The sequence below is a fragment of the Nostoc sp. genome (assembly GCF_036917755.1).
Classification (GTDB): Bacteria; Cyanobacteriota; Cyanobacteriia; order Cyanobacteriales; family Nostocaceae; genus Nostoc.
Genome location: NZ_JBALFC010000118.1, coordinates 1 through 55,650 on the forward strand (window position 1 = coordinate 1; position 55,650 = coordinate 55,650).

The window sequence follows — 55,650 nt, forward strand, 5'->3', positions numbered from 1 at the left end:
CAAACACTAGGCTTATGGCACTAACTTCTGTAGTTTTATTGATGGTTGCTTTATTTATTCATGTTATTTTAACATAACTACTCTTGGAGAGCCGATTTTATTATATATAGTAGTATTTATGACTCAGTAATAAGTAGGAAGGCACAATTAAATATAAGATAAAACCTCACCCTCAATCCCTCTCCTTGGTAAGGAGAGGGAAGCCGGAGGCAGAGTGAGGTTTTATATTTAATTTGACCCACTTACTTAAGGCGATCGCTTCGTTAAGCTTTCCTGTGCGATCGCTACTCAAGCTACTCAGTTAAAAGGATTTTTAAGCAATATATCATTAAAAATGAGCAAAACCTCTGAATAGCTCATTATTTCTTCTGCTGTCTCATTCTCCATTTTTTTTCTACCTAATCGTCCAAAAAAGCCCTAGCTGTGGCAATCTGGGAAACAGAGATTTATTAAATCTGATATTTTAGCTACAGCAAATTTACCTAATCAGGTTATGCAAACTCTGCCCACAGTAAACACTTCAAGCATCACATCACCTCAAGCCACCTTTGATACAACTATCAAGCGGCGTAAAACCCGTCCCGTAAAGGTGGGAAATGTCACCATTGGCGGCGGCTACCCCGTTGTGGTGCAGTCAATGATTAACGAAGACACTCTTGATATTGATGGTTCCGTAGCTGGTATTCGTCGTCTGCACGAAATAGGCTGCGAAATTGTCCGCGTCACAGTGCCGAGTATGGCTCATGCTAAAGCTTTAGCAGAAATTAAACAAAAATTAATAAAAACTTACCAAGACGTGCCAATTGTGGCTGATGTCCATCACAATGGGCTGAAAATCGCTGTGGAAGTCGCCAAGCACATAGAAAAAGTGCGGATTAATCCGGGCTTGTATGTGTTTGAAAAGCCAAACGTTAATCGAACTGAGTATACTAAAACCGAATTTGACGAAATTGGCGATAAAATCCGCGAAACACTAGAACCTCTAGTAGTTTCTTTGCGCGACCAAGGAAAATCGATGCGAATTGGGGTAAATCACGGTTCCCTCGCTGAAAGAATGCTATTTACCTACGGTGACACCCCCGAAGGAATGGTAGAATCTGCCATAGAATTCATTCGCATCTGTGAATCTTTGGATTTCCGCAACTTGGTTATTTCCATGAAAGCCTCACGAGTACCAGTGATGCTAGCCGCCTATCGCCTGATAGCCAAGCGCATGGATGATCTAGGTATGGATTATCCGCTACATTTGGGCGTTACGGAAGCCGGTGATGGCGAATACGGGCGAATTAAATCCACGGCTGGTATTGCAACCTTACTTGCTGATGGCATTGGCGATACAATTCGCGTCTCACTTACAGAAGCACCAGAAAAAGAAATTCCCGTCTGTTACAGCATTCTCCAAGCTTTGGGATTGCGAAAAACGATGGTGGAATACGTCGCCTGTCCTTCCTGTGGACGCACTTTGTTTAACCTAGAGGAAGTGCTGCACAAAGTCCGGGATGCCACTAAACACTTAACAGGTCTTGATATAGCAGTTATGGGTTGCATTGTCAATGGGCCAGGAGAAATGGCGGATGCCGACTATGGTTATGTTGGCAAAACACCTGGTTACATTTCTTTGTATCGTGGCCGAGAGGAAATTAAAAAAGTCCTAGAAGATAAAGGTGTAGAAGAATTAATTAACCTGATTAAGGCAGATGAACGCTGGGTAGAACCATAAAGGGGCTAGGGGAGTGGGGAGTGGGGAATAGGCAATGAGGGGGATGAGGGGGATGAGGGGGAGTGAGAATTTTAGATTTTGGATTAAAGAATTGAAATTTAATCCAAAATCGTCAATCCAAAATCCAAAATTGAATTGCCCAATGCCCAATGCCCAATGCCCCATGCCCAATGCCCCATGCCCCATTCCCCAAATTCGCCAGATTGTCAAGTATTTTGTTTAAATTAGGGATACATATTCGGTCTGTACAGTGGTAGCCTGTGTTAGATTGAGCATACTGAAATATATATTTTCCCTCTGACCCAGCTGTCATTATGGTGATTACAAAAAGTAGGCTTGTTTTGGGTGCTACGGCAGTGACACTCTCCACGATCGCTGTTACTAGCCTTGGCATTCACTCGCGAGGTCAGGCTTTATTTAAAGCAAGTCCCAAAGAATTGGTAGATGAAGTTTGGCAAGTTATTCAGCGCCAATATGTAGACGGTACTTTTAATCAGGTAGATTGGCAGGCTGTTCGTAAGGAATACTTGAGCAAGTCCTACAGTAATCCACAGGAAGCGTATAAGTCCATTCGGGAAATGCTCAAAAAGCTACAAGACCCATATACCCGGTTTATGGACCCAGAGGAATTTAAGAATATGCAAGTGGACACCTCTGGAGAACTAATAGGTATTGGGATCACGATTAGTCAGGATGAAAAAACGAAGCAACTGGTTGTAATTGCGCCAATCGAAGATACACCAGCTTTTAAAGCTGGTGTTTTGGCGAAAGATGTCATCCTGAAAATCGACGGCAAAGATACTAAGGGGATGGATACCAATCAGGCAGTATCCTTGATTAGGGGTGAAGCAGGAACGCAAGTCAGCCTGACTATTGGGCGCGACGGTCAGACAAAAGAGTTTGACATCAAACGGGCGCGAATTGAAATTCATCCAGTTAAGTTTTCCCAGAAGCAAACCCCAGCAGGTAATCTTGGCTACATTCGCTTGAACCAGTTCAGCGCCAATGCTGGTAAAGAAATGCAAACTGCCATCAAAAATTTAGAAAGCAAAAAGGTAGCTGGATATATTCTGGATCTGCGTGGTAATCCCGGCGGCTTACTTTTCTCCAGTGTGGATATTGCCCGGATGTGGATAGATAAAGGTAAGATTGTCTCCACCGTTGAACGCCAAGGAGAGGCAGAAAAGGAAGAGGCAAACGGACGAGCCTTGACAAATAAACCGTTGGTGGTGCTGGTAGATAAAGGTTCAGCCAGTGCCAGTGAAATCCTCTCAGGGGCTTTGCAGGATAATAAGCGTGCTACTTTGGTTGGTACCCAAACCTTTGGTAAGGGACTGGTGCAATCGGTGCGTCCTCTGGAAGATGGTTCAGGATTGGCGGTGACAATTGCTCATTACTATACCCCTAGCGGTAGAGATATCAATCACAAAGGCATTGAGCCAGATGTGAAGGTGGATTTGACCAAAGCGCAGATGCAGGAGTTGTGGCTGCATGGACGTGACAAACTCGCTACCCTAGCAGACCCCCAATTCGCTAAAGCAGTTGAAGTCATAGGTAAAGAAATTACTGCTAAGGGCACGCCCACAGCAGAAAAATGAAGAGTTAGGAATAAAGTTAGGAGTGAATAGTGAGGAGTTAGAAATAAAGACGATCGATCATTTATTTAACTCCTAACTCCTGACTCCTAACTTAAACTGGTTGGCACTTTCCAGCCCTAATAAGTCCGACACGCCGAGCGATCGCTTCTTCTTGCGAACTAAAAGGCCCCCACTGTTCTATAATCTCTAGATTATCGTCTCCAACTTTGTCGCTAGGGAGAATTTCGCAGTTGCCAGCATAACGCTTGACAATATACCAAGTTTGTGAATCATTCATGCTTGAAATAAAAAATTTGTTTTTTACGAGTTGTGATACGTAAAGCCCCCATCATTTATGCGGGGGATATAAGCGGATGGCTGAAATTTATTCAGCCGTTAATGGTAAAATATATATCCTGGGCAGGGCGTTGTCCAGTGGGCGAGGCAATGTAAGACGGGTATACCTGCAATTGCTGCTTGAAAGAAAGAATCCCCCGTCATTCATGCGGGGGAGTGCGTCAAAGTAAGAATTTTACGGCATAATACTCGCGTGTATGCGATGCCTACGGTGGTCACTGAGCTTGCCCAACTCTTGGAGACGCTACGCGAACGGCAGGCTCAGGGGTAACACCTGCCCTGAGCCGGCATCGTACCCTTCCCTACGGGACGCCAGGGGCGAACGGGATCTTGCTACGCGTAGCGTCTCCAAGAGTTGGGTCGAAGTGCGGGCTGCGCCAACGCGTCGGATCTGATTTTGTTTAAAAATCTTAATCAAAATATAAAGTGTACTTAAATAAGTAGATGAATTCATCTATATAATACATATATAATACTTTTGAAATTCGATGGATTGATATGCGTTTACCTATGATTATCAGTGCCGGATTATTGCTATCTTTCGGTCTAAACCTACCAGTAATGTCCAAATCTCCCATAGAGATAGCACAACAGCCAGCGAGTAATAACTTGAATTTAAGCCGATTAAAATCTAATCGCCATTTGTGGTATCAGCAAAATATTTCCAACTATCGCTATACACTTAGCAATAGTTGCTTTTGTATACCCGAATCTAGGGGTCCAGTAGTAATTGAAGTACGTAATGGTAAAACAATTTCCATCACTTCTGTAGCTACAGGTAAACCAGTTAATCCAGAATTATTTCAAAAGTATAAAACAATTCCTAAGCTGTTTAATGTGATTCAAGATGCTATCAACCGTAAAGCCTTCAGCCTGAATGTGCAGTACAGTCCTAAACTCGGCTACCCAACCCAAATTAATATCGATTACAACAGTCAGATAGCTGATGAAGAAAAATATCTCACAATTGAGAATTTTCAGAAAATTCAATAGCCGTTGCTGTAAGCAGAAATTTAGATATTAAGGCAAAGCGTCCTTTGAATGACTTAATTATTAAATGTGGAGTGTCTGTAAGTCTACCCCAATTTGTAGTCAACTCAACTATGAGATGCGATCGCCAAAATTGGATATCAAAGCTTTCTCTGTTTGATGGGTTGAGCCGGATTACCTGCATAAATAGTCATAGCCTTTAGTGAACTGCCAGTCACGCCACCTAAAGTCAGTACTGCACCTCTACCAATAGTAACTCCTGGGCCAATGACCGACTTGGCAGCAATCCAACTACTCTCTTGAATATGGATTGGAGCATCAATCAATTTAAAATTGGGATGATTCCAGTCATGATTTCCTGTGCAGAGATACACTCCTTGAGATAGACAAACATGGCTTTCGATGGTTACAGGAGCAAGGTTATCTATCCATACATTTTCCCCAATCCAAACAAAATCATCAATGTTTAATCGCCAGGGAAACTTTACCCGTACTCCAGGTTTAATGCGGACACCTTGACCGATTTTAGCTCCAAAACTGCGGAGTACCCAAAGCTTAAAATCTGAAAATGGTAGCCAATAACTTTCAACTAAGGGCGACCCAACAAAATACCAAAAAAGTTGCTTCCAGTATGTTGTGCCTGGAGTATAGTTGCCAATAGTATATTGATCTAGACGCATATGGTGGGTAAGCAGGGTAGGTTAAATAAGAATTCAGAATTCAGAATTCAGAATTCACAAGTCAGAATTCAATCAGCTAAAAGTTAGAGCGCCGGAAACCAGCGCTCTCAACTTTTCAAGATAGTCAGGGATTGAGACCTAGCACCAAGAACAAGGGTAGCGATCGCCTTGGCTCTGGGCATGCGAAAATCTGAAGTAATTGGAAACAGGTGTTGGATCTGCTGTTGCTAGAAAACCCTTACCAAGGTAGTATAAATTTACAGAAATTCGTGATAATTATTTAACCGCCAAATAATAATTTTTTTGGAAAATGGTAGCCAATAACTTTCAACTAAGGGCGACCCAACGAAATACCAAAGAAGTTGCTTCCAGTAAGGTGCGCCTGGAGTGTAATTACCGACTGTGTATTGATCTAGACGCATGGGGTGGGTAAACAAGAGTAGGTTCAAAGCTGTCTCCTGTATGACCTGTGACGATCCAGAGGAGGGAGCGAGCAATATCACGAATAATATGCAGGAGGGATTCTTGAGTTTGCTTTGATGGTATGGCGCGAGGAGTGAAGGCAATGCCTTGACTACCAAGAATAAGGGTAGCGATCGCCTTGGCTCTGGGCATGTGAAAATCGGAAGTAATTAGAAATATGTGTTGGATCTGCTGTTGCTGGAAAACCCCTACTAAGGTAGTAAAGTTAGTTACAGTATCCGTAGCACGGTAATCGAGGTAAACGCGACTATCTGCAATACCTGCGGCTTGAAAAATTGCTCGTGATTTGTCGGGATGCCTGCCAGAAGAAACCCAAATTTTTAGGGCTGGATGAAATTTGGCAAACTGGGCAGCGAATTCTTCTCTGTTTTCGCCACCACCGAGTACCAGGATAGCTTGTGGTTGGGGTGTCTGGTGGTAGGCGATCGCAACTCGTAGAGGAATGACGCTCGACAACACCAGGACAATAGTTACTAGGGTTAATATCCCATATTTTTTGAGTTGTCGATGCAACCGTTTCATGATGAGAAAAAAGCTATAATTCTTCGGGATTAATGCCCATTTCTCTCAGTCTTTGTGCTAATCTATCGGCTTTTTGTTCTGCTTGCTGGGCACGTTGGCGTTCTTGTTCTAATAATTCACTTCCCCAAAACAGTAAATTTCCTGATTTATCCCACCAGCGTAGCCAATAGCTTTCTAATTGTGCTTTTCTCCCCATCCACACGCCCAAAAATAAGCCCAAGGCTTCTATCCAAAAGCGTCCGTTTTCATCTGGGGATTGTTGTTGATACTTACTCTGCTCTAATAAATAGACTTCTAATACTCCAATTTGCGGATGAAAAATTACGTATACAGGAATTCTTAAAATCTGTTCGTAAAAGTACCACTTGCCATAGGGATAGTGGGGATTAATCGAGTATTCCCCTCCTTCTGTGGCAGAGATAAATTCCATGACTACGGCTGGCTTGTCTCCTTCTGCATGGGGAGTGTAGCTACGGCGAATTTCTCCTGAAGGTAGGGGGTGAACCGATGGGACGTAAACCCAATCGCGAGCTTTGACGATAGTTTTGTCGCCTACGGTGGCACAAAGACCAAAATTAGAGGCAATCAGCATCGATTCGAGAATCAAACCTGCTAACTCTAGGGATTCTCGTAGGGCGGCGGCTAGCAGAGGTTGCAGGTTACTTTCCACAGGTTCATCTGGCAAAGGAAAATCAGCAGGTAGTTTCTGCCAGGTAATCGGGGGTAAGGCATTTGCCAAGTGACCTTGTAGGGCTGTCATGGTCTTATTTAGGCGATCGCTAGCAGGCTCGATTTCATTTATTATACAGGTTCGTCATTTCTCCAGGCGGGGATGAGAGCGATCACTGTGAGACGAGAGAGCGATAGACTATATATTTAAGAAAACTCTATTGTTGAGCGATCGCATTTATAAATTCTTTAGGGTACAGGCGATCGCTATTTGTACAAGGATTAATACTGAGCAATGCTAGAACATCGATTCATTCATCCTGTAAACCCCGTGTCTATTACGAGCAAGACCGAAATTTAGTTAGCAAAATCGCTCCAAACCCTCTTTACTTAGTGTTCTCTGCGCCCTTCGTGGTTCGTTTTTATGAATTATTGCGTAAGTACCAGCCACAATTCTGAATACTGAATTGGTGTTCTAGGCTACCGAATTTGCTAATGATTTTTCATTCAGGCGATCGCGTACAAAACCTAGAGCAGAATCCGCGATTGCTAAAACGTTATTCCCTTGTTTTTGTTCAACTGTAATTGCATGAATCTGGTTAGTGTGAGCATTGTAGTGATACAAGCTATAACCATAATCTTTTAGAAAATTTACAACATCCTGCTTTTGGATACCAAAATTATTTACTGCATCATTTATTTCCATAATCCAAACATGAGGACGCTGTTGTTTTAGCAGAGAAATTGCCCCTTTCATTGCTAAGATTTCTGCTCCTTCAATATCTATCTTGGCTAATGTGAGGTGAGAAATAGATTCGTATTGAAGTAGATTATCAAGCGTATCAGTTGGAACTGTAATTGTGCTATCATTTGCGTTATTGGTAATAAATGGCATGGAATCTCCCTCGGCAAGATTGAGATAAGTAGTTCCAGTAAAGTCAGAGACTGCTATTTCGTATGCTTCAACCTGCTGGAATTGATTTAGCTTCAGATTTTGGATTAAGCGATTGTAATTTTTAGGGAGTACTTCAAAGCTGTATACTGAACCAGATTGAATTTTAGAAGCTGCTAAAAGTGTATATATACCCACATTAGCGCCAATATCTAAGAATGAATCATTAGCTCTTAAGTACCGCAGCAAAAAATTCATTTCGTTATAGTCATACAGCCCACAATAAAGTACAGCAGATGCCGAGTAACTATCGGGATAGCAGCGAATTTTGACATTAGAGATGAGTTCTATATCAAAATGTTTATTATTCAAGCGTTTATAAAATTGCCAGCCTATAAATTTTAAAATTGATTGAAGTTTTTGATTTTGGCAGTTAGGATGCGACCAGATATATAGCAGAGTTTTGATAGCAAATATATTATTATTATTCATTTGCCCTTAGTTTAAGTTTACGTAACTTAGAGATTTTTACATGAAATCAATGCTATGACTAGGAGAATAGGAACTGGAACAATAGTTTTGTCACCAACATTTTTCTCAAAATTTTGAGTTAGCGATCACCTTTACAAATGGTTGAGGGTATAGGCGATCGCTTCTTTAAAAATGCAGAGGTGATATTTTTCAAGAAAACTCTTGTGTGTCAGTCTTATCTTATTCTATCCATAAAACCTCTGCTAACAGCGGTTGAAATCCGGCTACTGAAAGAATAGCGATCGTCTAGTTGAAGAGTTATTTCGTTAAAGATCTAACGTTTAAAGTGTAATTCACGACATTAGAGTGTTTTGATGAAGAATGCCGTATCAAATACACCATTACTAGTCCAGATAACTCGCCAATTTTTTACTAATTCTAAAAACTGTTGCCACTCATCAGACGCAGGTCCTGTTTGATAAGTTCTTGAATTCGGAGAATGAGAGTTTGAAGGTAAAAACCAATTAACATTATCTACGATAATTGCACCACCTGTTTTAATTTTATCAACAACTCGCACGGCGCAAGTACTTCTCCATAAGTGGCCATCAACGAGTGAAAAATCTAAGCTCTTATCTTGAAATTTATCAACTACACCAACATAAGAATCCTTTTCAGTTTCTAGGTAACAATCAGTATTACTTAGCTTTTTTTGTGACAGTTTTTCTTTAACTGTGTTGTGCCAGTCTGGATTATTTTCCATACTGACCAAATGTTGAACTCTTGAAGCCGACCAAATTGTACTACGACCGGAACCCCACTCTAAGCCTATATCGGTTTTCTTGAAGAAAGAATCAAGGATAGCAATTGCATCTTTTGTTAACCAAGGATGATCTGGATTTTGTTTTTCATACATCGCTAAACATAAGCGATTATAAATATATTTTGGTGATAAATGACTGATATTTCTCACTTGATATTCTCCATTAAATTTGAAAAAGCTTGTACTTATGATGGCTGAAAATGAACATTTTTATTTAGATTAAGTTCGTAGATTTTTGCATCAACTAAAAAACGGTACTAGAAACCTTATAAAAAATTAAAAATCAAACCTTCTCTGCCATCTAAAAAGCCCAAACCAATGAAGTAGCAGTGGGAAATTTGAGGTTTACATGACATCCCCATAGTTGATAACTATATTCTTGGAGAAGCCAAGAAGCCTGTTCATCTCCCAATACTGCTAAACTTACGACTTGGCGATCGTAGCGATCAAATATGCGGTAGTTATAGATATACATCCGCTTGGTAAAGTCTGGGTCTACTTGGCTCTGTATTTCTACGTGTATTAATACCCAAGCTTCTTCGCCATCACGTCGCCAGACTTTGACTGATTTGTCTACAAAGCGCTTTCCTAATTCAGCTTCTGGGACTATTTGTTGTAGTTCTTGTTCGAGAAATTCATAGCCTAATTCCCAGTTAATCTCGCTGTGGGCTTGGGGGAAGAAGAAAGCTAGAAATGCTTCAAAGTATTTTTCTAAAGCTTCTTTTCACGGAGAGTCATAGTTTACTGCTGTTTCAGCCACAATTTTCTTCTCACGAGTCAGCATATTTGTCGATCATCTCATAAAATAGACTCGCAAGTAATTTTGTGAATTGTTGAGCAGCAATTCCAAATTCTTTAGGGGACAGGCGATCGCGCTATATTATGTTTTTAATTTCTCTGCTTCAATCAAATGAATTGACAGTAAAATTTCAGCTAAGACACGCTGAAATGCATAGTAAAAACCATGCCAGCCGTCGAGAATACCTCCTTTAATGACGAGGCAATAGACTAAGATGATGATGGGTGCAAGGATTTTTTGTTTGCGGATGCGATCGCCTAAGCTGAGTTCACTCGTGGGAGTTTCTAGCAATTTCTTAGCTTCAATCATCATGTAGCGATCCTGTGCCCATAGCCAACGGCTCAAGGATTTGCGATCGTCATGGTGAATATATGCAGAAAGTTTACTAGACTGACCTTTAACTTCTAGCAGTTGAGTATGACCATCATCAATATAAATTGCTTTCGCTTTTCGGAATAGTACCTGGCGGGGAGGGAGTATAGTACTTCGTAGAGGTTTGCCAAATACACAATATTTAAATCTGGCAAAGTAGCCATCTATGGATGGTTCTAGAGGAAAGCTGTTAATTTCAGCTATTAATTCATCTGTGAAAATATAATCGGCATCAAGGGAAAGAACCCATTCAGATTGAACTTGCTCTAAACCGTAGTTCCATTGTGTAGCATGAGTATAGAATTTACGTTTAAATAGTTGAATTTGCGGATAAGATTCTAAAATGTCTAAAGTGTCATCTGTGCTATAGCTGTCCACTACAACAATTGTTTTAGCCCATGTCAGATGCTGGAGAGTGCGATTAATATTTGGGGCTTCATTATACGTGAGAATCAGAGGAGTTATGTTTTCTAGCATCGGATAGTTATGAAAGGTCGATTATTTTAACTAAATTAGCGTGCTAGAACACAACATTGATTTCCAAAAATAGGGAAATCTACCTGCAAACTTAAATTTTATATCTGTATAGTTCTCTGATTTTAGTAGCTCATTCATTGTCGCTACAGAAAAAAACTTTATATGACCACCATCCCAGAGAGTAGTCAAGTGATTATCCATTTTTCCGGAAACAGCAAGCATGAGATTTTTGAGATATCCATGATAAGGGGTAGTAAGAATTAAACGACCATTTTGCTTGAGGCATTGTTTGACATTTCTAACTAATTCTTTAGGATAAAATAAATGTTCAATTACCTCAGCAGCAATAACAATATCAAACTTATCTCCTAGTTCTGCATAGGGTAGATTGTAGATAGTGCCTTGAATAAAGCGGCAGTTAGGGAAATTCTGATTAGCTAATTCAACACCTGACTCAGATTCTTCAATACCAACAACCTCATAGCCTTGGTGTGCAATTAAGCTGCTCAAACTGCCATTACCGCAGCCAATATCTAAGATCCGCAGTTTTGTTTGATGTTCAAAAATATCAAGAGATTCAGATATCATCTCCATTAGAGGTTTAATGAGATAGCTATGATGGTGTCCTGGTTGACTATTGGAATAAGAATATTCGTATTTTTCAGTAGATGAAATCATAAGTAATACCCTCTTTTAAACTTATTACTGAAATCAATTTTGAGGCTTAGGGGGTAAGGTATTTCGCGCCGTAACTTGTGGTGGTATCATGCTTATAAGCGATCCTAAAGGTGTCTAGTACTCCTATCTTGACGCTCCTCGCTTTAAAGACACGCGGTTTTCATGCGTTTTACTTATAATATCTTGATAAACTGAAACCAATTTTGAGGCTATACTATCCCAAGTATAATTTTCTAATATCAATTTACGTGCGCGATCGCCCATATCTTTTGCTTCCAGAGGTTGTTTTAGAAGCTCAATTAATGCATTAGCTATCTGGTTAGCATTAATATCAACAACACAAGCTATCCCCGCCGCCGCCGCTTCAGGAAAATTACAGCCAGTAGTAATCACACAGGGTAAACCCGCAGCCATACCCTCCAATACAGACATACTAAAGCCTTCAGAATAGGAAGGAGCAACATAGATGTTAGCGGATGCTAAAGCTGCATATTTCATAGCACCTGTGAGCATTCCAGTAAAAGTAACAGCATCTTTACAGCCTGCTTTGCTAAAATAACTTTCAGCAGTAGGTAAAAATCCTGTATTGTCTAGTCCAGCAACAATTAGGTGAGTTTCAGGAAATTTTTCGTGTGCTTTAGCAAAAGCAGAGGCTAATAAATCCAATCCTTTTTTTGGATCAATGCGACCTAGAAAGATAATTAGTGTTTTATTGCGAGTATTGGGAAACTGTTCATAAAAAAGCTCCGCGCTAGGGAGAGATTCAAAATCTGTGCTATTGATACCATTAGGAACAAAAACTAAAGGCGTTTTTAAATCAAGTGTGTTTATTTGTCGAGCTTCGGTAGAAGCTGTCATTTGAATAGCATTAGCTTTTTGTAATGATGGCTTTTCAAACAAAGTAAAATAAAATTTTTTCTTCCAAGCTTTATAAGCTAATGCCCAAGGCTCCATCATTCCGTGGGGAGTTGCAATATATGGGACTATGCGAAATTGACAAGTCAGATGAGCAGCTAGAACCGGATAAGAAAAGATGCCATGAGTATGTACTATGCCATAGTCAGATACATTGTAAAATAACCATTTTGTCATTGATCCAGTAAACTTGTAATCTAAAAATTTCAAATAGGAAAAATACTGTACTCTATAATTATTTTCAGTAATCCATTTATTTAAAGGTACATCTAAAGTTGTAGAGCCATTGGCATTAGTCGTTACGATATCAACACTGACACCTAATTTACCAACTGATTCTGCTAAATCAAGAACAATTTTTGTAGTTCCACCATAGATATTTCCTAATGCAGGGATAACCATTAAAATTTTCATTGTTATTTTTTCCCATTTTCATGAACTCCTAAAGCATATTCAACTGCTTGCATTAGTCCTTGAGCAAAATAGTCAGGAGAGAATTTTTGAATATGCTCTAAAGCAGCTTCGCCTATTTTCTGTAAGTCAATATCTGCTGAACTCATTTTCAGCATTAATTCAGTTAGCTGTTGAGGATTCTCAGGGTCAAAGCCAAAACCATTGACTCCTTCAATGATTAAATCTTCATAACATCCACAACGGTTGGATACCAATACTGGTAAACCTGCCGCCATTGCCTCATTCACCACTAATCCCCACTGCTCTTGAATGCTGGCATGAATAAAGCAATTTGCATGAGCCAAATAAGGTAAGATTTGCTCCTGCTGAAGAAAACCTGGCAGGTGAATGTAATCTTTGAGTCTTTGAGTAACAATTTGTTCTTCTAGTTGTAAACGTAATTCACCATCACCGCAAAGAACTAAATCGCAAGCTTTAGCACCTGCCACTTGACGATAAGCGGCATAAGCTGAAAGCAGAAATGGTAAGTTTTTTTTGGGAACAAATCTATTAATAGTTAGAAAGAACGGCCTATCTAATGGAGAAGGCAAACATTTAATGCGCTCAGGATGAAAGACATGATTACCAACTACGTCATAACCTAGAAAAATAGCATCAGCAGGCATTCCTAACTTGATTAAGTAACGCTTTTGTGGTTGTCCTCCTACTAAAGCGGCTTGGTATCTTTTAACTAGCCAGCTTTTTATTTTTTCTTTCCACCAAGAGCGAGGCTCATCATATTCTGTCGTTTCAGATAAAAGAATAGCAGGTTTACGATGCCAGAAACACCACAACAGGGCAGATAGCATAGAAGGACGAGCATAACCAGAAATTGCTACAGCATCTGGAGAGATTTGGTTCAAAAGTAAGATTAATTTGTATAATAACGGAATGAATTTTGCCTTTTCCAATGGATAGTCTTTAATGACTGAAATAATTTTACATGGAAATTTTTCGACTTGTATTTGCCAAGGATATTCTTCTTCTGTCCGAGCTAATTCAAGACCAAAAATTTCCCATTCTTGATTTTTAAATTTATTGTAAGCCGCTTCAAGTCTTGCTAGATGATATGGTCCGTAATTAGCACAGATTTTAGTAATTTTAAGCAAGATTAATATTACTTTTATTTATGATTTTATTTCTGAATTAAGCTGTGAATACTTAAAACTTATTTTTTTTCTACAAAAATAGACTATTAAAAATAACACACCTGTTTTAAATATAAACTCTTGCAAAAATCTACTGATACCATGAGTGATACCCACCATAGCTGAATCAATTAATCCAATGTATAGGAGAGTACTAACAAGACTGCCTCGATATATTGTTGACACCCAAAGGGTTTTAAATAAATATCCGATTGAGGCAAAAGTTAGACAACCTAAATAACTAAATTCAACAAAAGAATCACCTATTCCAGTAGGTGTTGTGCCATTATGAATATGGTAACTGTATATATCTTGTAAATCACGAAGCGTTCCTAGTTTAAATTGTAGGGATGCTTTAACATCAAATCCTACAATTTGTCCAGGTACAAATTGGAAAATAATAGCATCCCAAAATCCAGTACCATATCCGTATTTATTTAGATCTGTAGCAGCATCCATCATTAAAGCTGCATTTCGCAATTCTAATATCTTTCCTTGTGTAACTGAGTCTAAACTGTGTTGAGAAGTAGATAGAAGAGTTTGCCAGTCTCCGCTAAAAACCAAAGTCCAAAAATTACCCCGCAATTGCCCAAGTACAGGAATAATATAAGCTGCGCTAATAATACCTATAATAAACAACCATCTAGGAGGTATGTAGCGCTTTACTAAGAAAAATGATAAGCCTATGGTAATCAAAAATGCCATAGTAGGCTGCCGACGACCATGTAAAATAATAGCTTGCAATATGGGATAAGCAGCAATTATTGTTAGTGTGAGATTAATAAAATTAGGACGCTTGAGAACATTTAATAAGAGGATGGGGAGAGAAAGGTAGATCACACTGCCGAAGAAATATAAGATAGTAGCTGGCCCTGTCCAGTTACCATTGGCTGCTGTTTGGATATCTATTTTAGATAGTAAGAAATAACATAAGTGTCCTATAGCCAGGAGGATAATCCCCGCTTGAAATAGCTTGCCCTCATCTAGCGGAATATCTAGCTTGGCTAGCAATTTGCTATTCGGCTTAGATTGATAGCCTACCCAGCACATTGCAACACACATACATGAATATAATAAAACTCTTTCTAGGGCGGCTTGGCTGACTACTGAGCTAAAAGAGTAGTTAACTAAGGCGATCGCTTGAGGTAAAATAAATGAGATAAAAATAGCTGCCATAAAGAAGGGATACTGGTAAACCCTTTCCAGGCGAATTAGCCCCCAAGCAATCAGGGCGATGCAAATTCCTATAAATAAGTAGAGATAAATTTCAGCCATTAGTATTTTACTTACTAGATCCAATTGTCTTTATATAAGTAAGCTTAAAAAATTCGCTAAGAGGATGTCTGAAAAGTAAGAAAGCCCACGTAACGGTATCCTGTCATTAGAAAAAATACTTAAGTATGACAGCGTTACGAGAGCCATGAGTCCATCGTACCCAAGTAACTTGACTTCGGAGCAGTGGAAACTGCTATCAGGACTAATTCCAGCAGCGAAAAAAGGCGGTAGAAAACGCAGTGTTGACATGGAAGCAGTAGTGAATGCAATCTTTTACATCTTGTGTGCAGGTTGTGCGTGGCGTATGCTCCCCCACGACTTCCCAAACTGGAAAACCGTTTACCATTATTTTCGACAGTGGACAAAGGACGGGACGTGGCAACAAATCCATGAACGATTGCGCTTGTGGGTACGTGTAAGCCAAAATCGAGAACCATCTCCATCAGAAGCCATAATGGATAGTCAATCGGTTGAGACGGCAACAATGGTATCCCAAGAAGTCGGCTATGACTCAGGTAAGAAAATCAAGGGACGTAAGCGGCACATACTTATCGATACCTTGGGCTTGCTTATAGTTGTCGTAATTACTGCCGCCAACGTGAGCGAACAAGCAGGAGCAAAACAAGTTTTGTTTAAACTCGATCAAGTACGCGAGCGCATGGGTAGATTGATTCAGATTTGGGTTGATGGTGGCTATCGCGGTATAGGTTTTACGCACTGGGTGATGGATGTTTATCGCTGGCTCTGGAGCGTAGTTACACGCTCTGAAGAACAGAAAGGTTTTGTTGTACTCCCTAAGCCTTGGCTGGTTGAGAGGACATAGGGTAGGGTTCAATTGGTGCCGCCGACTCAGTAAGGACTATGAGATTTTACCGCAAACTTCAGAGGCTTTTATTTATGTTGCAATGATTCGTTTAATGTTAAAACAGCTTGCGTAATCAAAATCACCTCCTCACAACTTTTCAGACATCCTCTCATTGACAATACAAGGTAAACCGTGAATCAGCGCCTCTAGATAAACTCGACCGAACCCCTCCTGTAATGAACCAAGCACAAAGATATCAGCCACTTGATAGTATTGACTGACCTGTTCATATGGCACAGAAAGAACTGTAAATCCTTGCTTACCTAAATGCAATGTTGCTTGATTGACAACACCCTAAGTCGTTTACGTGGTCTACCGCGTTTCAAGGTTTTTAATTTGACTTTATTCGAGTATTGGTAATACCTGTTCCCTCTCGTTGCCGTTAGCTGAAGTTGTTGAGCCTAACCATACTGAGCCAAGTGATTGAGATTTTTCTAAGGCCATTTTGCTCATTGTTACTAGTAATTCAGGTTGAGTACAAAATGACTCTAATTTCGTAACAATGGCATCTACATCGCGTATTGGTACGATAAATCCATTAATGCCATCTTCTACGATGGAGCCAGTGTTTGGTGTTGCGATCACAGGTAAGCCGCAGGCTAAAGCCTCATAGGTTACAGCAGCAGAACCTTCACAAATGGAGGGGAGTAAAAACACGTCTGCCCAATTATAGTGAGGCATAATTTGGGAGCGGGCAACTTGCCCCACCAATTCCAGGTTCTCCTGCAAAGCTGCTACTGCATCAGGCAAAACTTGAACTGGACCCACCACGCGAAATATGGCTTTCCCTTTCAATTGTTTAGCAGCTTCCAGTACGTAAGGTATTCCCTTACGCAATCCTACAGAACCTATAGTTAATACTCGCAAAAGTCCTTGGTGTGGGGTTTTAGCAGAAAGCTGAAAACTGGTATCAATACCAAAACTGGCATCAATACCATAGGGAACAATCACACAGCGCTCTTTTGGTCCTTGGCATTGTTGAATACTATCACGCACAAAGTCTGAACCGCATAGAATTACATCAGCCAGTGACCACTCTTGTTCTTCTCGTTCAATGTACTCTGCTAGATATTCATTTTTCTCTAAGGGTTCTTCCCAACTAGGATGCAAAGCTTGTTCTTCTTGCAGAAACTGCTTCTCTATTTGGTAAGGGGCGATAGTTTGTTCCATCACTGTTTTCAATCCGGCTTGTTTTGCTGCCTGTAGAAGTTCCAGCCCTGCTGTATTGAAAACATACACGCCATTGCCACGTATTCCTTGACGCAGAACAAGCCGCCCAAACGTTTTTCCTGCCCAAAGAAATGTTTTTATAGTCTCAGAGGCAGAACTAGCTTTGCGTAAGCGAGAAATATATTCAAAGCCAAAACCAGAAAAAGCTGTGATTAGGTTAGGGTCAATTCCATAGGGAATTCGACCGGTAAGCCTTGCTAAAGAATTACTCTGAAATTTTGGGGGAATCAAACGCAAATATTTAGGAAAGCCTTTAATAGCACATATATCAGTATAAAAGTGTTCTAAATGTCCGGTTTCATATAAAATGCGTGGAGTAGAGTAGTGCCTTCTAGCACCTAGTTGAGCTACTGTGAACTTATTTTTATTTTGCCCAACGTTAGATTGAAAAACAGATTGTATTAGTGATTGCATAAGTAAGACCTCCAAACCTTTTTTAATACTGAATAAGAATATCGCTCTAAATAAAATCGTTGTAACTGAGCTTGATCAATTTCACTCTGGGATAGTTTATCTACTATCTGTTTAATAGCAGAGATGAATACGGGTGTTTTGCCAAAAGATTGATTTCCCTGTTCAGATGATTTGTCTTTATTTTTAACAGTAGATAAGTCCTAATCCTCAAGATGCAATACAGCAAATCGCGTATCATATATATGAAATGCCCCTTTGCAATAAAAAGTGTTTACATATTGAATAATTTCTGGAAAACTAAAACTGTAATCATCCCAGATTATCCATCCTCCTGGATTCATTAAAGGTAGAAGCTTTTCAGTATCATTTTTGACATATTCAGATGAATGAGCACCATCAATAAAGGCTAAGTCAAAAGTTTGATTAATTCCTTCAAAGTTAAATACTGCACTGTCTCCATAAATTTGATGTATGCGACTATTAGTAGCATACATATCTTGAATATATAAACCTGGTTTTCTTAACTTAAGAACTTCTAAATCATCACTATCTGCTCGGAAGCTATGTCTGCTAAAAGTTTGTGGTAGTTCCAAAGTATAAATGTCGGCATCAACTAAGTTTTGAGCTATTAAATCTGTTGTTTCTCCGCGAAAAGTTCCTATTTCAATAACTGTTTGAGGCTTTACTATGTGACAAATAGTAGCAATTGCTACTTTGTCATTTATGGTGAGAGAAGCATTTCTCACCGAATCATGGTCATGATTAGGGATGACAATTTTAAACTCATCTACTTCCAAATTAAAAAGCTCAGAAATTTCAACTCGTGGTAATCCTAAAAAGCTGCGACGAAATAAATATTTTAAGTCTTTTGTTAATTCAGGTAAACCATCTGGTGAAATATATCCTTTGATTTTTGTCAATCTAGTAAAATTCATAGAAATATTCCTTCAATTGTATAGACTTTATGAAATAAGAGATTTTACAATTTCGATATAGCGATCGCCTATCTTATCTGAATCATATCGTTCGAGGTAAGCTGCACGAATAATTTCTGGTGTCATTGTTTTCTGAGTCAGCAGATTTACTACCTCTAAAATGTTAGAAGCGAAGTTTTCGGGGTGAGGTGACTGGGCTAATCTACCTAAGCGTGAGTCACTTAAAATTTCTGGTAATGCACCAGCCTCTGTAGCCACAATTGGGCGACCACATGCCAAAATTTCTAAAGCAGCAAGACACTGTCCTTCCGAGCGAGATGTAAAAGCAAACAAGTGGCAAGATACAATGGCTTCCTCGACTTGGCTATTTGGAATACTACCGTGAAAGATGATATAAGGCTGAATTCCCAGGTCTTGTGTCAATTGCTCAAGTTCCTGACGCAGATGACCATCACCAAAAATGTGTAAACTGACTTTTTTTATTTCTCTATCTTCAAGAGTAGCTTGATTTGAATATTTATTATAAAAAATATCAAATGCGTGTAAGAGCAAAGGAATATTTTTATCTTCAACTAGTCTGCCTAAAAAGCCAATTTTTAATTCTTCCTCTTGTGGTAGAGGTTTTAATAAACCAAATTTGTGAGGAATATATGGAATAACTTCAACTCGCTTCTGATAGCCAATTTTACGCAATTCTTTGATGAAGGTAACTGATTGTACTATAATCGTGTCGAAAAGGTTCAATGACTCTAAAGTTTTGTCTTTTTCTAAATGATTAATTGGTAATGATAGCTTGTATGGAGTAATATAGATAAAATTAGTATTTTTATGAGCTTTAACTCGAAGCTTTTTCAAAATTTTCAGAGGAAAAAGTTTGCCAAATAAAACTACATCAGCCTGCTGAACTTGCTGAAGACCAATTGGTAAAAGCAACCAATCTGGTATGTTCCATTGGCATCCCCAACGCCAAGGACTAATAATTATTTTTACCTTTTCATGTTTAAGATTTTTGATTAATGGTGATATTTGACCCCAACAAAGCAACTGACAACTGAAACATTTTGTTTGGAGATGACTGAGAAGATTATTAGCAAATGTTTCAATGCCTCCTACTGGTGCAAAACCACCAAAGTAAAAAAGGATTCTTTTGTTATCACTTTTGTCCATATCCCTATTTTTGTGCTGTGCTACCGACTGTTTCTTTTCAATTCAAGTGGACTTAAAGTCCATCGTTCAACTAGTAAAAACAACAACCAAGCTGCAATAATCACAAATACAGATGTGATTAATACAGGAATTAAAGGGTTCTTCAGTACCTGTTATGCCAAATTATTAGTTAAACATCAAAATTTGGCTTAAATAATAGGGTTAAAAGCCAAAATCAGTGCTAAAACCCTAAAATGTTAGTAAATAATGTCAATCATATTGAAAAATAAAGGTTTCAGGGTTTTCTTAAATGAATTTAGCATAACAAGTACTGAAGAGCCAATTAAAGTTGTAAATTTTTTACCCAAAGGCAGTATAGAGACTTTAATAATCAATAAATATGGTATATGTACTGCATAAAGTGAATAGGAAAAAATTCCAACTCGAGCAAGTAAACGACCAAACCAACAACGCCAAAAATGGTTTCCTTGCACTGAAACACTCCAGTACAATAGACCAGTCCAGCTTTCTCTAAAATAGCTGGTACTGCATAATTTCGCCTTGCTCCAGTTTGAATGCTAATAAAACGCTTCACTTGATATAACGCCTAATCATTTATCATTAAGGTGTACTTTAGAAGTCTGTAAGCCAGAGATTTCGCTAAGTCCATGGGAATAGTTATTTACATAGATAAGATAACCAAGCATTTTTCAAAACTTGATAGGAATATCGTTCAAGGTAAAACTGTTGTAACTCCATCTGATTAATTTTTCCCTCTGCCAATTTATGACTCATCTCCCCAACAGCATCAATAAATGCCTTTGTCTGACTTGGTTTTCCTGTTGTTGTAAATTCTTTAGCTTGATTTGTTACCCAAGGTTCAGGAGGAACAATGATGACATTCGTATTATCTACTCCATAATCACGTATTCCGCCAACTCCATAAGCTACAAATGGTATTCCACAAGCCATTGACTCTAAAAGTACCAAGGGCGCTCCTTCTGCCCCAACTGTAGGTAGCAAGGTGAGATCATAGCTGCTAAGAAGGTCAACATAAGCTTGACCCTCTGGATAACGACCAAAGCACTTAACGCGATCGCCTAAACTGTGGAATGAAATGTATTCTTTAATTAGAGCTTCTTCCGGTCCACCTCCATGAATATGCAACTCATGTAAAACGTCTTTGAGTGAATTCCATTGCTGCACTAGCCAAAAAGCTTGTTTATGGGGTACCAAACGACTGAAAAGAGCGGCTTTGGCTTTGCCGACTTCTACTTTCTTGGATGTAACCTTAGGTAGAAATGCAGTGACCTCAAGCGGTTCTGGAATTGCTGGAAGTACACAAACTGGTTTTTTCCAACCAAAGGATTCTGCAAAAGTCTTTGCTACTGTTGGAGACTGTCCTACTACATCATCAAAGCACCAACGCGCTGCCCAACGCGAATCATGCCAATTACCAGCAAAACCTGACATCACTTCATGGAATATCAGTCTTGTTTTTGTTCTAGATAGCAGAGGTGGAAGGAAAAGATTCCAACCTGTACCAACTGCCAAGTAGACATCAGGCGAAAACTTTTTGATGATAGTTGTAATTTCTGCCAATCTTTGTAATTTAGATAAGTGAAAGTCAAACTTTTGCTTCTGAAAGGCAGGAAAGCACAGAAATTCAACCTTTCCACTCTGGAATTTTTGTAGATACCGCAAATCTGCATCTGAGGGCGTTTGAATTCCCACAGAAACGGCAAGAATTTCATATCCTTCTTCTCCTAACGCTTTAATTAACCATCTTAGATGACTCTGAATACCTCCATATCCTAACAGAGAACCAGCTAGTAAAACTTTCATTTATATACTATTTTTAGCTTACGTTAGTTATAAGATGATTAGGATTTACAGAGAACGCAATAGTTATCATGAAGTACTAATAAGTAAGGTTCTTCAGTACCTGTTATGCCAAATTATTAATTAAACATCAAAATTTGGCTTAAAAAATAAGGTTAAAAGCCAAAATCATTGATTAAACCCTAAAATATTAGTAAATAATGCTAATTATATTGAAAAATAAGGATTTCAGGGTTTTATCAAAGAGATTTAGCATAACAAGTACTGAAGATCCATAAGTAATTTTGACAACTGCATTCTTGATTCCTCTTTACTACGCAATCGGTTTCAAAGTTCTTTTTTCAACTAAGAGAAAGAAAAACCATGCCACTAATACTGCTAGTGAAGATGCACTTAACGCAGGAATCAAGGTTATAAATCTTTCTCCAAAAGGGGCTACAGAGACTTTAATAAATAATAAAATAGGTCGATGTATCGCGTATAGTGAGTAAGAGAAAAGACCAACTTTAGTAAATAAACTTCCTAGCTGACAACCCCAAAATCTATTTCCTTGAGGTTTTATGCTCCAATACAATAATCCACCTAATGGCAATGTAGAGCTAAAAGCTACTAGGCTAGAAAGCCCAAACAAAGACGCTATGAGAACAATAATTACTCCTAAAGCAGCGATTAAGCAATATCTTTTAGGGAGTGCAGCACGTCCTACTTCTACTTCAGCCAGGTAAAATCCAAAAGTCCAAGTAAACAAAAAAGGTAAAAAAATAGGATTACCAGAGCCACGATAAGGAAATAAATCCGATAAATTCAGTAAAAAATCACCAGATATGTATATTAGACTAATTGCAAATGTGAGAGCTAAAGTCTTTACCGCTCCATGTTTACGAGAGATATAGAAAAGTATTGGATAAACTATATAAAAGTGTATTTCCACAGCTAAAGTCCAGAAAACTGTGTTACTTCCAAAATATGGTGCTGCAAGTCCTGGCAGAGCTAATAAGCTCATAATAAAAGTAAATAATGAGTTGCTCTGTCCAGAATTAACCTCTATTGGATAATATGTTCTTACATAAACATCAACTAAAGCGGTAATTAACAAAGCAACTATGTAAGTTGGGTATATTCTCCAGATACGTCGGATTGCATACTGTTTGAGATTTAAGCTGGCTTTGGAGTCAGAAATTAATTGCTGTGCGCCTCGTCGGTGGATGCAGTAACCACTAATTATAAAAAATAGATATACAGCTAGACCACCGAAGTATAAAGGGGCTGTAGCATAGCCTGACCAAGAATTAATATTTATACTCAAACCATATTGCTTCCATATCTCCCCCAAACCAACCCAAAACATAGGTCGAGCATGGTAGAAAACAACTGTGAGGGCAGCTAAACCTCTTAAAGCATCAATGGAGTTTAAGCGTGCTTTGTAAGACAGGCTAGTAGATGTCATAGAAACTTTTGATTTCAAGTTGATTGAATAATTTGCTCTTTAACAGATACTTGAGATTTATATAAAGACCAATACTCACCCTGAAGTTCTAGTAGTTCTTCATGCGTTCCTTGCTCTGCAACTCTACCGTTATACATAACAATAATCTTCTCCGCTTTCTCAATTGTAGAAAGGCGGTGAGCAATTACAATTACAGTGCGATCGCGGCTTACTTCTTCAATTGCTCTCTGAACAATCCTCTCAGAATTTGAATCTAATGCACTAGTTGCTTCATCCAGAATTAAGATGTCTGGATCGCGCAAAATTGCCCTAGCGATCGCTATTCTCTGCCTTTGTCCACCAGATAGTCTTGCACCACGATCTCCCACAATAGTATCAAAACCTTTTGGCAATTCTTGAATAAACTCATAAGCATAAGCTTTTTTTGCAGCTTCAATAATTTCTAACTCCGTCGCATCTGGACAACCATAGGTAATATTTTCCCGAATGGAAGTATGAAACAAGAATGTTTCCTGACTTACTATTGCAATGGAGTTTCGCCAAGAAGCAATTTGATATTCTCGTAAGTCAATTCCATCAATTTTGATACTGCCAGAATCAGGATCATGAAATCTCATCACTAAATCGGCTAGGGTTGATTTGCCACTACCTGATGAACCAATAAGGGCGGTTATTGTGCCTTTATTAACTGAAAAACTTATACTTTTCAGGGTAGGTTCTGAATTAGCAGCGAAAGTAAAACTAACATTTTCAAAATTTATTACAGATGTCAAACCTCTGTATGACTTCTGACCATCTGGTAAATGTAGTTCATCTGTAGATGACAAAAAATCATGAATTACTTCTAAACTCCCTGATAGTAATGTTAGTTGGGAGCATAAACTATTAAGATGATTAATTCGCGGTATCATTCGCAATAATGTATACGTGTAGGCTAACAATAGGGGTAATCCCCCACCTCCTATGGGAGAAACTACGCTTGAACCTACACCAAGAAGCAACAACAGTAGGGTAATTCCTGCTGTTTCAGTCAGGGGAACTATTGCTGAATTATATTTAAAAGCTCCTAGTTCTGCCACATAGCGGTTTGTTAGACATTTCTCAGCACGCTCTAGCTCCCTGAATTCAGAATTAAACGATTTAATCACTCGAATTCCACTCAGTAACTCTGTAATAAATGAAGAAAATTCGTCTATAGAGTTAGCGGCTTCGCGTCCATAAAGTCTAACAGAATTTAGCACTGCTTTTAGCAGTAAAGATACTAATAAGAAACTTATGACACTAATTATTGTTAATACAGATGATAAGGCAATCAATACAGTTAAAAGTATAGAAATCATCAGTATTTCTCTAATGATTTCTAGCACTTGAGCAGATAAATTTTCACTGCGTTGGGCTTGCTCATTTACATAACTTAATAATTTACCTATACTTGATCGACTATAGAATGATACTTCTAGTTCTAAAAAGCGTTCAATGCAAAGTTTACGAAGTAAAAATCCAATTTTCAACTGTAACTTATTAATATTTATATTAGAAAAATATAAAAATATATTTTTAATGATTGTTAAGCTTAATAAACTGACTATTAATATTAGCAAATGCAAATTTTTAGGAAAAATGGTATATAGTTCAACTATGTTTTTAACAATTCTTGGTGATTGACTGATATTAGGTAAACCACCCCCCAACTCTTGAAGAATTAGCATCACAAGAGGAGTAGAAATTCCCTCTAAAACAGAGGTAAACAATGCTAATATCAAAGATTTAATTGCCAGATATCGCTGAACAATAATTAATTTTATAAGTATACTGATAGCTTTATTTTGCAGCACTGCTTGCTAGCGATATTTGATTGTGATAAACTTTAGGAAAATTTTATTTTGTCTGCTCTAGGAAGTTAGATAGTTTGTGCCTAAAGTCTGAAATTTTTGATCTATGAGCGTTGCCAGACTAGAAGTTTCTGTCCATTAGCCTCTACAGGTTCAGCTCCCAAGTTTAGTCCTACTGACTTCAACGAATCAAACATTTCATGATGAAGTTCTTCCGGGGCATTATGCAATTCCATAAAAATTAAATTTACCTGTTTAAAGATATCTATATGAGAACGTACAAAGGCAAACTCACCTCCTTCAATATCTATCTTCATTAGGTCAATCACTCTTTTACCCACTACTTCTTGTAAATCAATGAAAGAAATATTGAAAGGTTTTGTTCCTTGGCTGTACTGCATATTGCTAGCCAAATAATTCTGGGGCTTAATCCAAAGTGTTGCGCTACCATTTTTTTCTCCTAGAAGACCTTGCTTAAGTTCAACTCGGTGGCTTAGACCAGCATTTGATATATTTTTTTGGACAATTGGTAAAAGATATGGATTGGGTTCAACAAGAATATATTTAGTATCTGAAGTACCAAACTTACTCTGAAAACAAATGTCTGCCAAAATACTGAAATGACCGCAATGTGCGCCACAGTCCACCACTAATTTTGGAGAGCTATTAACCCATTGAAATACTTGCCAGTAAAATGGATGACAAAAAACATTTTTAAAGCTAGCTACTTCATATTTATTTTTAAGTGTAACTTTGGATTGATTTTGCCAATTAAACTCACAAGTGATCCAACGGGCTAAACGTCTGTAAAGAAAGAATGGTAAACTCATTTAGCAATACCAGTAATAGATGATTCAAAATTTATTCTATTTTATAAGGGCAATTTTCATCAAAATTGGCTAAAGTTATTCCTGTTTCTGCTGATGCCTTCCGACGAGCATTACGATAGGCTTTAGTTAAAATATCGGGAAGGTATTGACGCAAACTAGGCTTTTCATCTAGTAAATTGTGTAAATCATCCCGTTGGTTAGCGATCGCAGTGTGATACAGTACGACAACCAGAACGTTTGCCTTTCAATCAGAGCATATTCTTGAAGTGCGATCGCTTAAGTGTCTACTATGTGTTGCATCCAAACGAGAACTGCTATAAAAATTTATGTTAATCACTTGCTAATTGGCCACTGGGGATAATGCTGTTGCATTTTCCGCAAATCACTGTAGTGGCAAATGTGATCACCTTCACGGTTTTTGTCTACATATTCATATTGAAACTTTATGATGAAAAACTTATCTAAATTACAGTCAAGTACAAGTTTTTGGTAACCAATTTTCGTCTAATACCTGTTCTAAACTGGCAATAGGACTCATTGGGAAAGTATCGATAGAGAGTGCTGTTACATCAGCTACAATTTCTCTCGCATCCTGATAACATTCTTCAAATATATCTTCTAAATAAGGTCTAAGACTAGGACTTACTTTCAGCAACTTTTTGATTTGTTTACGGAAGGCTCGAATCTCTCCTTTCCAGTGATTGGAATTATCCTGATATTCTGATTTCCAATATCCTATCTTGAGCAGATGTTCAAGGAGTCGGCTTAATAAGCTCTCTAAAGCTCGCTTTTGACTCCCACTCAAGTCTTTGATCTCCTCAATCAAATTTTCCCAGTCTATTGTCTCAAATTGCTTCAATTGTAATTGCTGGACAGTTGTCTCGACCCAAAGGCAAAAGTCTTGGTTGTATAATTTCTCAGTTGTGGATTGGGTTAGCATAACTTTTCCTTTTCCCCTTAGTCACTGTCTTGTTTCAGTATAGTGCTTTAACCGAGTACCGTGGGTTTAAGTCCCCCGGTTCAATAACCCGTAAGTTTTGGGTCGGGGTCTAAATCCCCGTCACAAAACTTAATTTGAACCCCACCCTCTCCCCGCTCTTCCAGAGGGGGCTATGATGTACCTCATTTGATTAGGAAACGCTATATCAATTTCACGCCCTAATAATAAAATTTTTTACCTCCAAATGACCAAATGATCAATTAGCAAATTAGACTAAGGGCTTTACTTTTAATTTGGCATTCTTCAATCTTTTCCTTGAGTTCATTATCTGTATATATACCTTCCAAAGCTTCTAATGCTGCTTTTTTAAGCGCTGTATCAAAGGCATCAGTTAAAATTTCCTTTAATTCTTCTTCATTGGCATAACATCCACCTGATTTTCTCCGTTTGTTAACCCTTTTAATTTCTTTGCTGGCATTATAAATAGAAAACTCCCAAGAACGGGTACTGCGTTTTTCAGCTTCTTGCTTAATTAAATGCAACAACAAAATTACCGCATAGCTATAAATCTTATTTAATTTATCTTCCCTTGACATTTCTTCAAGTTCATCTACAACTTCTAGAGCTTTCTCATATTGTTTTTCTTCAATAAGTTGACGTAACAATAATAGTTCTTCCATAATCGACTGTTTTTTTAAACTGACTAATACCTATTTTAATCCAAGCAACGTTTTATTCATTATCAGTTGAGTTGAGGGTTCATTCTTTATCAATTGCTCTCTCAAAATCATCTGTAGTATTACACAAAAACTGATGATTCAAAATTTCTTCTATTTTATAAGCGCAATTTTCACCAAAATTAGCTAAGGTTATTCCTATTTCTGCTGATGCCTCCCGACGAGCAGCTTACTACTTGTATTTTATAAGAGCGATCGCCCCATTCCAAGTATTGCGATCGCACGTCAGTTTTGACTAATGCGATCGCTTGCCTTCGGGATGCTCCTTCGCATTTATGAATGATTTAGGATTGCGATAGTTTAGCCTCCACCATCATTTGCACAACCTGCTTCATCTTGTATTTCGCTTGCCATCCCAGCTTGTCCTTCGCCTTAACTGGATTTCCTTTACCCACTGCTAAATAGTGCGTTGCGGGGGTTCCCACGGCAGTCACTCATGGGGGAAACCCCCAAGATCGCGCTGCCTCCCCGTTGTAGCAACTGGCGTAAGAGGTTGGGGGTTAGGTCTTCATTAGACCTTTAAATCACATCTGCAAAGGACTACTCATAATTATTGATTGAAGATTAATATAACAAAATGGCAATAATAACACTTAACTCACAAACTGGAAACCTTTAAGACCTTGATAACCAATATATCTGGCACTCTTACGGGTAAACTCCCCAACAGAAGGGTTCCCCAGAGCATCAATTACTCCGCTTACTTGTTGCCATAGTTCTTGTGGTGCTAGCGAAATTTCATAACTGCGATCGCCACACTTATGAATATGATACCAAGTTGTTTGCTGACACTCGTCACACCAAAAAGCTTCTAACCATTCCCCTTCTATAGCCACTGCGCTTTGGTTAGCTACTAACATCAATGCATTCCGCCGACTTATCCCTCGTTCCTGTAATTGACCTGCTTGGTCAGCAAACATTTTATATTTCTGACTGACGCTATCGATATAGCAGCTATGAATGGGGCAATAAATAGCCCGTCGCTGGGAACGTTTCCGATTTCGGTCACACCTTTTCTGCAATTTCACCTCCTGTATAGACAACAACTATGAGCAAGGAAGGCTATGTTGGAGGGACTGAGATCAATAAGACCATCGAAGCCCAACTCCTAAAAAAGTACTCCAAAAATATTCAATTAACAAAAACGGTTTAGTTTAAGTTCCCCGGTTCAATAAAAAAGCAAGTATGTAAGTCTTGTTCTGTCTTACAAAGTTGCTCCTCTTGGAGAGACCCCAAGACCGCAATGCAGCGCTAAATCCCCGTTACAAAACTCTACTTCCGACTTCCGACTTCCGACTTCCGACTTATTTAATTCCAATATACTTACTTTAGATCGCTTTGATATCTGGCTATTATCTGATCAGACAATAGTGCCTGCTGCAAAACATCTAAGTATTGTTGAGAGATAACTTTCGGTGTAAAGTGCGACGATCGCAAATACTGGCGACCTGCTTTGCCCATTAGTTCTCCTATTTGTGGATCTCGATTCAGAAAGCGAATAAATTGCGCTAGACCTTGACCATCTCCATTATCAAATGTCCCACCACAGTTGGCTTCAGCCATTAGTTCTCTGAGATATGAAGTCTGTGAGCAAATTACTGCTATTGGTCGCCCAGAGGCTAAAGCCGAATAAAATTTGCTGGGAACAACTAAACCCTCTGTAGTTGCATCCACACTCACTAATGATAGATCGCAAGCTGTTAAAGAATAGGGTAACACTTGCTGATCTTGATAAGGTAAAAACGTAAAATTGTTCAGCCCTAATCGATTTACTTCCGTGATTAAATCTTCTCGTTTGGCACCACCACCAATGCAGACAAACTGAATTGGCTCATCTTGTAGTTGCTTTGCAGCTTCTAACATGGTGTCGATGTCATGGCAGCGACCCATATTGCCAGAATAGAGGACGCTAAATTTGTTAACTAAATTATACTTCCAAGCAAACCAGTTTTCTCGCTTGGCAATCGGCACGATCGCTTCTGGATTAGCCCAACTGTGAATTATAGAAATCTTATCAGCTACTTCGGGACAATGCGCTAATACCTGTTCTTTCATCACCGGACTAAGTACTATAATCCCCTTGGCTTTTAGCCAAACCTGTTTGTTGATCCCACGCCACAAGCGTACTAGCCAGTGACGCTTGGAAATTACGCCTAGTGCGATCGCAATATCAGGGTATAGATCGTAGAGTACACACACATAGGGCAATCGGAACAATAAATAAGCCAGATATCCGATAACTGGCAAAAATGGAGGAGCTGTAGTTATTAGTAATATATTGTTGCGACGCCAAGCTCTCAGCAGATAGAGCATAGCACGTAAAGTATATAGTATTCCATTAACAGCTTTACCACGAATTCTTCCCGTCCAGATTTGGGCAGTGCGCGATCGCTGAATTCTGATTTGATCAGCCCATTCAACTGCTGGGGCCGTATCAGAGCTAAACGCATATCCTGGCTGACTTGTAAAGACTTCAACCTCCACCCCTTGCTTCCCTAACTGTTTCACTAGTTCTTCAATCAACTGCCCTGTAGCAGCATAATCTGGGGGAAAAAATTGGGTTAGTACAGATAATTTAATTGATTTTTGAGTTTTTACAGAAGGTTTATTCCTTGCATCTAACTCAGTGGAAATCGATGGCAATAATTGTTGATTAATCCATTGATTAAGTTCATTAAGTCTCATCATCTATGTTCCTAGTCTAGAGTAGAAAAAGGCTTGTTTATTCTCTCAATGTTTGAAAGATTCAAGCTATGTATTAAAGTTTCCCTAAGCGGAACGAGTTAAAGCAAAAAGCCTAATCTCTCTTTAGGACTGAGATGCTTTACCAAGAAAGAATAAAGGCATCAGTTGTCAGAACAAAGCCCAGTCGACGAGCTTCTGAATAAAGGGGTTTAAGACCTCCACTAAATATGCAGATTTAGTGGTCAACAATAAAGTGGTGGTCACTGAGCTTTTGCCTGCCCTAAGCTTGTCGAAGGGTCGAAGTGCGGGTTTGAGTCCCCCACTGACAGCGCCACGCTATCTCATGTCCATGAGCGTCTTCATTCTGACTCCTGACTTTTGAATTCTTCTTGGAACACTACGCATCCTGTGGCAAGGCTTTTCTACGAAAAGCTACTTAAACTAGAACAATAATGATACAAAGCTCACTGTTCAAACATCCTTAAAGGAATTTTAAAGATATCATCATTGAGTTTTATTTTTTACGTGTAACATCTGTTACGCCCCACCTTATCATGTTTCAATTATGAAGACCGAAACTTCATCAAAACTTTACATTACAAAAGATATACTAGCAAAATATTTATTTTATAAATATTTTTAGTACTTACGCACTGTCTCAATTAATTAGTATTTATATACTATATTTAACGAAAATAGGGCGTTTCAGGCTTTTCTTAATCATCCTTTGATGAGTCGCCGAGGCATAGCCCAACCCCGTTATTGCTGAAAAAGCGTCGAAAAATCAAGTTTTAATACCTGAAACTCCTGTTTGATATTTGGTATTTTTTGTCAATGCTTGAGTTCTGTTGTTATACTTTGAGCAAGCAAATACCAAGTAAGTACTGAAGGTTATACTTTTTACTTCCTTTATTACGTGCTGCACTCCATAAAAAATGCAGAGCTTTCATTAAAGAGAATATCAAGTAAGTATTATCTCCAGTATATATTAGTACTTAAATCCAAGATACTTAACTGAAAGTTTCAGAAGCCTTTTTACTGCTCCCGTTCAGTGCATTACCAACTATTAAACACATGATAGAGAATTATCCTTCTCAAAATTCAAGTTCTAATGGCAGTCATAACTCTGTGCCTCCATTTCCTCAAAATCAACCTGTTCGCTGGGCTGAAGAACAAGAAGAAGAATGGAGCCTTCAAGAATTTATAAGTATTTTACGGCGACGATCGCTACTCATGACAAGTGTAACGATTGCTTTAATGACACTTGTAGTGATTAACTTGGTGGTAAAGGAGAAGCCCCCAGAATATGAAGGCAGTTTTCAACTGTTAGTAGAACCTCTATATAAGGACCCCACAGTTGTGGATGTTATCAAAGACTTGAACTCAGATAAGTCTAGTAGTCTAGATTATGAAAGCCAAATTTGGGTTCTTAAGAGTCCTGAACTGATGAAAAGTACTATTAAACAGTTGCAAGCATCCTATCCAGAAATCAACTATGATTCTCTTATAAAATCTCTGAAGATTAATCGGTTAGTAGAAACCAAGATTATAGAAGTTCGTTATCAAAGTAGCAATCCAAAGCAAACTCAAGTTGTACTAGATCGAATAGCACGAAATTACTTAAACTATAGTCAAGAAAGGAGGCAAGCCCAGTTACGTCGGGGGGTTGAGTTTATTGAAAAAAAACTGCCATCTATCCAAAATCGGGTCGATCAGATCCAACAAGAATTGCAACTTTTTCGACAAAAGTATAATTTTAATGACCCAGAAACCCAAATAATGCAAATTGCTTTACAAACTACTGAATTCTCTCGACAAAAACAAGCAATTGATCTACAGTTAGGCCAAGTTCGTGCTAATTTTGCTATCCTACAAGGAAGAAATGGAGCAACAACAATTCTGAATAATGCTCCTTTATACCAACAGTTGATTGCTCAAATACGCCAATTTGATCTTCTGATTGCTACAGAATCAACTCGTTTGCAAGAAGAGAATCCTAGCATGCAAACATTGAAAGATAGACGAGCTAGTCTTTTACCTTTGCTACGTCAAGAGTCAGAGCGCTTATTGGGTGTAAGCTTTGCCGAACTAGCGACACAGCTTCAGACCTTAGAAGTACAAAGCCAAGAACTTGCCAAAATAGAACGGAAATTTGCACAACAAAGCAACCAACTGCCAGTTTTAATACGAAAGTACATTGAATTACAGCGCAAATTACAAATTGCTGGTGAAAGTTTAAATCGGTTTCTATCAACCCAGGAAAATCTCCAAATTCAAATATCCCAATCGGATATTGGCTGGCAATTACTTCAAATACCAACTACCTTAGATATTCCTATTGATCCTTTTTCTACCCAACGCAATTTTATACTGGGATTGGTTGCAAGCATCCTCTTAGCAATTGGTATTGTCTTACTTGTAGAAAAGCTAGATAATACCTACCATACTATTGATGAACTGAAAAAAAAGCTCAAACAACCATTGTTAGGAAATATTCCTTTTGAAAAGGAAATTGATACTAAGAAAAACCGCAATTTTAATCAAATAATTCCCTTAACAAATATACAAAATTGTTCTTCTCCCTTAATTGCTGGGTTAGCTGTTTTACCAAATCAAAATTATGGTGACTCTTCTACCAGGTTTTCAGAAGCCCTGCGGGTACTTCATACAAATATTCAACTACTCAGTTCCGATCGCCCGATTCGCTCCATAGTTATGAGTTCAGCTATGCCTAGTGACGGAAAGTCTACGGTTGCCCTCCATCTAGCTCAAATAGCTACAACAATGGGACAACGAGTCCTACTTGTAGATGCTGATCTTCGTAAACCCACAATTCACGACCTATCAGGTTTAAATAATCTATGGGGATTAAGCAATTTAATTTCTACAAACTTGCCAGTGGGAGAAGTAATACAACAACTACCTTCCATGACGCAATTATCTGTAATCACCTCTGGACCAATACCACCCGACCCTACAAAGTTGCTCTCATCTCAAAAAATGAAGGAACTAATGACAGATTTACATAACAGTTTTGACCTAGTGATTTATGATGTCCCTCCTTTGGTGGGATTAGCCGATGCTAGCCTGATAGTACCCCACACTGATGGGCTTTTGATAGTAGTCAGGATTCAAAAAACAAATTCCTCAATGCTAAAAGCAGCTTTAGATAACCTGAAAATTTCTCGGTTGAATATATTAGGCATAGTTGGTAATGGTCAGAAAAGTACCAACAATAGTTATTATTATTATTAGGAGATAAATAGTCGCATCAGAGGATAAGCACGGTGTTTGCGGCGCTGTGGGCTTTTCCTCCGGGGCTTTCAAACTCCCATCTGTTTCTTGTAATGTATACATCATGTACAATTTAATATTGTGTCGAGATTGTGTCGAGCAAAATTCGCAAGCAAATTTATATTGAACCACGTCAAGAGCATCTGTTAAAGGCGATGTCTACGACGGGCTACGCCTATGCCCAGCAGGTGGGTGTAAGTTAAACCAGATTGCTAGGATCAGCATTAAGAATCTGCAATCAGCCAAGCTTATGCCTTCACCATTTCCAGGGATGAACCCCTATCTAGAAAATCCTGAACTGTGGCCGAAATTTCACAGTCGATTAATTATTGCGATCGCAGATGCAATTGCTCCTCAACTGCGACCGAAATATCGAGTGGCGGTTGAGAAAGGGGTATATCAAATGATAGATGAAAATTCTATTCTAGTTGGTATTCCTGATGTGGTTGTAGGAAGTTCTTTAACAAACACAGAAAAAGAACCGTCTAATATTGCAGTAGCCGCATCGCCTACAAAACCGATAACTGTCAACGTTCCCATTCTAGAGGAAGTGCGAGAAGGATACCTTGAAGTTCGGGAAGTGGGAACAGGAGAAATTGTAACAGTGATTGAGATTCTGTCCCCAAAAAATAAGCGGACTGGGGAAGGAAGAAAGACATACGAAAGTAAACCTCAGCAAGTATTAGGTAGCTGGGATTACGTTAAGTTTGGGTTGATTTGTTTTCTTAGCCATTGACGAAATCCTCTCAGCGTTGGACTTCTACCTAAAGTTCGGCTCTGTTCGACAAACCGGGGAATTACTTCATCAATAGGAAAGTTAGGAAAAGTAGGGCTAGTTTCAGATTTAATATATTTGCCATTCCGAAGAATATTAATTTCTAGCTTGCCATCTTCATATCGCCACAGTTCAGGAACTCCTAATGCTTCGTAAGCATCTAGTTGAGTTTTGGAAGTAACATCAACTTCAATTGCTAAATCAGGTGGCGGATCAATTGTCAAGTCTATTCGCTCTTTACCAATCATTTGAGCATAATTTTGAATGTAGAAAGAGTCATCAGGCTCTACACCAAAAGCCATATCTTCACGTTTGAAAGTGGTTGAGCCAAATGTTTCACAGTCAATTTCTAACTCCTCCAGCAGAATTTTTACCAAATCCCCAATGATGACTTTGGCTTTCTCATGCTTCGGTAACGGCATTCTCATCTCCAAAGTTCCGTGGCTGTAAGCCAATCGAGCGGCTCGATGATCGCCAAGTTCTTCTAAAATTGCCTCAAATTCTTGCCAGCTAACATCGTGGAGTATTACTCTATGTCCCGGCGGAACACTTAATTGTCTTAATTGAAGTGTTACCATCACTAATTACTTCAATCTACGACTAGGTTTATAAAAGCAGGTATGAAGTTATCGTAGCAGTAAAGGATAAAAATGTTAGCCAATCTTTAATTCTTTTTGAACGTGCTTTTGAAATTCAAGCAAGCCTTGCTCGTTTCAACGTTGTTTAAATGCTTTTATACGTTCTAGTCTATATGCAGTTCCACCCATTGGAAAGTGAATTTTTGGCTCGAAGAATTCGTCAGTACTTGGGGGATTATCCCAATTATCAGTTATCCAAACAACTTCAACATAGCGATAAATATTAAATTCATTTTCAGCATTTGTTTGAACATAACTAAATTGACTATCAAGTATTTTAACGATGTGAGTCACTCTACCAAGCTGTCTTAAAAGAATTAGTTCACCTTCTGTTGGCTTATTGACGTTTTTTTCGTCTTGGTTATTTTTGTTTCGCCAATTTAATTCAAAAGTATTACTCACTTTATCGTAAGCCCATCTTCCTTGTTTTGTTGGATAGAAAGGTTTGATATTTTTTGTTCAGTTTAGTTTTGTAATATCCATAGTTTTTTAGATTTACCTCAATCATGTTATTTGTATTTTAATAAAGTTTATCCTATAGGTTGCATTAGTAAATACACTTAATTTTTTCTATTTACTAAGTTCTTTAATCCAGTGGAAAGAACCAACGCCGAGAGTGAGCGATCGCACCTGTGTACTTGATCGCAGTGCGACAAAGTTAGGAGTACCCGAATACGATTTAGGAGTACCCGAATACGATTTTGGAGTACCCGAATACGATGTTGGAGTACCCAAATACGATGTTGGAGTACCCGAATATGATGTTGGAGTACCTAAATACAATGTTGGAGTACCTAAATACAATGTTGGAGTACCCGAATACGATTTTGGAGTAGTTCAACATGACTTGCAATCGCAAGAGATTAGGATTACTTCACTCCGCGATCGCTGCCGTTGCACATAGCTTGCTTCCCCGAAGGAGTACACCAGTTAGCTTTATTTGCGCCGACCTACTTATCTGGTTTGACGATAGATAAAAACTTTCGACATATTGGGCTAGCTACTTGACTAACAATAAATTCTTTATGTAAAGCCATCTCAGCATAACTTGTCCTGCTACCATCTATTTTAATAGTAATAGTTCCTCCACAACAGCTATTACTATTAAGCCCTCTGGCAGGAAGTTTAGTTAAATGTGTAGGCTTTGATCTAGGAAGAGCAGCAGCACATTGTTGGGATAATTGAGTGCATAAAATATGAGCATCTGGAACTGAATAAATAATACCCTCTACTATTTCTGTGCGGGGATTATTAAAACGATTCCGATCAATTGAGAATATTATTAACTTTGGTTGGATAAAAGTACAAAATTGCTGGGCAAATATTTTAGGATCTGCACTCCCTGGTCTTCCACCATGATGAGGAAAAACAAGTATGTCAGCACTCAAACTCTTTTGATCTTGAATCAAATTATCAAAGCCTACATTATCAATATCTGCTGCTAATATAGCCACTCTGTGAGAATCGTGAACTATACCAATAACGGCTGATATTGAGTTAGAAGTTAATCGCCTTCCTTGTAAATCTGTTCCTCCAGCACCACCTAAATTTAATTCAGGTGTTGGTGCAAGGATTTCTATATTAACTGAACCAATGTTCAAACTTCCCGTTTTTGTTGTTGTCAATTATGATGAAACCTTAGTTCCAAAACGTTGGCGCGCGTCTTTTAAAGCAATACGTAAATCTAACCAAATTGCACTTTTCTTAATTGCATCAGGGTTTATATGTACGTTGTGAATTTTGATATCTTCATTTGAGAGTAAGTCAATTATACCTCCAATATGATCTGCATCAGAATGGGAAATGAGGATATGTAAAATTTCTTTAATAGATAGATGCTCAAGAATTTCTGCCAAAGTACCCCCAGGTGGACAGTCAATAACCATCGCATCATTTGCATCTCTGATTAACGCACAATTTCCATGTCCAACATCTAAAATAATCAATTCAGGCAAGTCCATCATCTTCATCGGGTTCAGGTGCTAATTCAAATTTTTCAAAATATAGGTCATCAGATTTTTCTGCTCCTGTGTTTACGTGAGCAAATAAACGGATATCTGGTTTTAATATAATTCCAATATTCTCTGGAATCAGAGAAGCTGGAAAACGAACAGCCTTATGGGGATTCCAACCTGGAACAAATGCATCTACAACACGTTCACCAGATTCTTCATCAATATTAGTAATCCTAACTATCGTTCTACGAGGTTTTCTAGTACTCGGTATTTTACCAGAAAGTTCTAAAGTACAATCTTGTATTCCCTTAGCAATGCTTGAAGCATCGGCTTCTTCTCGACTTAGTAGTACAGGTATTTTGTGTCTCCATTTTCTAATCGAAAAAGCTGTATCCATTTCTGTATACTGAGTTATTAACAATGATGGGAATTTAAAATCGTATAGATTTGCAACTAATTCTGCTCCATAAAAGTTAGCAAATCCAGAATTGCTCAATCGGTGATCACACACAGCACCTTGAGCATTTTCTCTAATAAGTGATACCAAGTCACTGACATTGTGAAAGTGTCTATGTCTATTGTCTAATACAAATGTTTGATACCCTGCTTCTTCTACTTCCCAAGCTGTTACCTCAGCTAGATTTTTATCATCATCAATTATCGCTATTTTTATATCATTAAAAACTTGTGTCATACTCATAAAACTTACTCTCTAATAAGTGTTAATTCTACAATAAATTCTGCTCCACCTAATTCACCCTTTGCAATTGCATCTACCGAGCCTCCCATATCAGTTACAGAATCTCTCACAATTGTCAATCCTAAACCTGTACCACCTTCCCTAGTGGTTTTACCAGGTAGCCAAATTTCGTCTATTTTGATATTATGAATTCCTGAACCATTGTCTAAAAATTTAATTTTTAAATTCCTTCCTTCAATTTCAGTTCTGATAATTACTTTACGTTCTTTTATACGTCCACCTTCAACATTAAAAGCATTTATAGCATTTGTTAAAAGATTTGTAATAATTGCTTCTAGCAAAGCCTCGCTTCCATAAATGCAAGGTTTAGTATCAACTTTTTCTTTAATAACTTGAATTTCACCTTCATCAAAAAAACTTTGAAAAAGTTCGAGAATATCATCAATAACACTATGGACATCTACAACACCTGCACGACGTTTTTCTCGTTTCAACAGATGCAGCGGAAAATTAGAAAAGTGTAGTAATGACTTACTTACTTGATAAAGCTTTCTAACTGGTTCTCCGAAATATTGTTCATACTTTTCTCCCAGAATTTCTTTACCCTTTTTTTCTATTCTGTTAGCTATTTTTGCAATTGAAGTCACTGGTTTAGCAGATTCATGAGCGAAAACTGCTGCGGTTGTTCCGGCTGTAGCCAGACTACGATACAACTGAAGGTCTTCACGTAATACCTTGGTTTCACGTTCTGTTACAGTTTCGTATTGCTGAACAGCTTCTAAGACTTTAGGACGAGATTCTTGAGGAACTTCTGCTTCAATAACTTCTTCAATTCTGGCTTTAGCTTCTGTAAGATCACGAGGAACTTGTTTCTTAATCCTTTGTCTTTGCGTTTCAGTGACTTTAAGCCTTTCTTTCGCCATCCATTCCAACACATCAATTGCGAAGCGTTTTAACTCTAAAAAAGCTTCATTTTCAATAAAACCAAGCCGATCAGTTTTTTGAACTAACATATCGTCAGGGTCATTAACAATTACTCTACCAATAACTGTTTTTGTTGAAGGACGAACCTCTGGATTTCTTGCTCGTGCATAATTTAAGTTCAACCAATCATCGTCCGAATCTCCATAGGGTTTTACCCGTAAACCTCGATGGTAGAGACGAACATTCCCTGCTTGAGCAAGCCATTCTCTAACTTGTGTGAAAGAAACAGAAGTCTTTCTAGCTGAGAAGCTTTGAGGATTTAGAAAGAATACCCACAGTTCAAATTCTGTTCGAGGTGTTTTGTAAAGCTCTTGAGAAATATCACTATGTTTTGCATGAAAAATTACGTTCTTCTGCCAGTCCAGCAAACTGGCTTCAGCAATCCCAAGTTCATTTATACTAGCTTGCAAATGATATTCGGCATCATCAAAGTAAGCATTGTTTACTTGTTTTTCAATTTCCGAAAATTCTGGGGCAATAAGTTTAAGGCTAAAACCTACATGATTGTCAAATGGATCTGCTAGCAGTAAAAGTTCCCTAGCTAGTCTTTGGATATCACGTTTATTAAATATATTTTTAAGATTGCTGACGATAATATCAGTTCCATACCCTTTATCTGTGATACTTTTTTGAACATCAAAAGCAACATCTTCTACTACATCAGCTTCCTTAAAATCATCCCAATTAATCGTTAAAGAATATTCAACTTCTGGTTCATGTTTAGGTCTAGTTTTTAAGAATACTTGAGAACCCATCTGTAGAGCCGCTAACCTACCTAATCCTTTATTACCTACAGGTAAGCGACCTAACTGAGTAACTTCACGGATAGCTTTTTTCGAGCGGCCTAGCACCAGCCATCCCTCGCTAATGGCATCTTTATCCATACCAACACCGTTATCTGAAATAATAATCAAGCCACCTATGGCGCTAGTTTTAATAAGTTCTACTGTGCATTCAGTAGCATCAGCATCATAAGAGTTCTTAACCAATTCGATGATTCCTTGGTCTGGATTTGGAATGAGTTCTTCTCCCAGCCTTTGCAGAATTTTGGGTGAAAACTTAAAATGCATCATTGTTTAGCTACAATCTCGATAATTTCTACTTGATTAATTTAATTCGCTATTATTTAGCGAAAAAGTCTAGTCTTATCTAAGGCCAATAACTCAGTAAGGATAAACAGTTGACATAGTGCAGTAAGCCATAGAGACTATTTAGCCTTGATTATCTACCTAAATTTTAAATCTTCCGCTTTAGCCTAGCAAACAAGACTCTATCTTTGAGCGATCGCTAATATTCACCTCGACGCGGCGTCTTCCACTTTAGCCTAGCAAACAAGACCCGATCTTTAAGCGATCGCTAATATTCGCCTCGACGCAAGGACGCGCAGAGTTTTTTTGATAAGTGATTAAGCGGACATGATATTAATCCCTGCTTATGAATCGCAAACACTACAAAAGAAGAAAAATCTGCATAAAATCAAGGACACCTCTTGTGGGTGTCCTTAAATATAAACTCAATGGATTCCCAACAAATCCCAAACTACTTGCCGTTGCTGTTAGCACCATTACCATTACTTTGAATCACACGTTCAGCAAGTTTTTCTGGCACCTCCTGAAGATGGTCATATTCCCAATGGAATGAACCAACGCCAAGAGTGAGCGATCGCAGCTCTACAATAAAGTTTTGCATCTCTGCTTGTGGCAAGTATGCAGAGACATTATCCCAGCCTTGCCAATCGTTTCTGCCTTCATAGCCTAAAATTTGTCCCCGTCTACCACTCAACAGTTGCAGCACTTTCGAGGTAAATTCGCTAGGTGTGGTAACATCCACCCGCAGAATTGGTTCTAACAGCGTAGGTTCCGCTTGGGGTATCCCCGTTTGCATTGCTAATCGGGCAGCTTGCTTAAAGGCTTGTTCGGAACTATCAACGTTGTGATACGAACCATTAGTCAGAGTTACCGCCAAATCCACTATTGGAAAGCCCAAAGGCCCATGTGTCAGAAATTCCCGCACCCCCATTTCTACCCCAGGAATGTACTGTTTAGGAACCACGCCGCCGACAATAGTTTCATTAAAGTTAAAGCCTGTACCACGTGGTAAAGGCTTAATTTCCAGAAAAACATCACCAAATTGTCCATGACCACCGCTTTGATGCTTGTAGCGCCCATGAACTGAAGCCACTGTTTTGCGGATGGTTTCTTTATAAGGCACTTGCGGTGAGTGGGTTGTCATCGGCAAGTTATATTTGCGGCGCAGTCTGTCGAGGGTGACTTGCAAATGAATTTCGCCTTGACCCCACAGAATTACTTCGTGAGTATCGCCGTGTTGTTCCCAAGCAAGTGAGGAATCTTCTTCTAACAACTTGGTAATGGCACTACTGAGTTTAACTTCATCGTTACGCTTTTCTGGTGTAATGGCCAGAGCATACACAGGTTCCAACTGTGCAGCTTTGGGTAATTTTATTGCCGACTGCTGTTCTATAGAGATTGTATCGCCTGTTTTGACTCCTTCTAAACGGCTCAATGCGACAATTTCACCAGCACTAACTTGGTTAACGAACTGCTGTTGTTGTCCCATCAGGCGGTAAATTCCACCAGTGCGAATGCCATTCAGGACAATACCATCAGTTAATTTGCCCCGCCAAACACGCACCAGAGAGAGTTTGCCACCTTGGGGAGTGTAGTAAGTTTTTAATACCTGCGCTAGAGGTGTATCACCTTTTAAGTTTTTTAAACGACGTTCTGCTGTGGTTTCTGGTTCGGGGGCTTCCCGTAACAAGGCTTCTAATAGAGGTCTAACACCATAATCTTGTTCTGCCACACCAAAGAAAACGGGCACTACTAAATCTGCCCCTAATTCCATTTTTAAATCTTTGAGGATTTCCTCTTGGGGTGGTTCGATGTCTTCTAAAAGTTCTTCGAGTAAATGGTCGTCAAAATTTGCTAAGGCTTCGAGCATTTCTGCCCGTGCTGTACGTTCTTCTTCTTTTAAACTTTCAGGGAAGGGGATGGGGTCAGCAGGTGCGCCTGGATGATATTGATATGCCTGTTCGCTCACCATATCAATAAAGCCGGTGAGTTGTTCCCCGTTCATGATCGGATATTGATGCGCTACCAAAGGACGGCTAGATACTGCTTTCAGGGCATGTAACGTTTCCAAAACGTGAATATTTGCCCGATCCATTTTGTTGACGAAGACGAGGTGGGGAATTTCCCAATCGTCTAGAAATTTAAATAGAGGGGCAAGGGTGAGAACGCGATCGCGTATGGGTTCGCAAACTACAATTGCCGCATCCACTCCGATTAAAGCATTGTACGTTTCTTGGGCAAATTCTACACTTCCTGGACAGTCAATAAAAGTGAAGCGAATGTCGTTATACTCAGTGCTAGCGGCGCTGACTTCTACACTCATCTGGCGATCGCGCGACTCAGCAGCACTATCTCCCACTGTATTGCTGTCTTTAACACTCCCTTTGCGGGAAATTGCCCCTGTGACAAATAACAAGCTTTCTAGTAAAGTGGTTTTTCCACTTAAATAAGGCCCGACAATTGCAACATTCCGCGAACCCGATTTTACTTTTTCGTTCATAAAACCTCCCTTGCGGTAAGTCTTTCGTAACCGCACTATTCTGTATATACCAGGGATAAAAAATGGTTCTCTGGAGTCAAAATTACCCCTTCTTTAATTCGTTATTATCCTCCCTTTAATCGAAACTTAAAAAAATTGTAGCCTGTCGTAAGATTTAGCTTAAGAAAAGTTAAGTATCACAAACTTTCATGCCAAATAAAAAATTTTTGTAAAAAAGTCCTTATGAAGTAAATTTAACTGAAAGTGTTGCGAGTCAGAAAATCAATGGGATTATCATTCTCTAAATATCGCATAGCAGGGTTAGTAAGTTTGACTTTGTTGGTTGTGAGTATTTCCTCGCCCTCTCTTTCTCTATCTCCTCCTATCGCCTCAAGGCTGGCACAATCTAATGCTAAAACTGCCTTAGACTGGTTAAACCAAGGTTTACAGGCAATTCAGGCGGGAAAAGTACAAGATGCGATCGCGGCCTTTAAAAAAGCAGCCCAATTAGATCCGACATTGGCACCAGCGCACTATAATTTAGGGCTAGCATTCCGACAAACGGGAAAATTACAACCCTCTGCGGACGCATTTTATCGAGCAACGCAAGCCGATCCTAAATTTGCTCCAGCTTTTGCTAATTTAGGTGGTGCGTTGTTAGAAGGCAATAATTTACAGTTAGCTAACGATTATTTGCAACGAGCGTTAGAACTCGATCCCAAACTAGGATTTGCCCACTATAACTTGGGGTTGGTACGAGAACAGCAACGAGATTGTGAGCGAGCGATCGCATCTTTTAAAAAAGCCATAGAATATAGCAAAAATGCACCAGAGCCTTCTTATCATATGGGGATGTGTTATCTCCAACAAGGTAAAGTAGATCAAGCAAAAGATGCCTTTCGTAAGGCAGTAAAAATTAATCCAAAGTATCCAGAAGCTTACTATAATCTCGGTTCAATTTGGTTTATCCAACACAAATTAGAGGAGTCCTTAGAGGCTTTTAGAAAATCCGCAGAAGCTAACTCGAACTATCCCAACGCTTATTATGGTGCAGGCTTAGTTTTTATCCAGTTACAGCAATATCCAAATGCAGTACAAGTATTGCAATTTGCTAGAGATTTATACAATACTCAGGGTAATCCTCAGTGGGCAAAAAATGCCGAGCAATTGTTGCAACAAGCACAAAATTTAAATTACCAACCTCGCTGAGGCGCAAAATCTTAATATTGCATAACATAAAAGTATTGGGTTGACTCGCTGGTGTTGTCTGAACTAGTCCAGATTGGAATTAAACGTACATGCAAAAGCGCCTAAAGAGTCGATTTTTATTTAGCGATCGCTGGCTTGATCGGCACTCAATTGTTCGCAACATGGAAGCCTTCCAAGACTTAATTGTGATTGTCTTGTGTTTGGGATTGTTCGCCGTCATGCTGATCCAATTGTGGGGGATAGCTATTGCCATCACGCAGCCACTAGACTATAAACATGTGACTGCAAAAATACTATTTGTGTTGATTTTAGTCGAGTTATTCCGACTATTAATGGTCTATTTGCAAGAACATAGTATCTCTGTGGGAGTGGCAGTTGAGGTAACAATTGTATCTCTACTGCGAGAGATAGTAGTTCACGGAGCGCTGGAAATTTATTGGGTTAATACACTGGCAATTTGTGGATTGTTGTTTGTTCTGGGTGGACTACTTGTGGTGTGTGCTAAGACGCCACACATGGATTGTATGAGCGCTAACACTAAGGTTTGTCCGGTTGCGTATAGAGGAGGTAGGGAACGGCAAAATGAGTTGGAATTACAGTATTCACGTCAATGTGATGAGAATCAACCGCTTGGATAAATTCTTATGAAAATGGGGAGTGGGAGAGACGCGATTAATCGCGTCTCTACTGGGGAGTGTGAAAAAGTATTTTCCTACTCTCCACTCTTTTGTTTGAGGCTGCATCAGGAACTTTGATGCATCTAAAATCGTTCGACTGACTTGTACTGAGCGTTGTCGTTGGCGCAGCCTCTCCTAGAGAAGTAACGCTCACGACAAGTCTAAAATCTAAAATCACAAAGTACTTCCGACGTATTTAAATATACTCTTTTTGGGAGATGAATCGCTCTTTAAGGGTGAGTATAAAGTTAATTAGAAATCCTAAAAGAGGTTCAACTAATGACTACAAATACAGGTAACGGAGAGTCTCAAGAACCAATTAGCAACTTGGAGTATGATTTTGTCACCGTGTTGCACAACAAGGCTGAAGCCATTAAAGCTTACGATACCTACATCAAAGATGCAGAACAAGTAGGTTCTCAGCCTTGTGTAGAGTTGTTCCAGAAATTGCGCCAATCGGATCTTGAGCAAGCACAAGAGGTTCGCCGCCATCTACAAGAAGTGCTGCAACACGGTAAGATGTAACCCAAGTTTTTAAGTGCGTAGGCGCTACGCACTTGTTGATTACATTAGACGCAAGCAACGCCCACTATCAGCTAGACTGATTCTGGGCTGCTTGTTGTACTTGCGCCACTGTTAAATCGAGAGCCAACGCTACTTGTTGCACACTCAACCCCAATGCCAACAACCGGGGAATAGCTTCTAACTTAGCTTCCTGCCGACCTTCCTGCCGACCTTCCTGCCGACCTTCTTCTAAGCCGTCTTCCTTGATTGATTGATACATCCTTGTCTTTTTGAATTCGTCGTCTATACCCAACATTTCTGCTAACTCCTCTCGGCTTAACCGGGTAAATTTGTACAACAGAATAGTCTCTATCAATTCTACAATTTGCTTGGTGGTAGCTTCATCTGCCAGTTGTTGCCTTGCTTGTAAAATCAATTCTCTACCTTTGTCAACGGCTGTTTCTTCTCTTTCGATAATTAATTTAACGATCGCAACTTGCAGTGAGTTCTCCCCCGTATCTAATTCATCTAGATAAATGCGTTGTACTTGTGAACTGTCTAGTAGCAACTCATACGGTAGGCGATCGCTTGGATCTAAACTTCGTTGTGGATAGATGACAACAGCACGCCAAAAATTCACTGATTCGTTTTGACGCAAGTAAAGGAAGATTTCGGCAAAGAAGCGTCTATAAAAAGTCGAGTCTAATTGAAACTGGACTTCAACAAAGTAGAGTGGTTGGTTTGTGGTTTCACTTGTGGGGATAAATACCCCATCAATCCTAAAAGCAGTTTGTTTTACTTCGAGTGAAACAAATTCATAGGCGTTGACATTGATAGTCGTATCGCCAATTATTGCAAAAAATATGCTAGGGAAAGCTTGAAATAAGCTATAAAAAATTTTGTCAGTTTGCACCTGGATTTAGTCAAGCAAAAATTGGATATTCAAAGTTTCTCAAAAATAGTGTATCGCATCTGATTCAGCATTAAAAAAAGCAGATGATCACAAACATCTGCTTTAAGAAAAGATTCGTTGTCTCCGTTACTTGGATACCAACTGATTAACTGGAGCAATCCCAGCCAAATCCAAAATCGGCGCGATCGCATCTTCACGTTTCACGGCCATCATATGCACACCCTGACATAATTGCCGCGCTATTTGCACTTGTTCGGCGGCAATTTTTATCCCTTCCTCAAAAGGGTCTTTGGCTTTTGCCAATCTATCAATAATATGTTGGGGAATATTTACACCCGGAACACACCTATTAATAAACTGAGCATTTTTTGCCGACTTCAACAGAAAAATTCCTGCCAGAATCGGTTTTTTATAGCCAGCAGCAATTGTGTCCATGAACTTTTCTAGCCGCTCAAAATCGGTAATTAACTGACTTTGAAAAAACTGCGCTCCGGCTTCGATTTTGCGTTCAAATCGACTTTGCAAACCCGACCAACTCTGACATTGCGGATCTACTGCTGCGCCAACAAATAAATCTAAGGCTCCATCAGTCAAAGGTTTCTCGTTGTAATCAACACCTTGATTCATCTTCCTAATTAGTTGCAGCAGTCGCACAGCTTCTAGGTCAAACACAGCTTTGGCATCTGGATGATCGCCTGCTTTTACTGAGTCGCCAGTCAAAGCTAAAATGTTATGTATGCCCAAAGCATGAGCGCCCATCAAATCAGCTTGTAAACCAATGCGATTGCGATCGCGGCAAGCAATTTGACAAATCGGCTCTATACCGTTTTGTAACAAAATCACTGACGCCATTAACGAAGACATCCGTAACACGGCGCGGCTACCATCAGTAACATTGACAGCATGAACCCTTCCCTTAAGAGTCGCCGCCATTTGAATCATGTGCGCTGGATCTCCCCCTTTTGGCGGTGCTACCTCAGCAGTGACTAGAAATTCACCTGCTTGTACAGCTCTACGAAAAGCTGTGTGGCTATGGGTGTGATGCATAAAATTAAGAATTTCAATTTCTTAAATGGTATAGCAAATCACACCTAAAAGTGAAAACTTATAGAGGAAGAGAGTAGCCTAAAGCAGCTTTTACTTGTGATAAAGTTTGATTTGCGATCGCCCTAGCTTTTTCCCCTCCATCCCGCAACACAGACTCTAAATAGCTTTTGTCTGCCGTTATCGACTGATATTTTTCTTGAATTGGTTTCAGAGACTCAATTATTGTGTCTGTCAATAATGGCTTAAATTGTCCCCAGCCCATATCCTGACACTCAACTGCGACATCTTCCTTTCTTTTACCAGAAAGCAATGTATACAGCGTTAACAAGTTATTACACTCTGGACGCGCTGGATCATCAAAAGTTAGCCCACGAATGGGGTCAGTTTTACAACGCTTAATCTTGTATTGAATCTGTTCTGGTGAATCTAGCAAACTGATCCGGCTTAAGTCGGAAGGATCGGATTTCGACATTTTGCGTGTACCGTCCGCCAAACTCATCACCCTTGCCCCTTCCTTGCGAATCAACGGATCTGGTAACTTCAGAACTGGTTGATCTGGTTTACCAAATTGGTGATTTAACCGAGATGCAATATCCCGTGTCAATTCCAAGTGTTGCTTTTGGTCTTCACCCACTGGCACTTTATCCGCTTGGTAAAGCAAAATATCAGCTGCCATTAGCACAGGGTAATCCAACAAGCCTGCACTGACATTCTCTCCCTGTTTCACAGCCTTTTCTTTAAACTGGATCATGTCTTGCAGCCAGTTTAGAGGTGTAATGCAGTTGAGCAACCAGGTGAGTTCACTGTGGGCCGAAACGTGGGATTGTACAAAGATGGTGGAGTGATTTAAATCAAGACCACAAGCCAGATAAAGAGCAGCAAGAGTGTAGGTATCAGCTGCCAACTGTGTTGGGTCGTGTGGCACTGTAATCGCGTGCAAATCAGCCACAAAAAGGTAATTTTCGTATTCGCTCTGACCTTCTACCCAGTTGCGAATGGCTCCCAAGTAGTTACCTAGATGGTAATTGCCGGTTGGTTGAACTCCAGAAAGAACACGTTGCTTGCCCATAAATTCCAACTTAGTTATCTCAAATCCGCGTTATGTCAAGTTGCGATGTCTAGCGACAAGTCGCAACTTTTAGAGACGCTACGCAAAACTCATTTAATTTTGACATTTTCCAGGTCAACTCGTGGGGTGGGCATCTTGCCCGCCTTTCTATACGGGCGGGCAAGATGCCCACCCCACAAGAAGTAGTTGAGTATTTTTTTATTTGTCAGTCCCCTATGAGACTGTTGGCAAGTTAATAGGGGGTCTAACCCATCAGCCCCAATTCATCTTAGTTTCTTTAACTTTAGTGCGTTTCAACGTACTTTAGCTATTAGCCCGCAATTTATTGCAGGGCGGGAAAGCAACGCAAAACTTAGGTTTTAGGGATGCGGAGTTTAAATAAATGAAAACTGCTCTAGTGTAGTAACGACAAAAATCAATACAATGCCATTGTCAATCGATGGATTAACAATGCCAGTCGATGGATTAACAATGCCAGTCGATGGATTAACAATGCTAGTCGATGGATTAACAATGCCAGTCGATGCGTTAACAATGCTAGTCGATGCGTTAACAATGCCAGTTGATGCATTAACAATGCAGGAGATTGCGTTAAGATAGCACGGGAATACAAAGATGAAACCGCAAGACACCTTAAATAACACTTTTTCTCCTCTTCTAAGCAATTTATCTACTTTTTATTTACAGAAATAGACAAAATTTAAGTTTTTGTTAGAGAAAGTACAGTAACCTGGAAATTATTAGTTAAATTTTCGACTCCGGGGAGTCTGCTGATGAAAGCTTTACTACTCTGGCCTATAATGCCCAATTCTTTCTCGTCTTACCAAGAGACGGTTGATCTAGCTAGCAGTTTTTTGCTCCACAAATCAGTCATTAGCTTTTATTACAACGACCGTAATACTGCCAACTAACTCGAAAACCAGATTTGCAAATTGCGCGATGTCTATCTTCAGACAGATAAATAAAGAATAATGAAAGCACTCTTACTTTACCCCCGTTTTCCCAAAACTTTTTGGTCTTACGACGAATTTATGAAAATAGCGGGACTTAAGGCAGCTATTCCGCCGCTAGGTATTCTGACTGTTGCCGCTATGCTGCCAACAGACTGGGAAGTTCGGTTTTATGACCGCAATGTTAATCAAGAAACTGATGCTGATTGGCAATGGTGCGACATCGTGATTCTTTCCGCCATGCTTGCCCAAAAAGAAGACTTTCTCGCTCAAATTAACAAAGCAGCACAGATGGGGAAAAAAGTGGCTGTAGGTGGCCCTTATCCAACCTCAGTGCCAGAACCTGCCCTGAAAGCAGGAGCTAACTACTTGATTTTAGATGAAGGGGAGATTACAATTCCCCAATTTCTAGATGCGATCGCCAAAGGTGAAGAACAAGGAACCTATCGCGCCCTTGAAAAACCAGATGTAACCCAAAGCCCCATACCTCGCTTTGATTTACTCAAGCGAGATGATTACTTAATGATGGCGATTCAATTTTCTCGCGGTTGTCCTTTTGAATGCGAATTCTGTGACATCATCAATCTATATGGTCGCAAATCACGTACCAAAGAACCTAGTCAAACCCTAGCAGAACTCCAAACCCTCTATGACTTAGGCTGGCGCGGATCTCTGTTCATAGTGGATGATAACTTCATTGGCAATAAGCGCAATGTTAAACGCCTCTTACAAGAATTAATTCCGTGGATGCAGGAACGCAATTATCCCTTCACCTTCATGACCGAAGCTTCTGTCAATCTAGCAGAAGATACTGAGCTATTAGAACTAATGGTTAAAGCTGGTTTCTACGCAGTCTTTTTGGGTATTGAAACACCAGATCAAGACAGCCTGCAAGCCACTCGCAAGTTTCAGAATACCCGCAATCCCCTCTTAGAAGCCTGTCGTATTATCAATCAAGCTGGATTGTTGATCTATGCAGGATTTATCATTGGTTTTGATGGAGAAAAGACTGGCGCTGGGGAGCGAATTCAAGCTTTTGTTGAAGAAACCGGCATTCCTCAACCGATGCTAGGTATACTGCAAGCCCTTCCCAATACTGCCCTTTGGGAAAGACTAAAACGAGAGGAGCGATTATTAGAAGGATTTAGAAGTTTGGACGTGGGAGATCAGAATTCCTTAATGAATTTTGTTCCTAGCCGGCCGATGGCTGAAGTTGCTAAAGAATATTTAGAGGCAATTTGGAGAATGTACGAACCCAAAAACTATCTCCGACGTTGTTTTGAACAATGCCTCAAGATTACACCTAATCCCCAACTACAGCAGACGATGTATTTTCCTCCTGGCAAAGGACTGCGACTACTAGCAAACTTGCTCTGGCGACAAGGCTGGCAACGGCGGGAAATTCGGGGTCAATTTTGGCAACAGCTTTGGGTTATTCTCCGCACCAAGCCGCAATTCGTGAATATGTATTTGGGTTTATGTGCTGCTGGCGAGCATTTTTGGGAATACCGCCTTTTAGCCAGAGAGCGCATTACTGAGCAGTTAGGATTTGATCCGTTGGTCACGCCTACCCCTGTTGAAAAACCATTAGTCACAATTTAAGTATTCAGTTTTTGGTGGCAATTGGTTGCGATCGCTTTTGTGGGTTTCTGGAAAAAGCGTGCCATGTTGGATATATCGTAGGCTATATGTCACACAGAAGCAGACATCAATATCAAACAAAAAATGCCAGGAACCCAACTTTCTTTTTTTCCTAACGACGAAAATCACTCTACTACAAAGCAAAAAAAACCTAAATTAGGACGTTATGAACGTATCCAACGAGAACTAGATAAAAATGACTCCGATCCATACAAAATATTCATTGAAGTTGATTCTGTGCCAAATCCACCATCTAATTACACCTTTATCGATCTGTTTTGTGGAGCAGGGGGAATAACACAAGGACTAGTTCAAGCTGGATTTAAACCCTTAGCTAGCGTTGAAATCAATCCAATCGCTTCTGCTACCCATAAAAATAACTTTCCACAATGTCATCACTTTTGTGGAGATATCGAACAGTTTGATTCCCACAATTGGCTACAACAAATCGGCTTACCTGAAGTAAATCTTGTTATAGGCGGGCCGCCATGTCAGGGTTTCTCGGTAGCAGGAAAACGTGACCATAAAGATCCACGCAATCGTTTATTTTATGAATTTGTACGTGTTGTATCAGAAATACGTCCTTGGTATGTTGTTATGGAAAACGTTCCAGGCATTCTGACTATACAAAACGGAGATGTAAAAAAAGCAATTATTGAAGCTTTTGAATTTATTGGTTATCCTAATATATCTGTTGCAATTCTTGAATCTGCTGCCTACGGAGTGCCACAAATTCGACCAAGAGCTATCTTTATAGCCAACAGATTTGGAATGGCAAATCCCTATCCAAAAGCTAAGTTGTTACCTGAAGAATACAAACCTATTGAATCAGCTATTTCCGATTTACCAGCATATACCCCAATACCAGAGATAAATCATCAGTGGACTAAGCATTCACCTGAGTATATGGAGCGTATTGCTAAAGTACCTCTAGGTGGTTCTTTATATACAAAATATGTTGATGCTTTCAAACGACAATACCCTGGTAAACCAAGCATGACTGTTAAAGAGAATCACGGCGGTACTCATATTCATCCATATCTAAACCGTGTTATTTCAGCGCGTGAAATGGCAAGATTGCAGACATTTCCAGATTCATTTATTTTTAAAGGTTCTATGAAAAAAGCTATGTGGCAAATTGGAAATGCTGTACCACCACGTTTAGCAGAGTGCATTGGCTACGCGCTTATTCCTTATCTAACTGATATTGCTCTTAATACCAAAAGTAGAGTTAAAATTACTCCTCTTGAGCAGACTGAACTAATTTTTGATTAAGAGCATTATGCCAAACCCACTTGTCCTCCAATTAGCCCCATAAATCCTGTTCCAAAGTGCTGAATCTCCAAAAAACTGGCTTGCTCTGGTGAGGTTTTGTAAATCCGAAATGTCTTCATAATTGCCAAAGTAGCAGCACTTTCAAGGGGTCCAACAAAGCTAATATCCCGGTCGAGAAAATATGTTTGATTAGCCCAATGAGCCATCTGATTTGCATTTAAAAAGTAGCAGCCTGAATGAGGGTTGAGGGCGCGACAAAAGGTAATTGGTGTATTCAGAATTGTACCGTTGAGTTCCTGTTGCTCCTGCACATTTTGAAAGGGAGCAGTTACTCGTAAAGCCAAATCTCCATCAATGTAAGCTTTGTGAACCAAACCGTAGGGGGAGGCTTCATAACGATTTGGCTGGAGCAAGTTTAAGTCACCAGCTTGTTGGGTAAACCAGTTTAATTTTATAAAAAACCAAGGGTCATGGATAATGAGATCATCTTCAAGAAAGCAGTAGTAATCATATTGACCGAGACAACTTTGTAGAACAGCTTGGCACTCAAACCCCAAAAACAGAGGTTCTACATCAGTAGAATGATGTTTATATAAATGGGATGGGAAGGAAAGCTGATTCAGAAGATGATTATCTTGGGTTGTACAAATAACAATATCTAGTTCGTGAGACTGTGGCTGGTTAGCAGGGAAAGCTAATCGTTGAGCAATGTTGATGATACTTTGAGATTTGCCAAATAATTGATGTAAGGCGGTAAGACTTTTAGTTAACGCCTCCAAGCGGGGTTGTGGGTCTTTGCGTTGGGAAGCATGACGACCCTCACTGCTAGGTTTGAAAAAATGGGCAATAGTAAAAATAATTCGCATTTTAAATATCGCTTTTATATTTTTTATATTTATCTGTAATTTGTCCTTTGTTGGTTGTAACTAATGACCAATGACTAATGACAAATTTCATCTAATTTCTCCCAAATCCTTTAGAACTTGGGCGCTTTTTCAAACTCTCAGAACTTTTACCAGCGAACATCCATTGCAAATGCTGTGGTAGAAGTTTTGCTAAATCATAACGCTTGATAATTGTCTCTCGCGCATTCGCCCGAATTGCGTTCATCTCTTGAGGATTATTCAGCGCCTCTTCAACCCTATTAGCAATATTCTGAGGAGAAAAGAAATTTACCAGCAGTCCATTCACTCCATCCTGTATGACCTCTAATACTGGCGGAGTTTTAGAAGCTACTAATAAACATCCTGCTGCCATTACTTCTAACATTGACCAGGATAAAACAAAAGGACGGGTTAAATAAATATGAGCAGAAGAAGCTTGCAAAACCTGAAGGTACTCATTGTAAGGTAGTCTATCTGTAAAGTGCAGTCTCGATAAATCCAAAGATAATTTTTCTAGCATTAATTGTTTATAAGTCTGACCATCGGGGAGATTTTTCCCATAAGCAACCCGGTCTTCTCCCACAACTACTACATGGCACTGAGGTCTTCGCTGCTGAATTAGCGCCACCGTTTCCATAAACTGCGGAAAACCTCTATAAGGTTCCATTCCGCGTCCCACATAAGTTACCAACTCTTCCACATGGGAAAGGTCAAGATTTATTCTTGGTAAAACTAACTTTGCGCCTGGTTTGGGAGCAAAAAATTTGGTATCAATACCATCATGAAGTACAGTGATTTTGCTATGATATTCTTTAGGAAATTGCTGCCGTTGCCAATTCGTCGGAGAAAGACCGCGATCGCAACTATATAAATCAGTCAAAATCGGCGCATTTTTCACGCGGATGCGGCATTCATCATCAGCATTTAGTGGTTCATTAGGATCAAAATCTGCATCCGAACCGTGAGCATGATAAAACCACTCGAAATAACACAATAATTCGGCTTTGGGAAAAATATCTTTCATAAATAAAGTCGGCCCCCAACCAGAATGACCATAAACTATATCTGGAACGAAACCCTCGGCTTTTAATTTTTCTGCCACGCGATAGACAGCCTGCGCGGTGAGAACAGCATTTTCTAGGTTGCGAACATAGTGGTGGGTTTGGGGAGCCGCTTCCCGATAAGGAGTGTAAATAGCCTTATAAACGCCAGGTATTTCCCCTTCACGTCGATTCGTGCCAAAGACAACTTTGTAATTCTTATCTTTACCTAAAACTGTCGCTAGGTTGCGAAATTGCGAGGGAAAATTGGGGTGTAAAAATAAAATCTGCATCGGAATAATCTTGATTAACTTATTGCCAGATAAAATAAATTAAGACAAGCTTTTCCAGATTATAAGATTATTTCCCTGATTTTTGGCAAGTAAATTTAGGTAAATGGTTGCCCAGAATGGGAAAATAATTGCCAATTCGTGTTATGAACCGACACGCTTGGGTTAAGGCTTAACTCTTTGTCAAAGTCAATTTTTTTAACGAACCGCAAAGAACGCAAAGGACACAAAGGAAGAGAAGGAAGAAATGCTTAACTGTATTGTGTTATGACCATGAAATTTATTGGCATTGATTTAGGCTGGCGATCGCAACCAAGTGGACTATGCTGCTTAAAATGGATAGATGGACAACTGCAACTAGTTGATTTAGATCGCAAAGAAGCCATTGCAGACATCCTCACCTGGATCGATCTGAGGGTACAACCAGACGAACCAGCCATCATCGCCGTAGATGCACCTACCCTCATACCCAACGCTAGCGGGAGTCGCCTCGCCGACAAACTCAGCCACAAGTACTTTGGCAAATATCATGCGGGATGCTACCCAGCTAATAAAAACCTACCCTTCGCCGATCGCACCATCAACTTTGGCTTAGAATTAGAATCACGCGGTTTTGCACACGCACCCACCATCGAACCGCAAAAACTTGGCAGATATCAAATAGAAGTCTTTCCCCACCCAGCGATCGTTAACCTATTCAACTTAGAACGTATCCTCAAATACAAAAAAGGACGCCTGAATGAGCGCCGCCTAGAACTAATCAAACTCCAAAATTATCTTCTCGATCTCCTCCCCTCCTTCTCTCCTCCTCTGCGTCGCGCCAGTTGCTACAACGGGGGGAACCCCCGCAAAGCACTGGCTTCTCTGCGCCTCTGCGGTTCGTTTCCTCTTGAAATCCCCACCACAGGCGCAGCCCTGAAAGCAACCGAAGATAAACTAGATAGCCTAATTTGCGCTTATGTTGCTGCTCATTGGTGGTATTGGGGAGAACAACGTAACCTCGTATTAGGCGATCGCACCACTGGCTACATTATCATTCCTCAACGGATTTTAGCCTAAAATTTTCATCTCATAAGATTTAAGTCATCTTCACATCTTCAACCTACTGATATCAGTAAATACTTCTGATAATAGATGACTTGGTAATTGGGAAAGGGATAATGCTGAAAGACCTAATATTCTTAAGACCAATTACTGACTAGGAGATTATTTTATGAGAACCAGAAAGCTAGGCAAACAAGGCTTGGAAGTTTCAAATATCGGACTTGGTTGCATGGGAATGTCTGAGTTTTATAGTGGTCGTGATGAAATTGAGGCGATCGCTACTATCCATCGGGCATTAGAGCTTGGGGTAAATTTCCTTGATACTGCTGATGTGTATGGGCCGTTTACCAATGAAGAACTAGTAGGCAGAGCAATTAAAGATCGCCGAGATCAAGTAGTATTAGCAACCAAATTTGGCAATGTCCGCACTGAAGACGGCGGTTGGAAAGGGATTAGTGGCAGACCAGAATATGTCCAGACAGCTTGCGATGCCTCCCTAAAACGCCTGGGAGTTGAAGTGATTGATCTCTATTATCAACATCGTGTAGATCCAACCGTACCCATTGAAGATACTGTCGGAGCAATGGCAGAGTTAGTCAAGCTTGGTAAAGTGCGCTATCTAGGACTTTCAGAGGCTGCACCTGCCACGATTCGACGGGCTGTGGCAGTTCACCCCATTACTGCACTGCAAACAGAATACTCTCTTTGGAGCCGCGACCCAGAGGATGAAATTTTACCTACTGTGCGGGAATTAGGAATTGGGTTTGTTCCCTATAGCCCATTAGGAAGAGGGTTTTTATCAGGTGCGATCGCTAGCCCTGATGATCTTGCACCTGATGACTATCGAAGAAATTCTCCTCGCTTTCAAGGTGAGAATTTTTATAAGAACCTGCAATTAAGCTGTTCCACATTTAACTTGCTATAACAGCATTACCTTTGTTTTTGACTTTGCGATGCCATTTAATAATTAATTCGCCTTGATTTAGCAAG

Annotated in this window: 51 protein-coding genes and 3 pseudogenes; 16 read left to right on the forward strand and 38 right to left on the reverse strand. The window is 39.5% G+C overall.

Going from position 1 to position 55,650, the window contains the following annotated elements; genetic code table 11:
- Positions 1-493: 493 nt before the first annotated feature.
- From ispG to ctpC, 3 genes are all read left to right on the forward strand, one after another.
- Complete coding sequence (gene ispG / locus V7L05_RS25745) at positions 494-1,720, forward strand: (E)-4-hydroxy-3-methylbut-2-enyl-diphosphate synthase (protein WP_335168334.1); 1,227 nt, start codon at positions 494-496, stop codon at positions 1,718-1,720.
- 34 nt (positions 1,721-1,754) lie between these two features.
- Positions 1,755-1,943: a hypothetical protein gene (locus V7L05_RS25750; RefSeq protein ID WP_335168336.1), complete on the forward strand. Its 189-nt coding sequence runs from the start codon at positions 1,755-1,757 to the stop codon at positions 1,941-1,943.
- Between the two features lie 91 nt (positions 1,944-2,034).
- Complete coding sequence (ctpC, locus tag V7L05_RS25755; protein WP_335168337.1) at positions 2,035-3,318, forward strand: carboxyl-terminal processing protease CtpC; 1,284 nt, start codon at positions 2,035-2,037, stop codon at positions 3,316-3,318.
- A gap of 91 nt (positions 3,319-3,409) precedes the next feature.
- Here ctpC and V7L05_RS25760 read toward each other — a convergent pair whose 3' ends face one another.
- Positions 3,410-3,595, reverse strand: a complete 186-nt coding sequence (locus V7L05_RS25760) for a DDE transposase family protein (RefSeq protein ID WP_335168339.1) — start codon at positions 3,593-3,595, stop codon at positions 3,410-3,412.
- A gap of 557 nt (positions 3,596-4,152) precedes the next feature.
- On the opposite strand from V7L05_RS25760, the gene V7L05_RS25765 reads away from it, so the two are divergent.
- On the forward strand, positions 4,153-4,647 hold the full coding sequence (locus V7L05_RS25765) for a DUF6174 domain-containing protein (RefSeq protein ID WP_335168341.1): 495 nt from the start codon (positions 4,153-4,155) through the stop codon (positions 4,645-4,647).
- A 137-nt stretch (positions 4,648-4,784) separates the two neighbouring features.
- Here the strand turns inward: V7L05_RS25765 and V7L05_RS25770 are convergent, their stop codons facing one another.
- The 11 genes and pseudogenes from V7L05_RS25770 to V7L05_RS25825 form a co-directional block, all read right to left on the reverse strand.
- Entirely contained in the window at positions 4,785-5,324 is a 540-nt protein-coding gene (locus V7L05_RS25770) for a WcaF family extracellular polysaccharide biosynthesis acetyltransferase (RefSeq protein ID WP_335168343.1), read from the reverse strand.
- A gap of 393 nt (positions 5,325-5,717) precedes the next feature.
- The gene (locus V7L05_RS25780) at positions 5,718-6,329 is read right to left on the reverse strand and encodes a YdcF family protein (protein ID WP_335168345.1); all 612 of its coding nucleotides are present in this window, start codon (positions 6,327-6,329) and stop codon (positions 5,718-5,720) included.
- A gap of 13 nt (positions 6,330-6,342) precedes the next feature.
- Positions 6,343-7,089 (reverse strand): Uma2 family endonuclease, encoded by a 747-nt coding sequence (locus V7L05_RS25785; RefSeq protein WP_335168346.1) that lies wholly within the window; start codon positions 7,087-7,089, stop codon positions 6,343-6,345.
- 384 nt (positions 7,090-7,473) lie between these two features.
- Positions 7,474-8,382 carry an FkbM family methyltransferase gene (locus tag V7L05_RS25790; protein WP_335168348.1) on the reverse strand — a complete coding sequence of 303 codons (909 nt, stop codon included), beginning with the start codon at positions 8,380-8,382 and terminating at the stop codon, positions 7,474-7,476.
- A gap of 340 nt (positions 8,383-8,722) precedes the next feature.
- A complete protein-coding gene (locus tag V7L05_RS25795) occupies positions 8,723-9,334 on the reverse strand; it encodes a hypothetical protein (RefSeq protein ID WP_335168350.1) in 612 nt (203 codons plus the stop codon).
- A gap of 181 nt (positions 9,335-9,515) precedes the next feature.
- A pseudogene (locus V7L05_RS25800) lies at positions 9,516-9,944 on the reverse strand (transposase); the annotation flags it as partial.
- Between the two features lie 120 nt (positions 9,945-10,064).
- Positions 10,065-10,832: a glycosyltransferase family 2 protein gene (locus V7L05_RS25805; RefSeq protein ID WP_335168351.1), complete on the reverse strand. Its 768-nt coding sequence runs from the start codon at positions 10,830-10,832 to the stop codon at positions 10,065-10,067.
- 30 nt (positions 10,833-10,862) lie between these two features.
- Entirely contained in the window at positions 10,863-11,510 is a 648-nt protein-coding gene (locus tag V7L05_RS25810) for a class I SAM-dependent methyltransferase (protein ID WP_335168353.1), read from the reverse strand.
- A 123-nt stretch (positions 11,511-11,633) separates the two neighbouring features.
- Complete coding sequence (locus tag V7L05_RS25815; RefSeq protein ID WP_335168354.1) at positions 11,634-12,839, reverse strand: glycosyltransferase; 1,206 nt, start codon at positions 12,837-12,839, stop codon at positions 11,634-11,636.
- A 2-nt stretch (positions 12,840-12,841) separates the two neighbouring features.
- Positions 12,842-13,987, reverse strand: a complete 1,146-nt coding sequence (locus V7L05_RS25820) for a glycosyltransferase family 4 protein (protein ID WP_335168356.1) — start codon at positions 13,985-13,987, stop codon at positions 12,842-12,844.
- 18 nt (positions 13,988-14,005) lie between these two features.
- Positions 14,006-15,301, reverse strand: coding sequence for a hypothetical protein (locus V7L05_RS25825; protein WP_335168358.1), 1,296 nt, complete (start codon positions 15,299-15,301; stop codon positions 14,006-14,008).
- A gap of 145 nt (positions 15,302-15,446) precedes the next feature.
- Here V7L05_RS25825 and V7L05_RS25830 point away from each other — a divergent pair.
- Positions 15,447-16,239: pseudogene (locus V7L05_RS25830) on the forward strand (IS5 family transposase).
- A 14-nt stretch (positions 16,240-16,253) separates the two neighbouring features.
- Here the strand turns inward: V7L05_RS25830 and V7L05_RS25835 are convergent.
- The 14 genes from V7L05_RS25835 to V7L05_RS25900 form a co-directional block, all read right to left on the reverse strand.
- Complete coding sequence (locus V7L05_RS25835; protein ID WP_335168359.1) at positions 16,254-16,439, reverse strand: glycosyltransferase; 186 nt, start codon at positions 16,437-16,439, stop codon at positions 16,254-16,256.
- Between the two features lie 69 nt (positions 16,440-16,508).
- Positions 16,509-17,810, reverse strand: coding sequence for a glycosyltransferase family 4 protein (locus V7L05_RS25840; protein WP_335168361.1), 1,302 nt, complete (start codon positions 17,808-17,810; stop codon positions 16,509-16,511).
- 200 nt (positions 17,811-18,010) lie between these two features.
- On the reverse strand, positions 18,011-18,745 hold the full coding sequence (locus V7L05_RS25845) for a class I SAM-dependent methyltransferase (RefSeq protein ID WP_335168363.1): 735 nt from the start codon (positions 18,743-18,745) through the stop codon (positions 18,011-18,013).
- A 27-nt stretch (positions 18,746-18,772) separates the two neighbouring features.
- Positions 18,773-19,912, reverse strand: a complete 1,140-nt coding sequence (locus V7L05_RS25850) for a glycosyltransferase (RefSeq protein ID WP_335168365.1) — start codon at positions 19,910-19,912, stop codon at positions 18,773-18,775.
- 657 nt (positions 19,913-20,569) lie between these two features.
- Positions 20,570-21,736, reverse strand: a complete 1,167-nt coding sequence (locus V7L05_RS25855; RefSeq protein WP_335168367.1) for a glycosyltransferase family 4 protein — start codon at positions 21,734-21,736, stop codon at positions 20,570-20,572.
- A 310-nt stretch (positions 21,737-22,046) separates the two neighbouring features.
- Positions 22,047-23,180 (reverse strand): acyltransferase family protein, encoded by a 1,134-nt coding sequence (locus V7L05_RS25860; protein WP_335168368.1) that lies wholly within the window; start codon positions 23,178-23,180, stop codon positions 22,047-22,049.
- 14 nt (positions 23,181-23,194) lie between these two features.
- Positions 23,195-25,015 (reverse strand): ABC transporter ATP-binding protein, encoded by a 1,821-nt coding sequence (locus V7L05_RS25865; RefSeq protein WP_335168369.1) that lies wholly within the window; start codon positions 25,013-25,015, stop codon positions 23,195-23,197.
- Positions 25,016-25,116: 101 nt separating this feature from the next.
- Entirely contained in the window at positions 25,117-25,842 is a 726-nt protein-coding gene (locus tag V7L05_RS25870; protein ID WP_335168370.1) for an FkbM family methyltransferase, read from the reverse strand.
- A gap of 31 nt (positions 25,843-25,873) precedes the next feature.
- Positions 25,874-26,074: a DUF29 family protein gene (locus tag V7L05_RS25875; RefSeq protein ID WP_335168419.1), complete on the reverse strand. Its 201-nt coding sequence runs from the start codon at positions 26,072-26,074 to the stop codon at positions 25,874-25,876.
- 240 nt (positions 26,075-26,314) lie between these two features.
- Complete coding sequence (locus V7L05_RS25880; protein ID WP_335168372.1) at positions 26,315-26,782, reverse strand: DUF29 domain-containing protein; 468 nt, start codon at positions 26,780-26,782, stop codon at positions 26,315-26,317.
- 260 nt (positions 26,783-27,042) lie between these two features.
- A complete protein-coding gene (locus tag V7L05_RS25885; RefSeq protein ID WP_335168373.1) occupies positions 27,043-27,462 on the reverse strand; it encodes a DUF29 family protein in 420 nt (139 codons plus the stop codon).
- A 341-nt stretch (positions 27,463-27,803) separates the two neighbouring features.
- Positions 27,804-27,953 carry a hypothetical protein gene (locus V7L05_RS25890; protein ID WP_335168375.1) on the reverse strand — a complete coding sequence of 50 codons (150 nt, stop codon included), beginning with the start codon at positions 27,951-27,953 and terminating at the stop codon, positions 27,804-27,806.
- 159 nt (positions 27,954-28,112) lie between these two features.
- Positions 28,113-28,541: a hypothetical protein gene (locus tag V7L05_RS25895; RefSeq protein ID WP_335168377.1), complete on the reverse strand. Its 429-nt coding sequence runs from the start codon at positions 28,539-28,541 to the stop codon at positions 28,113-28,115.
- Positions 28,542-28,842: 301 nt separating this feature from the next.
- Entirely contained in the window at positions 28,843-30,207 is a 1,365-nt protein-coding gene (locus V7L05_RS25900) for a glycosyltransferase family 4 protein (RefSeq protein WP_442937086.1), read from the reverse strand.
- Positions 30,208-31,278: 1,071 nt separating this feature from the next.
- Here V7L05_RS25900 and V7L05_RS25905 point away from each other — a divergent pair.
- Both V7L05_RS25905 and V7L05_RS25910 read left to right on the forward strand, forming a co-directional pair.
- Positions 31,279-33,459 carry a GumC family protein gene (locus V7L05_RS25905; RefSeq protein ID WP_335168379.1) on the forward strand — a complete coding sequence of 727 codons (2,181 nt, stop codon included), beginning with the start codon at positions 31,279-31,281 and terminating at the stop codon, positions 33,457-33,459.
- Between the two features lie 289 nt (positions 33,460-33,748).
- Positions 33,749-34,189: pseudogene (locus tag V7L05_RS25910) on the forward strand (DUF4058 family protein); the annotation flags it as partial.
- A gap of 5 nt (positions 34,190-34,194) precedes the next feature.
- Here V7L05_RS25910 and V7L05_RS25915 read toward each other — a convergent pair.
- Positions 34,195-34,851 carry a Uma2 family endonuclease gene (locus V7L05_RS25915; protein WP_335168382.1) on the reverse strand — a complete coding sequence of 219 codons (657 nt, stop codon included), beginning with the start codon at positions 34,849-34,851 and terminating at the stop codon, positions 34,195-34,197.
- 135 nt (positions 34,852-34,986) lie between these two features.
- A complete protein-coding gene (locus tag V7L05_RS25920) occupies positions 34,987-35,313 on the reverse strand; it encodes a hypothetical protein (protein WP_335168384.1) in 327 nt (108 codons plus the stop codon).
- A 214-nt stretch (positions 35,314-35,527) separates the two neighbouring features.
- On the opposite strand from V7L05_RS25920, the gene V7L05_RS25925 reads away from it, so the two are divergent.
- Positions 35,528-35,815, forward strand: a complete 288-nt coding sequence (locus V7L05_RS25925) for a hypothetical protein (protein WP_335168386.1) — start codon at positions 35,528-35,530, stop codon at positions 35,813-35,815.
- 46 nt (positions 35,816-35,861) lie between these two features.
- Here the strand turns inward: V7L05_RS25925 and V7L05_RS25930 are convergent, their stop codons facing one another.
- From V7L05_RS25930 to V7L05_RS25950, 5 genes are all read right to left on the reverse strand, one after another.
- The gene (locus tag V7L05_RS25930; RefSeq protein ID WP_335168388.1) at positions 35,862-36,536 is read right to left on the reverse strand and encodes a hypothetical protein; all 675 of its coding nucleotides are present in this window, start codon (positions 36,534-36,536) and stop codon (positions 35,862-35,864) included.
- Positions 36,537-36,866, reverse strand: coding sequence for an MBL fold metallo-hydrolase (locus V7L05_RS25935; RefSeq protein WP_335168390.1), 330 nt, complete (start codon positions 36,864-36,866; stop codon positions 36,537-36,539).
- A complete protein-coding gene (locus tag V7L05_RS25940; RefSeq protein ID WP_335168392.1) occupies positions 36,859-37,566 on the reverse strand; it encodes a hypothetical protein in 708 nt (235 codons plus the stop codon). Before V7L05_RS25940 ends, V7L05_RS25935 begins: the two co-directional genes overlap by 8 nt.
- 5 nt (positions 37,567-37,571) lie before the next feature.
- Complete coding sequence (locus tag V7L05_RS25945) at positions 37,572-39,623, reverse strand: sensor histidine kinase (protein WP_335168393.1); 2,052 nt, start codon at positions 39,621-39,623, stop codon at positions 37,572-37,574.
- A 466-nt stretch (positions 39,624-40,089) separates the two neighbouring features.
- Positions 40,090-42,138, reverse strand: coding sequence for an elongation factor G (locus tag V7L05_RS25950; protein ID WP_335168395.1), 2,049 nt, complete (start codon positions 42,136-42,138; stop codon positions 40,090-40,092).
- Positions 42,139-42,402: 264 nt separating this feature from the next.
- Between V7L05_RS25950 and V7L05_RS25955 the strand changes: the two genes are divergently transcribed.
- The 3 genes from V7L05_RS25955 (at position 42,403) to V7L05_RS25965 (ending at position 44,528) form a co-directional block, all read left to right on the forward strand.
- Entirely contained in the window at positions 42,403-43,326 is a 924-nt protein-coding gene (locus V7L05_RS25955) for a tetratricopeptide repeat protein (protein ID WP_335168397.1), read from the forward strand.
- An 89-nt stretch (positions 43,327-43,415) separates the two neighbouring features.
- Positions 43,416-43,964, forward strand: a complete 549-nt coding sequence (locus tag V7L05_RS25960; RefSeq protein WP_334943317.1) for a phosphate-starvation-inducible PsiE family protein — start codon at positions 43,416-43,418, stop codon at positions 43,962-43,964.
- A gap of 318 nt (positions 43,965-44,282) precedes the next feature.
- Positions 44,283-44,528: a hypothetical protein gene (locus tag V7L05_RS25965; RefSeq protein ID WP_335168399.1), complete on the forward strand. Its 246-nt coding sequence runs from the start codon at positions 44,283-44,285 to the stop codon at positions 44,526-44,528.
- Positions 44,529-44,595: 67 nt separating this feature from the next.
- On the opposite strand, the gene V7L05_RS25970 is transcribed toward V7L05_RS25965, so the two are convergent.
- The 3 genes from V7L05_RS25970 to trpS all read right to left on the reverse strand — a co-directional run bounded on the left by V7L05_RS25970 (position 44,596) and on the right by trpS (position 47,536).
- Positions 44,596-45,420 carry an Rpn family recombination-promoting nuclease/putative transposase gene (locus tag V7L05_RS25970; RefSeq protein WP_335168401.1) on the reverse strand — a complete coding sequence of 275 codons (825 nt, stop codon included), beginning with the start codon at positions 45,418-45,420 and terminating at the stop codon, positions 44,596-44,598.
- 126 nt (positions 45,421-45,546) lie between these two features.
- Positions 45,547-46,467: a methylenetetrahydrofolate reductase gene (locus V7L05_RS25975; protein WP_335168403.1), complete on the reverse strand. Its 921-nt coding sequence runs from the start codon at positions 46,465-46,467 to the stop codon at positions 45,547-45,549.
- 58 nt (positions 46,468-46,525) lie between these two features.
- Entirely contained in the window at positions 46,526-47,536 is a 1,011-nt protein-coding gene (trpS, locus tag V7L05_RS25980) for a tryptophan--tRNA ligase (RefSeq protein WP_335168405.1), read from the reverse strand.
- Between the two features lie 423 nt (positions 47,537-47,959).
- On the opposite strand from trpS, the gene V7L05_RS25985 reads away from it, so the two are divergent.
- The 3 genes from V7L05_RS25985 (at position 47,960) to V7L05_RS25995 (ending at position 51,402) form a co-directional block, all read left to right on the forward strand.
- The gene (locus tag V7L05_RS25985; RefSeq protein ID WP_335168407.1) at positions 47,960-48,136 is read left to right on the forward strand and encodes a hypothetical protein; all 177 of its coding nucleotides are present in this window, start codon (positions 47,960-47,962) and stop codon (positions 48,134-48,136) included.
- 371 nt (positions 48,137-48,507) lie between these two features.
- The gene (locus V7L05_RS25990) at positions 48,508-50,088 is read left to right on the forward strand and encodes a B12-binding domain-containing radical SAM protein (RefSeq protein ID WP_335168409.1); all 1,581 of its coding nucleotides are present in this window, start codon (positions 48,508-48,510) and stop codon (positions 50,086-50,088) included.
- Between the two features lie 123 nt (positions 50,089-50,211).
- A complete protein-coding gene (locus V7L05_RS25995) occupies positions 50,212-51,402 on the forward strand; it encodes a DNA cytosine methyltransferase (RefSeq protein WP_335168411.1) in 1,191 nt (396 codons plus the stop codon).
- 5 nt (positions 51,403-51,407) lie between these two features.
- Here the strand turns inward: V7L05_RS25995 and V7L05_RS26000 are convergent, their stop codons facing one another.
- Positions 51,408-52,268, reverse strand: a complete 861-nt coding sequence (locus V7L05_RS26000) for a calcium-binding protein (protein WP_335168413.1) — start codon at positions 52,266-52,268, stop codon at positions 51,408-51,410.
- A 91-nt stretch (positions 52,269-52,359) separates the two neighbouring features.
- The gene (locus tag V7L05_RS26005) at positions 52,360-53,619 is read right to left on the reverse strand and encodes a glycosyltransferase family 4 protein (RefSeq protein ID WP_335168415.1); all 1,260 of its coding nucleotides are present in this window, start codon (positions 53,617-53,619) and stop codon (positions 52,360-52,362) included.
- Between the two features lie 270 nt (positions 53,620-53,889).
- Between V7L05_RS26005 and V7L05_RS26010 the strand changes: the two genes are divergently transcribed.
- Together V7L05_RS26010 and V7L05_RS26015 are read left to right on the forward strand one after the other, a co-directional pair.
- Positions 53,890-54,675: a DUF429 domain-containing protein gene (locus V7L05_RS26010; RefSeq protein ID WP_335168422.1), complete on the forward strand. Its 786-nt coding sequence runs from the start codon at positions 53,890-53,892 to the stop codon at positions 54,673-54,675.
- A gap of 154 nt (positions 54,676-54,829) precedes the next feature.
- A complete protein-coding gene (locus tag V7L05_RS26015) occupies positions 54,830-55,585 on the forward strand; it encodes an aldo/keto reductase (RefSeq protein WP_335168417.1) in 756 nt (251 codons plus the stop codon).
- Positions 55,586-55,650 lie beyond the last annotated feature (65 nt).

Excerpts from the sequence above, each read along its gene's own strand:
- ispG (WP_335168334.1), top strand. The coding sequence starts at position 494 with ATGCAAACTCTGCCCACAGTAAACACTTCAAGCATCACATCACCTCAA.
- V7L05_RS25750 (WP_335168336.1), top strand. The coding sequence starts at position 1,755 with ATGAGGGGGATGAGGGGGATGAGGGGGAGTGAGAATTTTAGATTTTGG.
- ctpC (WP_335168337.1), top strand. The coding sequence starts at position 2,035 with ATGGTGATTACAAAAAGTAGGCTTGTTTTGGGTGCTACGGCAGTGACA.
- V7L05_RS25760 (WP_335168339.1), bottom strand. The coding sequence starts at position 3,595 with ATGAATGATTCACAAACTTGGTATATTGTCAAGCGTTATGCTGGCAAC.
- V7L05_RS25765 (WP_335168341.1), top strand. The coding sequence starts at position 4,153 with ATGCGTTTACCTATGATTATCAGTGCCGGATTATTGCTATCTTTCGGT.
- V7L05_RS25770 (WP_335168343.1), bottom strand. The coding sequence starts at position 5,324 with ATGCGTCTAGATCAATATACTATTGGCAACTATACTCCAGGCACAACA.
- V7L05_RS25780 (WP_335168345.1), bottom strand. The coding sequence starts at position 6,329 with ATGAAACGGTTGCATCGACAACTCAAAAAATATGGGATATTAACCCTA.
- V7L05_RS25785 (WP_335168346.1), bottom strand. The coding sequence starts at position 7,089 with ATGACAGCCCTACAAGGTCACTTGGCAAATGCCTTACCCCCGATTACC.
- V7L05_RS25790 (WP_335168348.1), bottom strand. The coding sequence starts at position 8,382 with ATGAATAATAATAATATATTTGCTATCAAAACTCTGCTATATATCTGG.
- V7L05_RS25805 (WP_335168351.1), bottom strand. The coding sequence starts at position 10,832 with ATGCTAGAAAACATAACTCCTCTGATTCTCACGTATAATGAAGCCCCA.
- V7L05_RS25810 (WP_335168353.1), bottom strand. The coding sequence starts at position 11,510 with ATGATTTCATCTACTGAAAAATACGAATATTCTTATTCCAATAGTCAA.
- V7L05_RS25815 (WP_335168354.1), bottom strand. The coding sequence starts at position 12,839 with ATGAAAATTTTAATGGTTATCCCTGCATTAGGAAATATCTATGGTGGA.
- V7L05_RS25825 (WP_335168358.1), bottom strand. The coding sequence starts at position 15,301 with ATGGCTGAAATTTATCTCTACTTATTTATAGGAATTTGCATCGCCCTG.
- V7L05_RS25840 (WP_335168361.1), bottom strand. The coding sequence starts at position 17,810 with ATGCAATCACTAATACAATCTGTTTTTCAATCTAACGTTGGGCAAAAT.
- V7L05_RS25845 (WP_335168363.1), bottom strand. The coding sequence starts at position 18,745 with ATGAATTTTACTAGATTGACAAAAATCAAAGGATATATTTCACCAGAT.
- V7L05_RS25850 (WP_335168365.1), bottom strand. The coding sequence starts at position 19,912 with ATGGACAAAAGTGATAACAAAAGAATCCTTTTTTACTTTGGTGGTTTT.
- V7L05_RS25855 (WP_335168367.1), bottom strand. The coding sequence starts at position 21,736 with ATGAAAGTTTTACTAGCTGGTTCTCTGTTAGGATATGGAGGTATTCAG.
- V7L05_RS25860 (WP_335168368.1), bottom strand. The coding sequence starts at position 23,180 with ATGACATCTACTAGCCTGTCTTACAAAGCACGCTTAAACTCCATTGAT.
- V7L05_RS25870 (WP_335168370.1), bottom strand. The coding sequence starts at position 25,842 with ATGAGTTTACCATTCTTTCTTTACAGACGTTTAGCCCGTTGGATCACT.
- V7L05_RS25880 (WP_335168372.1), bottom strand. The coding sequence starts at position 26,782 with ATGCTAACCCAATCCACAACTGAGAAATTATACAACCAAGACTTTTGC.
- V7L05_RS25885 (WP_335168373.1), bottom strand. The coding sequence starts at position 27,462 with ATGGAAGAACTATTATTGTTACGTCAACTTATTGAAGAAAAACAATAT.
- V7L05_RS25900 (WP_442937086.1), bottom strand. The coding sequence starts at position 30,207 with ATGATGAGACTTAATGAACTTAATCAATGGATTAATCAACAATTATTG.
- V7L05_RS25905 (WP_335168379.1), top strand. The coding sequence starts at position 31,279 with ATGATAGAGAATTATCCTTCTCAAAATTCAAGTTCTAATGGCAGTCAT.
- V7L05_RS25915 (WP_335168382.1), bottom strand. The coding sequence starts at position 34,851 with ATGGTAACACTTCAATTAAGACAATTAAGTGTTCCGCCGGGACATAGA.
- V7L05_RS25940 (WP_335168392.1), bottom strand. The coding sequence starts at position 37,566 with ATGAGTATGACACAAGTTTTTAATGATATAAAAATAGCGATAATTGAT.
- V7L05_RS25945 (WP_335168393.1), bottom strand. The coding sequence starts at position 39,623 with ATGATGCATTTTAAGTTTTCACCCAAAATTCTGCAAAGGCTGGGAGAA.
- V7L05_RS25950 (WP_335168395.1), bottom strand. The coding sequence starts at position 42,138 with ATGAACGAAAAAGTAAAATCGGGTTCGCGGAATGTTGCAATTGTCGGG.
- V7L05_RS25955 (WP_335168397.1), top strand. The coding sequence starts at position 42,403 with ATGGGATTATCATTCTCTAAATATCGCATAGCAGGGTTAGTAAGTTTG.
- V7L05_RS25960 (WP_334943317.1), top strand. The coding sequence starts at position 43,416 with ATGCAAAAGCGCCTAAAGAGTCGATTTTTATTTAGCGATCGCTGGCTT.
- V7L05_RS25965 (WP_335168399.1), top strand. The coding sequence starts at position 44,283 with ATGACTACAAATACAGGTAACGGAGAGTCTCAAGAACCAATTAGCAAC.
- V7L05_RS25975 (WP_335168403.1), bottom strand. The coding sequence starts at position 46,467 with ATGCATCACACCCATAGCCACACAGCTTTTCGTAGAGCTGTACAAGCA.
- trpS (WP_335168405.1), bottom strand. The coding sequence starts at position 47,536 with ATGGGCAAGCAACGTGTTCTTTCTGGAGTTCAACCAACCGGCAATTAC.
- V7L05_RS25985 (WP_335168407.1), top strand. The coding sequence starts at position 47,960 with ATGCCATTGTCAATCGATGGATTAACAATGCCAGTCGATGGATTAACA.
- V7L05_RS25990 (WP_335168409.1), top strand. The coding sequence starts at position 48,508 with ATGAAAGCACTCTTACTTTACCCCCGTTTTCCCAAAACTTTTTGGTCT.
- V7L05_RS25995 (WP_335168411.1), top strand. The coding sequence starts at position 50,212 with ATGCCAGGAACCCAACTTTCTTTTTTTCCTAACGACGAAAATCACTCT.
- V7L05_RS26000 (WP_335168413.1), bottom strand. The coding sequence starts at position 52,268 with ATGCGAATTATTTTTACTATTGCCCATTTTTTCAAACCTAGCAGTGAG.
- V7L05_RS26005 (WP_335168415.1), bottom strand. The coding sequence starts at position 53,619 with ATGCAGATTTTATTTTTACACCCCAATTTTCCCTCGCAATTTCGCAAC.
- V7L05_RS26010 (WP_335168422.1), top strand. The coding sequence starts at position 53,890 with ATGAAATTTATTGGCATTGATTTAGGCTGGCGATCGCAACCAAGTGGA.
- V7L05_RS26015 (WP_335168417.1), top strand. The coding sequence starts at position 54,830 with ATGAGAACCAGAAAGCTAGGCAAACAAGGCTTGGAAGTTTCAAATATC.